The organism is Aliiroseovarius sp. S1339 (genome assembly GCF_023195695.1).
Taxonomy (GTDB): domain Bacteria; phylum Pseudomonadota; class Alphaproteobacteria; order Rhodobacterales; family Rhodobacteraceae; genus Aliiroseovarius.
Map to the genome: position 1 here is coordinate 167,611 of NZ_JALPQG010000003.1, position 56,605 is coordinate 224,215.

At 57.8% G+C, this 56,605-nt stretch carries 53 protein-coding genes and 2 tRNA genes (2 of these 55 running past the window's edge); 24 read left to right on the plus strand and 31 right to left on the minus strand.

The window, feature by feature from the left end; genetic code table 11:
• Nucleotides 1-417: the 5' portion of an NAD(P)H-dependent glycerol-3-phosphate dehydrogenase gene (locus MUY35_RS05645; protein ID WP_248364632.1), read on the minus strand. It extends 531 nt beyond the left edge of the window; only the first 417 of its 948 coding nucleotides appear in the window; its start codon is at nucleotides 415-417; the stop codon falls past the left edge of the window.
• Nucleotides 414-1,511, minus strand: a complete 1,098-nt coding sequence (gene tsaD, locus MUY35_RS05650; protein ID WP_248364633.1) for a tRNA (adenosine(37)-N6)-threonylcarbamoyltransferase complex transferase subunit TsaD — start codon at nucleotides 1,509-1,511, stop codon at nucleotides 414-416. The genes MUY35_RS05645 and tsaD overlap by 4 nt, the downstream gene beginning before the upstream one ends.
• 91 nt (nucleotides 1,512-1,602) lie before the next feature.
• On the opposite strand from tsaD, the gene MUY35_RS05655 reads away from it, so the two are divergent.
• The 4 genes from MUY35_RS05655 to MUY35_RS05670 all read left to right on the plus strand — a co-directional run bounded on the left by MUY35_RS05655 (nucleotide 1,603) and on the right by MUY35_RS05670 (nucleotide 5,395).
• Nucleotides 1,603-2,307 (plus strand): uroporphyrinogen-III synthase, encoded by a 705-nt coding sequence (locus MUY35_RS05655; RefSeq protein ID WP_248364634.1) that lies wholly within the window; start codon nucleotides 1,603-1,605, stop codon nucleotides 2,305-2,307.
• Between the two features lie 87 nt (nucleotides 2,308-2,394).
• A complete protein-coding gene (locus MUY35_RS05660; protein WP_248364636.1) occupies nucleotides 2,395-3,645 on the plus strand; it encodes a hypothetical protein in 1,251 nt (416 codons plus the stop codon).
• A gap of 10 nt (nucleotides 3,646-3,655) precedes the next feature.
• Nucleotides 3,656-5,158 carry a heme biosynthesis HemY N-terminal domain-containing protein gene (locus MUY35_RS05665; RefSeq protein ID WP_248364638.1) on the plus strand — a complete coding sequence of 501 codons (1,503 nt, stop codon included), beginning with the start codon at nucleotides 3,656-3,658 and terminating at the stop codon, nucleotides 5,156-5,158.
• A 161-nt stretch (nucleotides 5,159-5,319) separates the two neighbouring features.
• Nucleotides 5,320-5,395: transfer RNA gene (locus MUY35_RS05670), tRNA-Thr, on the plus strand.
• Nucleotides 5,396-5,538: 143 nt separating this feature from the next.
• Here MUY35_RS05670 and gyrB read toward each other — a convergent pair.
• From gyrB to mutM, 9 genes are all read right to left on the minus strand, one after another.
• Nucleotides 5,539-7,956 (minus strand): DNA topoisomerase (ATP-hydrolyzing) subunit B, encoded by a 2,418-nt coding sequence (gyrB, locus tag MUY35_RS05675; RefSeq protein ID WP_248364640.1) that lies wholly within the window; start codon nucleotides 7,954-7,956, stop codon nucleotides 5,539-5,541.
• A 100-nt stretch (nucleotides 7,957-8,056) separates the two neighbouring features.
• Nucleotides 8,057-8,677: a LysE family translocator gene (locus MUY35_RS05680; protein ID WP_248364642.1), complete on the minus strand. Its 621-nt coding sequence runs from the start codon at nucleotides 8,675-8,677 to the stop codon at nucleotides 8,057-8,059.
• The gene (locus MUY35_RS05685) at nucleotides 8,674-9,090 is read right to left on the minus strand and encodes a VOC family protein (protein WP_248364643.1); all 417 of its coding nucleotides are present in this window, start codon (nucleotides 9,088-9,090) and stop codon (nucleotides 8,674-8,676) included. The genes MUY35_RS05680 and MUY35_RS05685 overlap by 4 nt, the downstream gene beginning before the upstream one ends.
• A complete protein-coding gene (gene recF, locus MUY35_RS05690) occupies nucleotides 9,087-10,193 on the minus strand; it encodes a DNA replication/repair protein RecF (RefSeq protein ID WP_248364644.1) in 1,107 nt (368 codons plus the stop codon). The genes MUY35_RS05685 and recF overlap by 4 nt, the downstream gene beginning before the upstream one ends.
• A 70-nt stretch (nucleotides 10,194-10,263) precedes the next feature.
• Nucleotides 10,264-11,382, minus strand: coding sequence for a DNA polymerase III subunit beta (gene dnaN / locus MUY35_RS05695; RefSeq protein WP_248364646.1), 1,119 nt, complete (start codon nucleotides 11,380-11,382; stop codon nucleotides 10,264-10,266).
• Between the two features lie 137 nt (nucleotides 11,383-11,519).
• Nucleotides 11,520-12,884 (minus strand): chromosomal replication initiator protein DnaA, encoded by a 1,365-nt coding sequence (dnaA, locus tag MUY35_RS05700; protein ID WP_248364648.1) that lies wholly within the window; start codon nucleotides 12,882-12,884, stop codon nucleotides 11,520-11,522.
• Between the two features lie 593 nt (nucleotides 12,885-13,477).
• Nucleotides 13,478-13,741 carry a 30S ribosomal protein S20 gene (rpsT, locus tag MUY35_RS05705; RefSeq protein WP_248364651.1) on the minus strand — a complete coding sequence of 88 codons (264 nt, stop codon included), beginning with the start codon at nucleotides 13,739-13,741 and terminating at the stop codon, nucleotides 13,478-13,480.
• 159 nt (nucleotides 13,742-13,900) lie between these two features.
• Nucleotides 13,901-14,677, minus strand: a complete 777-nt coding sequence (locus MUY35_RS05710) for an enoyl-CoA hydratase (protein ID WP_248364654.1) — start codon at nucleotides 14,675-14,677, stop codon at nucleotides 13,901-13,903.
• Between the two features lie 67 nt (nucleotides 14,678-14,744).
• Nucleotides 14,745-15,596 carry a bifunctional DNA-formamidopyrimidine glycosylase/DNA-(apurinic or apyrimidinic site) lyase gene (gene mutM / locus MUY35_RS05715; RefSeq protein ID WP_248364656.1) on the minus strand — a complete coding sequence of 284 codons (852 nt, stop codon included), beginning with the start codon at nucleotides 15,594-15,596 and terminating at the stop codon, nucleotides 14,745-14,747.
• A 74-nt stretch (nucleotides 15,597-15,670) separates the two neighbouring features.
• Between mutM and ubiE the strand changes: the two genes are divergently transcribed.
• Both ubiE and ubiB read left to right on the plus strand, forming a co-directional pair.
• Nucleotides 15,671-16,423 (plus strand): bifunctional demethylmenaquinone methyltransferase/2-methoxy-6-polyprenyl-1,4-benzoquinol methylase UbiE, encoded by a 753-nt coding sequence (gene ubiE, locus MUY35_RS05720; protein ID WP_248364658.1) that lies wholly within the window; start codon nucleotides 15,671-15,673, stop codon nucleotides 16,421-16,423.
• A 1-nt stretch (nucleotide 16,424) separates the two neighbouring features.
• Nucleotides 16,425-17,954: a 2-polyprenylphenol 6-hydroxylase gene (ubiB, locus tag MUY35_RS05725; protein ID WP_248364659.1), complete on the plus strand. Its 1,530-nt coding sequence runs from the start codon at nucleotides 16,425-16,427 to the stop codon at nucleotides 17,952-17,954.
• Here ubiB and MUY35_RS05730 read toward each other — a convergent pair.
• The 3 genes from MUY35_RS05730 to MUY35_RS05740 all read right to left on the minus strand — a co-directional run bounded on the left by MUY35_RS05730 (nucleotide 17,940) and on the right by MUY35_RS05740 (nucleotide 20,686).
• Entirely contained in the window at nucleotides 17,940-18,812 is an 873-nt protein-coding gene (locus MUY35_RS05730; RefSeq protein ID WP_248364660.1) for a phosphotransferase, read from the minus strand. The two genes, ubiB and MUY35_RS05730, sit on opposite strands and share 15 nt — an antisense overlap.
• A 65-nt stretch (nucleotides 18,813-18,877) precedes the next feature.
• The gene (locus MUY35_RS05735) at nucleotides 18,878-19,549 is read right to left on the minus strand and encodes a flagellar hook capping FlgD N-terminal domain-containing protein (protein WP_248364661.1); all 672 of its coding nucleotides are present in this window, start codon (nucleotides 19,547-19,549) and stop codon (nucleotides 18,878-18,880) included.
• Between the two features lie 12 nt (nucleotides 19,550-19,561).
• Nucleotides 19,562-20,686: a flagellar hook-length control protein FliK gene (locus MUY35_RS05740; protein ID WP_248364662.1), complete on the minus strand. Its 1,125-nt coding sequence runs from the start codon at nucleotides 20,684-20,686 to the stop codon at nucleotides 19,562-19,564.
• Between the two features lie 138 nt (nucleotides 20,687-20,824).
• On the opposite strand from MUY35_RS05740, the gene MUY35_RS05745 reads away from it, so the two are divergent.
• From MUY35_RS05745 to MUY35_RS05775, 6 genes are all read left to right on the plus strand, one after another.
• Nucleotides 20,825-21,100: a rod-binding protein gene (locus MUY35_RS05745; protein ID WP_248364919.1), complete on the plus strand. Its 276-nt coding sequence runs from the start codon at nucleotides 20,825-20,827 to the stop codon at nucleotides 21,098-21,100.
• Complete coding sequence (locus MUY35_RS05750) at nucleotides 21,087-21,440, plus strand: flagellar biosynthesis protein FlgN (protein ID WP_248364664.1); 354 nt, start codon at nucleotides 21,087-21,089, stop codon at nucleotides 21,438-21,440. Before MUY35_RS05745 ends, MUY35_RS05750 begins: the two co-directional genes overlap by 14 nt.
• A gap of 210 nt (nucleotides 21,441-21,650) precedes the next feature.
• Nucleotides 21,651-22,925, plus strand: a complete 1,275-nt coding sequence (locus tag MUY35_RS17100; protein WP_282569194.1) for a flagellin — start codon at nucleotides 21,651-21,653, stop codon at nucleotides 22,923-22,925.
• Nucleotides 22,926-22,999: 74 nt separating this feature from the next.
• Entirely contained in the window at nucleotides 23,000-23,371 is a 372-nt protein-coding gene (flaF, locus tag MUY35_RS05765) for a flagellar biosynthesis regulator FlaF (protein WP_248364667.1), read from the plus strand.
• Entirely contained in the window at nucleotides 23,368-23,772 is a 405-nt protein-coding gene (flbT, locus tag MUY35_RS05770; protein ID WP_248364670.1) for a flagellar biosynthesis repressor FlbT, read from the plus strand. The genes flaF and flbT overlap by 4 nt, the downstream gene beginning before the upstream one ends.
• Nucleotides 23,769-24,563, plus strand: coding sequence for a DUF1217 domain-containing protein (locus MUY35_RS05775; RefSeq protein WP_248364673.1), 795 nt, complete (start codon nucleotides 23,769-23,771; stop codon nucleotides 24,561-24,563). The genes flbT and MUY35_RS05775 overlap by 4 nt, the downstream gene beginning before the upstream one ends.
• 18 nt (nucleotides 24,564-24,581) lie before the next feature.
• On the opposite strand, the gene MUY35_RS05780 is transcribed toward MUY35_RS05775, so the two are convergent.
• Nucleotides 24,582-25,895: a FliI/YscN family ATPase gene (locus tag MUY35_RS05780; protein WP_248364675.1), complete on the minus strand. Its 1,314-nt coding sequence runs from the start codon at nucleotides 25,893-25,895 to the stop codon at nucleotides 24,582-24,584.
• A gap of 85 nt (nucleotides 25,896-25,980) precedes the next feature.
• Here MUY35_RS05780 and MUY35_RS05785 point away from each other — a divergent pair, with 85 nt between their 5' ends.
• From MUY35_RS05785 to MUY35_RS05825, 9 genes are all read left to right on the plus strand, one after another.
• The gene (locus tag MUY35_RS05785) at nucleotides 25,981-26,376 is read left to right on the plus strand and encodes a FlgB family protein (RefSeq protein WP_248364677.1); all 396 of its coding nucleotides are present in this window, start codon (nucleotides 25,981-25,983) and stop codon (nucleotides 26,374-26,376) included.
• Nucleotides 26,377-26,387: 11 nt separating this feature from the next.
• Nucleotides 26,388-26,780, plus strand: a complete 393-nt coding sequence (gene flgC / locus MUY35_RS05790) for a flagellar basal body rod protein FlgC (RefSeq protein WP_248364678.1) — start codon at nucleotides 26,388-26,390, stop codon at nucleotides 26,778-26,780.
• A gap of 11 nt (nucleotides 26,781-26,791) precedes the next feature.
• Nucleotides 26,792-27,082, plus strand: coding sequence for a flagellar hook-basal body complex protein FliE (gene fliE, locus MUY35_RS05795; RefSeq protein WP_248364680.1), 291 nt, complete (start codon nucleotides 26,792-26,794; stop codon nucleotides 27,080-27,082).
• Nucleotides 27,082-27,351 (plus strand): flagellar biosynthetic protein FliQ, encoded by a 270-nt coding sequence (locus MUY35_RS05800; RefSeq protein ID WP_248364683.1) that lies wholly within the window; start codon nucleotides 27,082-27,084, stop codon nucleotides 27,349-27,351. The genes fliE and MUY35_RS05800 overlap by 1 nt, the downstream gene beginning before the upstream one ends.
• Nucleotides 27,352-27,354: 3 nt before the next feature.
• On the plus strand, nucleotides 27,355-28,074 hold the full coding sequence (locus MUY35_RS05805; protein ID WP_248364685.1) for a flagellar hook-basal body complex protein: 720 nt from the start codon (nucleotides 27,355-27,357) through the stop codon (nucleotides 28,072-28,074).
• 12 nt (nucleotides 28,075-28,086) lie between these two features.
• Nucleotides 28,087-28,872, plus strand: a complete 786-nt coding sequence (flgG, locus tag MUY35_RS05810; RefSeq protein WP_248364687.1) for a flagellar basal-body rod protein FlgG — start codon at nucleotides 28,087-28,089, stop codon at nucleotides 28,870-28,872.
• Nucleotides 28,872-29,303: a flagellar basal body P-ring formation chaperone FlgA gene (gene flgA / locus MUY35_RS05815; protein ID WP_248364688.1), complete on the plus strand. Its 432-nt coding sequence runs from the start codon at nucleotides 28,872-28,874 to the stop codon at nucleotides 29,301-29,303. Before flgG ends, flgA begins: the two co-directional genes overlap by 1 nt.
• Before the next feature lie 16 nt (nucleotides 29,304-29,319).
• A complete protein-coding gene (flgH, locus tag MUY35_RS05820) occupies nucleotides 29,320-30,048 on the plus strand; it encodes a flagellar basal body L-ring protein FlgH (protein WP_248364690.1) in 729 nt (242 codons plus the stop codon).
• Nucleotides 30,049-30,152: 104 nt separating this feature from the next.
• The gene (locus MUY35_RS05825) at nucleotides 30,153-30,554 is read left to right on the plus strand and encodes a flagellar basal body-associated FliL family protein (protein WP_348984503.1); all 402 of its coding nucleotides are present in this window, start codon (nucleotides 30,153-30,155) and stop codon (nucleotides 30,552-30,554) included.
• Between the two features lie 20 nt (nucleotides 30,555-30,574).
• Here MUY35_RS05825 and MUY35_RS05830 read toward each other — a convergent pair whose 3' ends face one another.
• The 11 genes from MUY35_RS05830 to MUY35_RS05880 all read right to left on the minus strand — a co-directional run bounded on the left by MUY35_RS05830 (nucleotide 30,575) and on the right by MUY35_RS05880 (nucleotide 44,674).
• Complete coding sequence (locus tag MUY35_RS05830) at nucleotides 30,575-31,822, minus strand: FAD-dependent oxidoreductase (protein ID WP_248364696.1); 1,248 nt, start codon at nucleotides 31,820-31,822, stop codon at nucleotides 30,575-30,577.
• Nucleotides 31,823-31,871: 49 nt separating this feature from the next.
• Nucleotides 31,872-32,813 (minus strand): proline racemase family protein, encoded by a 942-nt coding sequence (locus MUY35_RS05835; RefSeq protein WP_248364698.1) that lies wholly within the window; start codon nucleotides 32,811-32,813, stop codon nucleotides 31,872-31,874.
• A gap of 241 nt (nucleotides 32,814-33,054) precedes the next feature.
• Nucleotides 33,055-33,753: a fumarylacetoacetate hydrolase family protein gene (locus MUY35_RS05840; RefSeq protein ID WP_248364700.1), complete on the minus strand. Its 699-nt coding sequence runs from the start codon at nucleotides 33,751-33,753 to the stop codon at nucleotides 33,055-33,057.
• Nucleotides 33,750-34,586, minus strand: a complete 837-nt coding sequence (locus MUY35_RS05845) for an alkaline phosphatase family protein (protein WP_248364701.1) — start codon at nucleotides 34,584-34,586, stop codon at nucleotides 33,750-33,752. Before MUY35_RS05845 ends, MUY35_RS05840 begins: the two co-directional genes overlap by 4 nt.
• Before the next feature lie 29 nt (nucleotides 34,587-34,615).
• Nucleotides 34,616-36,253 carry an ABC transporter ATP-binding protein gene (locus MUY35_RS05850; protein ID WP_248364703.1) on the minus strand — a complete coding sequence of 546 codons (1,638 nt, stop codon included), beginning with the start codon at nucleotides 36,251-36,253 and terminating at the stop codon, nucleotides 34,616-34,618.
• Nucleotides 36,250-37,065 (minus strand): ABC transporter permease, encoded by an 816-nt coding sequence (locus MUY35_RS05855; protein ID WP_248364704.1) that lies wholly within the window; start codon nucleotides 37,063-37,065, stop codon nucleotides 36,250-36,252. The genes MUY35_RS05850 and MUY35_RS05855 overlap by 4 nt, the downstream gene beginning before the upstream one ends.
• Entirely contained in the window at nucleotides 37,062-38,018 is a 957-nt protein-coding gene (locus MUY35_RS05860) for an ABC transporter permease (protein WP_248364705.1), read from the minus strand. Before MUY35_RS05860 ends, MUY35_RS05855 begins: the two co-directional genes overlap by 4 nt.
• Before the next feature lies 1 nt (nucleotide 38,019).
• Nucleotides 38,020-39,603 (minus strand): ABC transporter substrate-binding protein, encoded by a 1,584-nt coding sequence (locus MUY35_RS05865; RefSeq protein WP_248364706.1) that lies wholly within the window; start codon nucleotides 39,601-39,603, stop codon nucleotides 38,020-38,022.
• Nucleotides 39,604-39,821: 218 nt separating this feature from the next.
• Nucleotides 39,822-42,476 (minus strand): TRAP transporter large permease subunit, encoded by a 2,655-nt coding sequence (locus tag MUY35_RS05870; RefSeq protein ID WP_248364708.1) that lies wholly within the window; start codon nucleotides 42,474-42,476, stop codon nucleotides 39,822-39,824.
• A gap of 10 nt (nucleotides 42,477-42,486) precedes the next feature.
• A complete protein-coding gene (locus MUY35_RS05875; RefSeq protein WP_248364710.1) occupies nucleotides 42,487-43,485 on the minus strand; it encodes a TRAP transporter small permease subunit in 999 nt (332 codons plus the stop codon).
• A 106-nt stretch (nucleotides 43,486-43,591) separates the two neighbouring features.
• On the minus strand, nucleotides 43,592-44,674 hold the full coding sequence (locus MUY35_RS05880) for a TRAP transporter substrate-binding protein (RefSeq protein WP_248364713.1): 1,083 nt from the start codon (nucleotides 44,672-44,674) through the stop codon (nucleotides 43,592-43,594).
• Nucleotides 44,675-45,063: 389 nt separating this feature from the next.
• Here MUY35_RS05880 and MUY35_RS05885 point away from each other — a divergent pair, with 389 nt between their 5' ends.
• From MUY35_RS05885 to MUY35_RS05895, 3 genes are read left to right on the plus strand one after another with little or no spacing between them, the layout of a single operon-like run.
• On the plus strand, nucleotides 45,064-45,525 hold the full coding sequence (locus tag MUY35_RS05885; RefSeq protein ID WP_248364716.1) for a MarR family transcriptional regulator: 462 nt from the start codon (nucleotides 45,064-45,066) through the stop codon (nucleotides 45,523-45,525).
• A gap of 9 nt (nucleotides 45,526-45,534) precedes the next feature.
• Complete coding sequence (locus MUY35_RS05890) at nucleotides 45,535-46,584, plus strand: efflux RND transporter periplasmic adaptor subunit (protein WP_248364718.1); 1,050 nt, start codon at nucleotides 45,535-45,537, stop codon at nucleotides 46,582-46,584.
• 11 nt (nucleotides 46,585-46,595) lie between these two features.
• Entirely contained in the window at nucleotides 46,596-49,646 is a 3,051-nt protein-coding gene (locus MUY35_RS05895; RefSeq protein ID WP_248364719.1) for an efflux RND transporter permease subunit, read from the plus strand.
• 105 nt (nucleotides 49,647-49,751) lie between these two features.
• On the opposite strand, the gene MUY35_RS05900 is transcribed toward MUY35_RS05895, so the two are convergent.
• The 5 genes from MUY35_RS05900 to glgA form a co-directional block, all read right to left on the minus strand.
• A tRNA-Gly gene (locus MUY35_RS05900) sits at nucleotides 49,752-49,825 on the minus strand.
• Between the two features lie 111 nt (nucleotides 49,826-49,936).
• Entirely contained in the window at nucleotides 49,937-51,568 is a 1,632-nt protein-coding gene (locus MUY35_RS05905; protein WP_248364721.1) for an alpha-D-glucose phosphate-specific phosphoglucomutase, read from the minus strand.
• Complete coding sequence (malQ, locus tag MUY35_RS05910) at nucleotides 51,549-53,576, minus strand: 4-alpha-glucanotransferase (RefSeq protein ID WP_248364723.1); 2,028 nt, start codon at nucleotides 53,574-53,576, stop codon at nucleotides 51,549-51,551. The genes MUY35_RS05905 and malQ overlap by 20 nt, the downstream gene beginning before the upstream one ends.
• The gene (gene glgX, locus MUY35_RS05915) at nucleotides 53,563-55,674 is read right to left on the minus strand and encodes a glycogen debranching protein GlgX (RefSeq protein WP_248364725.1); all 2,112 of its coding nucleotides are present in this window, start codon (nucleotides 55,672-55,674) and stop codon (nucleotides 53,563-53,565) included. The genes malQ and glgX overlap by 14 nt, the downstream gene beginning before the upstream one ends.
• Nucleotides 55,675-55,686: 12 nt before the next feature.
• Nucleotides 55,687-56,605, minus strand: the 3' portion of a protein-coding gene (glgA, locus tag MUY35_RS05920) for a glycogen synthase GlgA (RefSeq protein ID WP_248364727.1). 524 nt of this gene lie beyond the right edge of the window; only the last 919 of its 1,443 coding nucleotides appear in the window; its start codon lies beyond the right edge, outside the window — the gene reads right to left on this strand; the stop codon is at nucleotides 55,687-55,689.

Sequence of the window (56,605 nt, forward strand, 5' to 3'; positions counted from 1 at the left end):
AAGCCCGGCCGCGATATCCACGGCGAAGCTGGGCCCAGACAAGATAGCCGGGGTTGCCAAGGGGCAGGTGTGGCGGATGATTTCAGCCGGGCCAAGGCCGGATTTCAGGTCGATGCCTTTGCAGCACGCCACCAGTATCTTGCCGTCCAATGTGGCCGCGTGATCCGTCAAAAACTGGGACAGGCTTTGCATCGGCGTGGCCAACAGCAAGATGTCGGCTTGTGCCGCCAGCGCCAGATTGTCAGTGACCGTCAGACATTCTGGGAATGTGAAGCCGGGAAGGCGGCGTTTGTTTTCGCGCGCCGACGCCATGTCTGCCAAGTCACGCGCCCACAGGGTCACCAGTCGCCCATCGCGCGCCATCGAAATCGCCAAAGCTGTGCCAAATGCGCCTGCACCCAAGACCGAAACCTTCATGCCTTTGCCCCCTTCTTCCCCGATCCAAGCATGGCGGGTGCCTGCTGGTCCAGAGGCCAACGTGGTCGGGCTTGCAACGTCATGTCATCCCGCTCGCCCGCGCGAAAACGCTCGATCCCCGCCCAGGCGATCATCGCAGCGTTGTCGGTACACAGGGCAAGGGGTGGGGCAAGGAATGTGGTGCCTGCATCGTCACAAACAGACTCTAACGCACCGCGAATTGTCATATTTGCCGCCACACCACCAGCAACTGAAAGCGCTGGGGTCCCAGGCGACAACTGAAGATACTTGGCCAGCGCGCGGCGCGATTTCTCGGCCAGCACGTCCGCGACGGCAGCCTGAAAGCCTGCGCAAAGATCGGCGCGATCGGCGTGGCGCAAGCCGCCATGTTCAGCAACAAGTCGGTCGCGTTCACGGAGCAGCGCTGTCTTTAAGCCCGAAAAGCTCATGTCGCAACCGGGTCGATCCAGTAGTGGTCGCGGGAACTTGAACCGGTTGGGATCGCCCGTTTTCGCCTCACCCTCGACCGAGGGTCCGCCGGGCTGCGGCAGGCCCAGAAGCTTGGCGGTTTTGTCGAATGCCTCGCCGGGGGCATCGTCAATGGTGCCACCCAGACGGGTGAAATCGTCTGGTCCCTTGGCAATCAGAAACTGACAATGACCGCCCGAGACAAGCAAGATCAGATAGGGGAACGGGGCTTGATCGGTCAGGCGTGGGGTCAAAGCGTGACCCGCCAGATGGTTAACGCCGATCAACGGCAAGCCGGAGCCGGCCGCCAATCCCTTCGCACACATAACCCCCGCCACCACGCCGCCAATCAGGCCGGGGCCTGCAGTAACGGCAATGCCGTCCAGGTCGGACAGGTGCAAATTGGCCTGAATTAGAGCCTCTTCCACGCAAATATCCAGCTTCTCGGCGTGCGCACGGGCGGCGATTTCGGGGACAATGCCGCCAAAATCGGCGTGCAGATCGGTCTGCCCCGCAATGACCGACGACAGAATTTCCGGCAATGCGCCAGGTGTGTGGCGCACCACTGCAGCAGCGGTGTCATCACAAGAACTTTCCAGCCCAAGAAGGGTTACTGTTTTCGTCATCGCGTCTGGTTTCCAAGCGGGATCGGTTGCGGTCAGGGGTCGGGTCGGGGTAACACCACAGGTGATACGAGACAATCCCGGCAGGCCTCCCATGTCCACCCCAAAGACCTTGGTTCTTACCCGACCAGATATCAGTTCTGCACAGGTGTTGGGGCAGATCGAAGCCGCCGTCGGTGCCAAGGTTCACGCAGTTCTATCGCCCATTCTAAAGATCGTGCCCGGCACCGACTGGCCCGATCTGTCGCCCTATGATGTGGTGATCGCGACGTCGGTTCATGCCATTCATGGGCCGCTGACTGGCAAGCCGGTTTTCTGTGTTGGCGTGCGTACGGCTGAGGCTGCGACAAAGGCTGGCGGGAATGTGCGCCATTGTGCGTTGGATGCGGCTGCGCTGATCGCGTGGATCAGGACACAGCCGAACCCCGGAAAGATCGTGTATCTGCGAGGGTCGCACGTTGCGACGGATATTCCGGCGGCGTTGGCAGAGCTGTCCATCGAAGGCTGCGCCTTTCAGACCTATCGACAAGCGGAACAACCACTGAGCCAAACCGCTCGCGAGGTTATTGAAGGGGACAGGCCTGCAATCCTTCCCCTTTTCTCGCCACGTTCTGCGCGGTTGGTTGGGAAGGCAATTGGGCAGACGGGCTGCGACCTTCATGTCATAGCAATAAGCGACGCGGCGGCCGAGGCGTGGCACGGACAGACGGCGGAAACAGCTAGGGGATCGTGCGAAGTGGTCGACCAGCCCACGGGCGAGGCTATGGTGAGCAGGATTGTCGCAGCACTGCAACGCTGACCTTGCTTGAGCGCGGAGGGGTCCCAAGCTAAGCTGAGACCTCAGACGTTCCGTGATTTTCATTAAGAGATTCGAAAGGTTCCGAAATTGGCCAAATCCCGCAAACCAGCTAAGGACACGCCAGACCCGGTCGAAGATGCCGTGGTCGTTGACGAACCCAAAACCGCTGATCCGAAAACGACCGACGATCCGATCGAACCTGAGACATCGAAACAGACGCCACCCGACGATGATCAGACCGATGCCGACGCACCTGCCGCGAGCACTGATGATGAATCCTCTGAGGACGCGCCTGCCTCATCAGAGCCAACTGATACCGTTGTGACCAAGGATCAGCCCGCGCCGCGTGGCGGCTCAACCTTTTTGCCGCTGTTGCTTGGCGGGGCCGTTGCGGCAGCGCTGGGCTTTGGTGCCGCGCGATATCCGGACCAGTGGCCTTTTGCCTCGCAACCCTCCGTCGACCCGGTCGAGGTCAAGCTGACCGATCTGGGCGATCGTCTGGCGGGGCTGGAAAATACAACCGCGTCGCAGTCGGAAGCATTGACGGCCTTGCAAGGCGACACCGGCCTTGATCGGTTGCGCGGCGAGATCGGTGGCGAGCTGGATCAGATGCGCACGCAGTTCGAAGCGCTCTCTTCAACGCTGCAAAACTTGGAAAATCGCGTTCACACGGTAGAGAAATTGCCCGAAGGCTCGGGGATGGAAGCCGCCGCGGCCGCTGCAGCCGCATATGAGCGCGAATTACAACAAATGCGCCAGATGCTTGACGACGAGCTGGCGCGCATTGGAACTGCCCAAGAAGATGCGCAAACGCTTGAGGTGAATGCAGCAGAGGCCGCCAAGGCCGCCGCCGCGCGCGCCGCGATGTCGCGGGTGTTGGCGGCGCTTGAAAGCGGGCAGCCCTATGATGATGCCCTGTTTGATCTGACCCAGAATGCGGGTGTCGATGCGCCTGACGCATTGGCCGCCCATTCCGAAAACGGCATCGTCACGCTGGCAGCACTACAAGCAAGCTTCCCCGAAGCGGCGCGCGACGCGTTGAATGCGTCGATCCGGGCGGCGGTGAAAGATGGGCAGATGGACCGGGTGACGGCCTTTTTACGCACCCAACTGGGTGCTAGGTCGCTCGAACCGAAAGAAGGTGACGACCCCGACGCAATCTTGTCGCGGGCCGAAGCTGCCCTGAAAGACGGACGGATTGACGCGGCCCTGACCGAGCTTGAGGCCATGCCAGATGCTGGAAAACCAGCGCTTGAGGCATGGATCGCGCAGGCCACCGCCCGCAAAGACGCGCTGGAGGCAGGACAAGCCCTGGCCCAGCAAGTGAACAGCAACTAAGGACGCAACGATGCTCTGGTCTCTTTTCAAGATTATTTTATTCGTGACTGCCATCGCGTTGCTGACGCTTGGGGCAGGCTATTTGCTAGAGACGGACGGCGGCATTCGAATTGCGGTCGGATCAACAGAATTCAACATGGAGCCGTTGCAGGCGGTTATCGCCGGTGTGCTTCTGGTGGTGGCAATCTGGCTTGCGATCGTTGTGATCGGACTGATCGTCGCGTTTGTGCGCTTTGTGAACGGGGACGAGACAGCGATATCGCGTTATTTCGACCGGTCGCGTGAACGCAAGGGCTATGAAGCATTGGCCGAAGGCATGATCGCGCTGGCGTCGGGTGAAGGCAGCACCGCGATGTCCAAGGCCAGCCGGGCCGAGAAATATCTGCGCCGACCAGAACTAACCAACCTTCTGACCGCGCAGGCGGCGGAAATGTCAGGCGACAAACGCAAGGCGGATGAGGTTTACAAACGTTTGCTGAAGGATGAACGGACGCAGTTTGTCGGCGTGCGCGGCATCATGAAACACAAGCTGGCCGAAGGTGATACGGAAACCGCGATGAAGTTGGCGCAGAAAGCGTTTGCCCTGAAGCCCCGCCATACCGAAACGCAAGATGTGCTGCTGGGCTTGCAAGCCCGCCACAATGATTGGTCTGGCGCGCGCAAAACGCTGGGTGCGAAATTGAAATACGGCGCTTTGCCGCGCGATGTGCACAAACGACGCGATGCAGTGCTGGCCTTGTCGGAAGCCAAGGGCGTGCTGCTGGAAGGCAATGACATCAAGGCGCGCGAGGCCGCGATAGAGGCGAACCGACTGTCGCCAGATCTGGTGCCTGCCGCCGTTATGGCGGCTCACACCTATATCGAAAACGGCAAACCGCGTTACGCCACGCGCGTATTGGTCAAGGCGTGGACCGCACAACCACATCCAGACATCGCCGCAGCATTTGCCGAGATCGTTCCCGATGAAACGCCAGCGGACCGATTGAAGCGGTTCCGCGCGCTGACCAAACATCGCGACGGAGATCCTGAAACGCGGATGCTGGTGACCGAGTTGAATATCGCAGCTGAGGATTACGTCGAAGCGCGCAAAGCGCTGGGCGATCTGCCCGATGTTCTGCCAAGCCAGCGCGCCCTGACGCTTCTGGCCGCGATTGAACGAGGCGAAGGGGCGGATGATCAGACGGTGCGCGCGCTTCTGGCGCGGGCGGTCACAGCGCCACGCGGTCCACAATGGGTCTGCGAAAACTGCAACCATGTTCACGCAGCATGGGCCCCGATCTGTGATGGATGCCAAGGCTTTGACACGCTGGCATGGAAGTCAGCACCCGAAACTGACAATGCCACGCAGGGTGGTGCCGAGATGTTGCCAATGATCGTGGGCGAAGCGGACCCGGCCGACGAAACAGCCGAGCTTGTTGATCCGGACATCGAGCATGAGGGCGAGGTGCTGGACGCCGAACTGGTCGAGGGTGAACCCGACACCCCGCAGGAAGATGACACGCAAAAAACCTAGCCCGTCGCGCCAATACGACGACTTCGGGCTGGATCAGTGTGCGACCTTCGGTAAAATCGTGTGGTGCTGCCTCGCAAGCATGAAATTCACTTGCACAGAGCGCAACCCGCGTCTAGAACCCCGATCGCTGCCGCGCTGATTTGGCCGGTGGCCATTTGTGGGCCGCTGTAGCTCAGCTGGTAGAGCACGTCATTCGTAATGATGGGGTCGGAGGTTCGAGTCCTCTCAGCGGCACCACTTTCCCGAATTCCCTCGCAGAATGCGCCCGCAGACGTGGTCGCTTGTGTAATGCGATGCCCCCGATTTGGAGACATCGCCTTCAATTACTTTGGTCCGCAGAGAAAGGTCCTGCGTAATTTTACGCACTGCCGCCCGTCGCGCTAGAAATCCAAATTCTCAACTGATAGGGCGTTTTGCTGGATAAATTCGCGGCGGGGCTCAACAATGTCGCCCATCAGCTTGGTGAACAGATCGTCGGCATCGGCCAGATCATCCACTTTCACTTGAAGCAGTGTGCGGGCTTCCGGGTCCAGCGTGGTTTCCCAAAGCTGGCCGGGGTTCATTTCGCCCAGACCTTTATAGCGTTGCAGGGTCAGGCCTTTCTCGCCCTCGGCAAGGATGGCTTGCAGTAGATCAATCGGCCCTTGCACCAAAATCTCGCGTTCCTTGCGCAGGAGGGTGGAGCTGTCGCGGTAAACGTCGCGCGTGTCTTTTGAGACCGACGACAGGCGGCGTGCCTCGCCCGAACGAAGGACAGCACCGTCAAGGGTGCGGATTTCTTCGACGCCACGCAGAATGCGCGCCAGTCGAATGCCGTGGTCCTGTGTGATCCGGCCTTGCCAGCCGCGTTCGTATTCCACTGCCACTTTGTCCAGACGGGCCGCGACGCTTTCGGCGACGGCTTGCAGGTCGGCATCCACACGGCCTGGATCAAATGCACCAGCTAGGGCCGCCTGTTCCAGAATATTGCGTGGATAATGGGTCGGGAAGGCTTCCAGAATGCGACGGAAGTTGCGGGCGGCCTCGACCACGCGGGCCAAGTCGGCACCGGCAAGCTCTTCCCCGTTGGCAAGGCGCAGCACGGTGCCGTCTATGCCTTGCTCAATCAGGTAATCTTCCAGCTCAAGCTGGTCTTTCACATAGACCTCGGATTTGCCGCGGCTGACTTTGTAAAGCGGCGGCTGCGCGATATAGAGGTATCCGCCTTCAATCAGTTCCGGCATCTGGCGGAAGAAGAAGGTCAGCAGCAGGGTTCGGATGTGCGCGCCATCGACATCCGCGTCGGTCATGATGATGATCTTGTGATACCGCAGCTTTGAGATGTCGAACTCGTCGCGTCCGATCCCGGTGCCGAGCGCTGTGATGATGGTGCCAATTTCCTGACTGGACAGCATCCGGTCAAACCGGGCCCGTTCGACATTCAAAATCTTTCCGCGCAGGGGCAAAACGGCTTGATTGTGGCGGGATCGACCCTGTTTTGCTGACCCACCAGCCGAGTCACCCTCGACCATGAACAGTTCGCGTTTGGCGGGATCGCGTTCCTGACAATCAGCCAGTTTCCCCGGCAGCGACGCGATATCAAGCGAGGATTTCTTGCGCGTCATCTCGCGCGCTTTGCGGGCGGCTTCGCGAGCCAAGGCGGCTTCGATGATCTTGCCCACGATCATGCGGGCGATCTGCGGGTTTTCATCAAACCATTCTTGCAGCTTTTCGTTCATCAGGCTTTCAACGGCGGGGCGAACTTCAGAGCTGACAAGTTTGTCTTTTGTCTGGGACGAGAATTTAGGGTCCGGCACTTTCACGGACAGAACACAAGTCAGCCCTTCACGCGCATCGTCGCCGGTAAAATTGATCTTCTCTTTCTTCGCCAAGCCGGACGAGTTGGCATAAAGGTTCAGCGTGCGCGTCAGCGCCCCGCGAAACCCAGCGAGGTGAGAGCCGCCATCACGCTGCGGAATGTTATTGGTAAACGGCAGCACATTTTCGTGGTAGCCATCATTCCACCACATCCCGACTTCAACGCTGATCCCGTCTTTCTCACCCGTCACGAAAATGGGGTCCTCCATCAACGGGGTCTTTGAACGGTCGAGGTATTTTACGAATTCTTTGACGCCACCCTCATAGTGCAATTCGGTGCGAAGCTTTTCGGCGGGGCGTTCATCCTCGATGATAATGCGCACGCCGGAATTCAGAAAGCTCAGCTCGCGCAGGCGGTTTTCCAGTGTTTTGAACTGGTAGTCGAGGTTCGAGAACGTGTCGGTTGAAGCAAGAAACCGCACCTCGGTTCCGGTGCGATCACCGCAATCACCCACAACGGTCAAATGTTCGACGGTGTCGCCACGCTCAAACCTGGCGACATGCTCTTTGCCGCCGCGCCAGATGCGAAGCTCCAGCCAATCGGACAATGCGTTCACCACCGACACACCGACGCCGTGCAGGCCGCCCGACACCTTATAGGAATTCGAGTCAAACTTACCGCCCGCATGAAGCTGCGTCATGATAACTTCGGCGGCCGAAACGCCTTCTTCCTGGTGGATATCGGTCGGAATACCCCGACCATTGTCGGACACGGAAACGGAGTTATCGGCATGAATAGTAACATTCACAGCGTCCGCATGACCTGCCAGCGCTTCGTCAATGCCGTTGTCCACGACCTCGTACACCATATGGTGCAGGCCTGACCCGTCATCGGTGTCACCGATATACATACCAGGACGTTTCCGGACGGCCTCTAACCCTTTGAGAACTTTAATGGATTCGGCACCGTATTCGGCACCGTTCTGCGCGTCATCAGCCATGAAGGACTTCCTGTTCGTTGTTCCGGAAAATATAGGGTTTTTTGGGGGTGTTGTCACCCATCCGACACAAGATTTAGTGTTAATCAGTCGGCTTTTTCACTTAGGTGAATGGTATGATCAACCCGACCAGAATCAGCATGGTTCCAGCCGCCAAATTCATCCGTCTGACGGCATTTGGTGATGACAGAAGAATGCGTGCCCGATCAATGAAAAACGCAATGGTTAGATTGCCAAGCAACGGAACCACGAATGATGCAACACCGATGGCAGCAATATCAGTCGCGGTTAGTCGGGAAAGGTCGAAAAAGCCGGGCAAGACTCCCATATAGAACAAGATCGCCTTGGGATTGGCGATAATCACAATCAAACCAGCGACGAAACCGGCCCAAATTCCGGGGCGGGTCAGTTTTCGGTCGCCTGATACGGCGTGGCCAGCGGATCTTATGATAGTGACGCCCAGCCAAATGAAGAACAGCGCTGCCACGACCTTTAGGACGAGCATCGCCCCGCCGAAACTGGACGCGACCCAACCCATCCCAAGCGCCGCGAGAACGGACCAGAAGATGTCGCCAACTGCGACGCCCAGCGCTAATGGCCAAGCCTGAGCATATCCACCGGCCAAAACGCGTGCCACCAGCGCCACCCAGACGGGGCCGGGGGTTAGAAACAGGATGAACAGGCCGACAACATAGAAACCAAGTTCGACAAGCGTGATTGTCACGTCAGATGCCCGTCTTCATCCATATCCCAAAACGGGTTCATGGCGTATTCCCACAAATGGCCGTCGGGGTCGGCGACATAGCCTGAGTATCCGCCCCAAAAGACCTTCTCTGGCCGGGCAACTTCGCTTGCGCCTGCGGCAAGGGCTTTTTCAAACGCCGCGTCTACGTCAGACTCGGTCGGGAAGCACTGCGCAAGGGTCATTGCGCCGGTTTTCAGGTCTTCCACTTTGCGGCCGGTATCTTTCGCTAACCCCTCAAGCGAATAAAGCCCGAATTTCATGCCGTTCATGTCGTAGAAGGCAACGTCGTCCTGCACGTCGGATGGTTTCCACCCAATCGCTTCATAATACGCGCGGGTGCGGGCCAGATCTTTCACGCCAAGGGTAATCAATGTCACGCGGTTGGTTTTCATATCGTCACCTCTTCAATGAGCGAGCTTCCATCGATCTCGCTGACTTCATAATGGCTTGCGCGGTCGCCAAGCTCGGCAAACAGTTCGGGGCCTGTGCCCGTCATGAAGGCTTGCGCCCCCAACGCGCAAACTTCGTCGTAAAGGGCTGCGCGACGGCCAGCATCCAGATGTGCGGCGACCTCGTCCAGCAGCAAGATTGGCGGCGCACCAAAACTTTGCGCTAATGCGCGGCTGTTCGCCAGAATAAGCGATACAAGCAGCGCTTTTTGTTCCCCCGTTGAACAGTCGCGCGCCGCTACACCCTTGGCGGCATAGACGGCGGCCAAATCCGACCGATGAGGGCCAACCAATGTGCGCCCCGCCATAAGGTCGCGCGGGCGGCTTTCAGCGAAGGCTTGGGCCAGATTAGTCTCTGTTTCGGGCAGATGAACGTCATCGGGTTGCACCAAAGACAGATCAGCGATGGGGAACGCAGTTTCTGCTCGCGCTTGGGCCGCGATCAATTGCGCCACAGCCGCGTTTCGGTTGGCGATGATGTCGACGGCGGCGCACGCCATCTGTGCCTCTAGCGCGTCAAACCAATGCGCGTCCCGCTGACCATCCTTCAAAAGGCGGTTGCGCTCGCGCATCGCTTTTTCGTAGGTCAGAACCGCATCTGCGTGGTTTGGCTCGAAACTCATGGTCATTCGGTCTAGGAAACGCCTGCGACCTTCGGCCCCTTCGACCCACAAACGGTCCATCACCGGCACCAGCCAAACGACGCGTGCAATCCGGCCCAGCGCCACTTGCGGGGCGATCTTGCCATCAATTCGAACCTGCCGTGTGCCGCCAGCTTCGACCCAGGTTTCGACCTCGTGCGTTTGGTGCAGGCTTTGCAGGGTTGCGGTGACCTTCCAGCCGACCCCTTCGGGCCGACGGATCATCTCGTCCACCGTTGCGCGCCGCAACCCGCGACCCGGCGATAGCATCGAAACGGCTTCGAGTATGTTTGTCTTGCCCGCCCCGTTGCGCCCATGGATCGCCACGGGGCGCCCATCAAGCGACAGTTGGGCGACCTTGTGGCTTCGAAAATGGCTGAGTGTCAGTTCCCGCAGGGCCAGCATCACCCGACCCGTTTTATTTTCTTACTGAAAATATCCCCGCCGGAGGCATAGGAGCTTGGCGAAACCCAGATCACACACGCATCGGCATGACGACATAGACGGCGCTGGTGTCATTGCCTTCGCGCATCAGCGTCGGATCACCGGACGAGTTGAACATGAACACCGCATTCTCGCGATCCACTTGGCTTGCGATTTCAAGCAGGTATTTGGCGTTGAAGCCAATTTCCAACCGTTCGTCTGAATAAGCTACGGCCAATTCTTCTTCAGCCGCGCCTGCGTCAGGGGCGTTGACCGACAAAATCAGTCGATCTTCGTCCAATTGCAGCTTCACTGCACGGGACCGTTCGCTTGAAACGGTTGCCACACGATCCACCGCCTGCGCAAATGCGGTCGCGTCCACCTCAAGCTTGCGGGTGTTCCCGGTGGGAATAACGCGGGTGTAGTCGGGGAAGGTGCCGTCAATGACCTTCGAGGTCAGGGTGATCGCCGGTGTCGCAAAGCGGATCTTGGTTTCTGAAACGGACACCGCGATGATCGCATCATCGTCATCCAGCAGCTTGCGCATCTCGCCCACCGTCTTGCGGGGCACGATCACACCGGGCATGTCTTCGGCACCGGAGGGCAGATCAGCGTCGATGCGTGCCAGACGGTGGCCATCTGTGGCCACGCAGCGCAGCACCTTGCCGCCATCGGCGTCTGAGACATGCAGGTAGACACCATTCAGATAATATCGTGTCTCTTCCGTCGAAATTGCGAATTTTGATTTGTCGAACAGGCGGCGCAGAACCGGCGCAGGGGCCGAGAAGTTGGCCGAGTATTCGGACGAGGCCATGACCGGGAAGTCTTCCTTAGGCAAAGTCGCCAGCGAGAAGTTCGAGCGGCCGGCTTCCACCGTTATCCGCCCCGTTGCCCCGTCATCGGTCAGCTGAACCAGCGCACCGTCGGGCAGCTTGCGCACAATCTCGTGCAAGGTCACGGCAGATACGGTTGTCGCGCCTGCGCGTTCGACCACGGCGTCGGCCTTGTCGACCACTTCGATATCCAGATCGGTCGCGCGGAAAGACACGCTGTTGCCTTCGGCTTCGATCAGCACATTTGCAAGGATGGGAATGGTGTTGCGGCGTTCAACAACTGACTGCGCCTGTGCCACGGCCTTAAGCAGCGCGCCGCGTTCAATACTAATCTTCATGTCCCACTCCTGACAGATACCGGGGCGGCGAACATATCACGTTCACCGCCCGGCTCAATTCGTTATTGGGAATGTCTGATTCTTTCGCGGGCGGGTCAAGGCTTTAGGGCCCTAAAACCCGCCAAATCCGAGCCTATTCAGGCTTCCAGCGCGCGACGCAGAAGCTCCAGGTCTTCCGCGATCTGGTCGTCGATGCCCTTCAGCTCGTCAATCCGCTTCACCCCGTGCATGACCGTGGTGTGGTCACGCCCACCGAAACGGCGCCCGATTTCCGGCAGCGACCGCGACGTCATGTGCTTGGCCAGATACATCGCGACCTGACGCGGGCGGGCGATTGTGCGCACCCGCTTAGGGCCGATCAGGTCGGACAGGCGGATGTTGTAATGTTCGCTGACCTTGCGCTGGATCTCTTCAACCGTGACCTTGCGGTCCGAGGCGCGAAGGATGTCGCCAAGGCAGTCTTGTGCCAGTTCAAGCGTGATTTCGCGGCCTACAAGCGAGGCAAAGGCGAACAGGCGCATCAACGCGCCTTCCAGCACCCGCACATTGGTTGAAATGCGATGGGCCAGAAATTCCAGTACGCCATCGGCAATCACCAGACCGTTATATTGCTCGCGATAGCTGTTCACCTTATTTTGCAGCACGCCAAGGCGCAGCTCATAGTCGGTCGGGTGCAGGTCAACTACAAGGCCACACTGCAGACGGCTTTTAATGCGGTCTTCCATGTCCTTGATTTCACCCGGAGCGCGGTCGCCCGAGATGATGATCTGTTTGTTCTGGTCCACCAAAGCATTGAACGTGTGAAAAAATTCTTCCTGTGTGCTGTCCTTGCCAGCTATGAACTGGACGTCATCAACCATCAGCACATCGACCGAGCGGAACAGTTGTTTGAAATCCATCATCTGTTTTTCGCGGATCGCCTGAACGAAACGATACATGAATTGTTCGGCAGACAGGTAAACGATGCGCAGCTCGGGGTTGCGGGCGATCATTTCATGCGCAATCGCGTGCATCAGGTGGGTCTTGCCCAACCCCACACCGCCATACAGGAAAAGCGGGTTGAAGGTGACAGGGCCGCCTTCAGCCACGCGGCGCGCGGCGGCATGGGCCAATTCATTCGGTTTGCCCACAACGAAATTGTCAAATGTGAAACGTTCGTAAAGCGGGGCACCGGGCAGGTCGTCCTGATCGGGCTTGGCAACGGTTGCCGGGGCAACTTTAGCACCGTTCATCACCTGCGCGGCTGGCGTATGTGTTGCTTTGGCGGGCACGGAGAATTCCAGCCGTGAGACCTTCAGCCCCTCGCCCAGCATATGGCGCAAAATCTTGTCACCAAAGTTGCGGTCCACCCAATTGCCCAAGAAGTTGGTCGGAACCAAAAAAGTGGCGACCCCGTTCTTCAGATCGGCAAATTCCAGCGGTTCAATCCAGTTGGTGTAGTTATTCTGCCCTACAGATTTTTGCAGCTTGCTTCGAACAAGTCCCCATTCTTCGTTCGTCATATTACCTCAACTCGGTTTCTTACATAGGCTGTTTGACGACAGCCAATTTTCCCAAACAAATCGACACTAAAGCGCCCAAGCGCTTGACGACTCACAGAAACCTGGCACACCCGCCCCACCAAGGCGTACCAAACCGATAAGCGCTCGCTGCACAAGACATCGGTCTTGTGACAGGGAGCGCCCATGCGGGCATGGAGACAGAACAACAAAATAAGGTGCCGGGCCTAAGCGGTCCGACAATCTCTGAAAACGCCCGCTCTTAACCCAACCCCCAAGTCGGAATAAAAACTAACGCTAACTGAACCGGACAGGCTCCGATTCAATCTTCAGGTCAAATTTTAACCTAATTTTTCAAGGGTTTACCCCTTGATTGTATCATAGTCCCAAGTCGGCGATGTGAATCGCTGCATGCAAGCTAGCAACCTGTCAGCGGCTCGCGCAATAGAACTTCGCGCTTGACTCATTCTTTCCAAAAACGAATCTCAAGTGGCTTTCACTTATGCAATTTTTATCGCCAGAAACGCGAACGGAGCGTGCCTTTGCGGACACGCTCCGTTTGTTTTTCAAAACCGGTCTTTCGACCAGAATCGTGTTTAGCTCAGCGCTTTCACACGTGCCGCCAGGCGCGACACTTTGCGCGCCGCGGTGTTCTTGTGGTAAACGCCTTTGCTTACGCCGCGCATCAGTTCAGGCTGGGCTGCTTTGAGGGCTGCCGAAGCGGCATCTTTGTTGCCAGTCTCGATCGCTTCTTCAACTTTGCGCAGATAGGTGCGGATGCGCGAACGGCGGGCTTTGTTTACAGCAAAACGAGCCTCGTTCTGACGGGCGCGTTTTTTGGATTGGGTCGAATTGGCCATGTGTCTGATCCCTTCATCGGGTGTGGTTTACATTTCAATAGCTGCGCGCCAGCACCCAACCGGGTTCAGAACCGATGATTCTGGCCAAAGCGGGCCTCACGCGCATGTATGCGGCACCCTTTACGGAAAAACTTCCGCAAAGGGAACCCAATAATTGCTTTATTTGTCGCGGAACTGCGGTTCGCGCTTTTCAGCAAAGGCGGCCATGCCTTCTTTCTGATCTTCGGTCGCGAACAGAGAATGGAAAACGCGGCGTTCGAACAGGATGCCTTCGGTCAGCGGAAGTTGCTCTGCGCGGTTGACCGTTTCCTTGATCGCCATGACGGTGATCATCGACTTCTCGGCAATCTTCGCGGCTGCAGACATGGCTTCGTCCATCAGCTTTTTGGCCGGCACGACGCGGCTGACAAGCCCGGAGCGTTCGGCCTCTTCCGCGTCCATGAAACGACCGGTCAGGTTCATATCCATTGACTTGGCGCGGCCAACCAACTTGGTCAGACGTTGGGTGCCGCCCATACCGGCCATTACGCCCAAGTTTACCTCGGGTTGGCCAAACTTGGCGGTGTCAGACGCGATAATGAAATCACACATCATAGCCAATTCGCACCCGCCGCCCAGCGCATAGCCGGACACGGCTGCGATGATCGGCTTGCGAATGCGCATGATGGCATCTTCTTCCGGGGTGAACAGATCGCCCGCAAAAACATCAACGAAGCTTTTTTCCGCCATCATCTTGATGTCGGCGCCAGCCGCGAAAGCCTTTTCAGTTCCGGTGACGACGATGCAGCGCACCTTGTCGTTCTTCTGGGCGTCTGCCAGCGCATCGCCAAGTTCACCCAGCAGGTGAAGGTTCAAAGCGTTTAGCGCGTCGGGTCGGTTGAGCTTGATCAGACAGATGTGATCTTCGGTCTCAACGATAATATTCTTATAGGCCATGGTTCCCCCTGCCTTTGTCCGTGGTGGTCGAAGCGGAGTCGTAAGCATGCCCGCCGCGGTGATCAAGCTATCTTTGGCATTGCGCGCAATAGAAAGTTGACCGCCCGGATTGCGTGATTCGCCTTATTCTTCCAGTGCAACCTTGCGTCACACAGGATTCACCTTCGCGTCCATAGACCCGAAAATTGTGTTGGAAATAGCCCAGATCGCCATCCGCCTGCCGATAGTCTTTCAAAGACGAACCGCCACTTTCGATCGCTTCAGACAGCACGTCGCGGATGATCGGAACAAGCCCCGCGATCCGTGCCGGTGCAATGCGCGCGGCCTTGCGGGTTGGGTGAATCCCTGTGCGAAACAGCACCTCGCACACATATATATTGCCCAGTCCCGCGATGATTCCCTGATCCAGCAGGGCAGTTTTGATGGGCGAATTGCGGTGACTTAGGGCGGCTTGCAGATATGGCTCGTCAAAGGTGTTGCCCAGCGGCTCTGGCCCAAGCACGCGGATCAACTTGTGGTCGCCCAATGTCGCAGTCTCGCATAAATCCATTGCCCCGAACCGGCGAGGATCGTTGAACGTCACCCGCGCGCCGTTGTCCATGTCCAACACCACATGGTCATGTTTTTCGGGCGCCGGGTGGTCGTGCTGAAACTCCCCCAACTGATGACCCGAGATCAGCATCCGCCCTGACATGCCAAGATGGGTAATCAACGTCTCACCCGTATCGAGGTCAGCCAGCAGGTATTTCGACCGCCGCCCAAGCCGCAGCACGCGCGCACCCGTCAGGCGCTCTGCCATCCGGTCGGGGAACGGCCAACGCAGCCCGTCACGCCGGGTTTCGGCGCGCGCAATCCGCGCGCCTTCCATCACGGGGGACAAGCCGCGGCGAACCGTCTCGACCTCAGGTAATTCGGGCATCTCGTCCGCCTCTCCATTGTGTGCCACCATTCGTCACGATATGAGGGATCAATCGCAAGGAATGGGCAAGCCTGATGAGCACCTCCGAGACAAAAACAACCCATTTTGGGTTCAAGACCGTGGCCGAGGACGACAAGGCCGGGATGGTTCACGGCGTTTTCACCAACGTCGCGTCGAAATATGACATCATGAATGACGTCATGTCTGTGGGAATCCACCGTGTTTGGAAAGATGCGATGATGGATTGGTTGGCGCCGCGAAACGGTCAGCGGCTGTTGGACGTGGCAGGTGGCACCGGCGATATCTCGTTCCGGTTTCTTGACCGCGCGCCAGCGGCTTCCGCCGTCGTGCTGGACATGACAGAGTCGATGTTGGTCGAAGGCCGCAAACGAGCCGACGCGACCAACAAGGCGGATCGTCTTGATTGGGTGGTTGGCGACGCGATGGCGCTGCCGTTCGAAGATAACAGTTTTGACCGCTATACGATCAGTTTCGGCATTCGCAACGTGACGCGCATTCCTGATGCATTGAAGGAAGCTTTTCGCGTGTTGAAACCCGGTGGGCGGCTGGTTGTATTAGAGTTCAGCCAGCTTCCCAATGACGGGATGCAGAAACTATACGACCTCTATTCCTTTAACGTGATCCCGCGCATGGGCAAGCTGATCGCGGATGACGCCGACAGCTATCAGTATCTGGTCGAATCGATCCGAAACTTCCCCGATCAAGAGACTTTCGCGCAAATGATCCGTGACGCGGGTTTCGAAAATGTAAAGTTCCGCAACCTGTCGTTGGGCATTGCGGCGCTGCATTCAGGGTGGAAAATCTAGGATGCGCGGACCCCACAACATCTGGCGGCTGATCCGTACCGGTGCGACCTTCCAGCGGACGGGCGCAATGGGCGTTGTGCTGGACGCGATGAACGCGCCGCCGGCCATTAGGCTTGCCGCCCGCGTCATTGGGTTTCCCTTCGCGTGGCTGGGGAAGAAGGGCGACACGTCCCTGCCGCCCTTGACCCGCGCGATCACGGCGCTGGGCCCGGCGTATATTAAGTTCGGTCAAATCCTTTCAACCCGGCCTGATGTTGTCGGCGCTGAACTGTCTGACCAATTGCAGTATCTGCAGGACAAGCTGCCGCCGTTCCCGTCTGCGGTTGCCCGGCGGATGATCGAAAAAGAACTTGGCGTGAAAGTGGACGACGTGTTTTCGGAGTTTTCGGAACCCGTTGCCGCAGCGTCGATCGCGCAGGTGCACCGTGCACGGGTCGCTGCGACTGGCGAAGATGTCGCGGTCAAAGTTTTGCGCCCGCATATCGAGCGCGCCTTTCGCACCGATATTGATGCATTCCATTTCTCAGCCAGCTTTATCGAATGGTTGCTGCCCTCCACCCGCCGTCTGCGCCCCACCGATGTGGTCGAGCATTTCGAAGGCGTGGTGCTGGGCGAGCTTGATTTGCGCCTGGAAAGCGCCTCGGCCAGCGAGTTTGCAGAGAATACGGCGAATGACGCGGGCTTCGTGGTGCCCAAGGTGAACTGGGGCCTGTCTGGCCGTACGGTGATGACGCTGGGCTGGGGCGAAGGCCTTGCGGCAAACGATCTGCCCGCCATTCGCGCCTCGGGGTTGGACATGGACGCGCTGGGCGAACGGGTGTTGCAACTGTTCTTGTCGCACGCGCTGCGCGATGGTCTGTTTCATGGTGACATGCACCAAGGCAACCTGAAATTCGCCGCGAACGGGGATATCATCGCCATCGACTTCGGCATCATGGGGCGGATCGACGAATACACTCGCCGTGTCTATGCCGAAATTCTGTATGGCTTCATCTCCCGTGACTATCGTCGTGTCGCCGAGGTCCACTTTGAGGCGGGTTATGTGCCCGCCGACCGCAATGTCGAGGAATTCGCCCGCGCGTTGCGCGCAGTTGGCGAGCCGATATTTGGAATGGATGCCACCCAAATCTCGATGGGTCGGCTTCTGTCCTATCTGTTCGAGGTGACCGAACGGTTCGGTATGGAAACCCGCACCGAACTGATTTTGCTGCAACGCACCATGGTGGTCGTCGAAGGCGTGTCACGCTCGCTAAGCCCGAACATCAACATATGGCAGGTCGCCAAGCCAGTGGTGGAAAACTACATCACCAGCTCGATCGGCCCTAAAGCATTGTTGCGCGATCTGGCGCGAACGGCGCGTGTTCTGGCCCGGTTCGGCCCGCGTCTGCCCGAACTTGCAGAGGCCGCATTGATCCGGCAATCCACACCCTTGCCCGAACCTGACCGCGCGCGCCCATTTCGGGCGATGGGTTACGTCACTCTGGGCAGTGGATTGGCGCTTGTGGCGGTGTGGGTTTCAAGCCTGCTCTAACGCGGCCATTTCCAGCGCGACAACATGCGCATAGTCGTGATCCCCCAGGGCGCTTTTCCATTGGCAGTAGGTCGCCATCCGCCACTGAAAAAGGGGTGCCAACGCGCGGTAGCGGGAGATGGAAATGCTGTCGCGGCTTTCGCGTTCGTAGGCCAACAGAAATTTCTCGATCTCGTCCGCGCTCAATGCCCGGTGACCATAGAGCACCTGCATTGCAGGCGACAGGAACATGGCAATATCCGCACTGGGATCGCCGATGGCAGGGCATTGCCAGTCGATCAGCCGACACCCGTCGCGGGTTTCCAGAATGTTTCCCGGCACGATGTCTCCGTGCAGAAACGCGCGGCGGGCAGGGGGAAGGTCTGGCGCAGCCGGTGGAGGCGGCGGACCATTCTGTCCCGCAACCGCCATCGCGCGCCCATTTGCGATCAGGGACGCAGGCGTCACCGTCATATGTGGCAGGCCCTCAGGCAATGGGTGCTGGTGAAGGCGCGCCATCAGCTTTGCGACCATCGTCACGTCTCCGCGCCAAAATGCTCCGCTGATATGCTTGTAAACTATGCTTTCACCCAATCTGCTATCCTGGAAGGCCACCAATTCCGGGGCAATTTGAGTTCCGGACAAAGCGCGCAAGGCCAAGGCTTCCCGTGTGCCGTCATTTGCAAATAAGGGTGTTGCACTGTTGAGGGTAAAAAGCTTGCAGACCAAAGTGGTTTGGGCGTCCAGATCGACCTTCCAGATCGGATTGGTCCGCCCACCGGCCAGTGCAGCCCATCTGGCGCCATCGGGGATTACCCCTGCATCAGACCAGATGCGTTTGAGCTGGTCCAGCGCTGACCGCGTTCGCATAATGTCCATTGCGGTGGTACCCTTCGAGAATTGGCGCCAAGCTAGGGCGCGGCAGCGGCAAGGGCAACCGCTGGTTATGGCTCGCGAATGGCCGAAACGGTTTCGGCCTGAATCTTTTGCCCACTTTCAAGGATCAGCCACAATTTGCCGTCGCTATTCTGGGTTTCGGTGATTTTGCTGTAGGCCTGCACTGGGTCGGTCGAAAGGTGTCGTCCGTTGCCTAAGCTGGTCAGTTCAAACGTGTAAACACCGCGCGGCAACGGCGCGCCGGATTGATCCACGCCCGCCCATTCAACCGGGTCAGTCGTCATTGGTATGACCCTGTTTTCCATCACGTCGCCGGCTGCGTTCTTAACCACCAGCCGTGTTTCATCCGCCCCGTTTGCCGGTTGGGGCACCAGCGTGACCGGGCTTTGATCGAACAAAACGGGGGCTGCGACACGTGCCTCCATCCCGACCCAGCCCGCAATGTCTGACAGGCCCATCAAGCCCAGTTTGGTGCCAAGCCCGTCTAACAGGTCGTTTGTCCGCACCTGCTGTTCGACTCCCGAGAAGGTCGCCAGTTGCACGGCATAGTCAGATGATTCAATCGGGTTCAGAGGGTCTTGATTTTCCATCTGCGCCGTCAGCATCTTCAAGAACGTCTCGAAATCAGATGAGATCACGGCGTCACCATTTTTGGTGGCTTGCGTGTATTGGGCGGGGCCAGCCGTTAAAGCGGCGGGCATGTTCTGCGAAATCTCCATTTGGGGAACTCCTTAAATTCTGATGTCCATGCCGGCATTTTCGCCAACGCTGATTTGCACAACATCCTGCACCGGTTGGTGGGCAAAGCCATTGGAACGGCCCGCTTGGTTTGGTTGTGCATCGCCTTTGGATTGCCCATCGGCGGGTGGGTCCCCCTGCTGGTGGAACGTGAAACTGACATCGTCATAGCCGAGCTCATGCATATCCTGCGCCAGCTGTTCGATATGGCGGCGCATCAGGTCCAATGTTTCGGGTCGTTCAACCTGCAAGATGACGTTCATTGAGGATGCGTCAGTTCGGAACGTTAATCGCAGACGCCCAAGTTCCTCGGGGTTCAGGGTCAGTTCCACCGGCTTGTCGGGATTGGAACGCGCCACCTCGGCCAGTTGCGCGGAGACGATGCGTGGCATGTCTGGTGTCGTGCGAAGCGGTTGGGTCTGCTGACCCGCATCGCGGAACTGTGGGGCGGCAAACTCTAACGGTGCCTCCTCCGATTTCGTGAAGACCTCCTGAAAGGCAGGGTCTTTGACAACTAGCTGTCGGGCTTGCAGCGTTGCGGTCGCCTGAATGGGTAAGGATGTGGGGGGTGGTGGCGTCAAAGTCGACGGTGCCGTTGTTGCGGTGTCACGCGGTCCCTGTGCATCCTTGCCCGGCGTGGCGAGAGCTCTGCTGTCGTTCGACAACTCGACCGTGCGGCGCGGCCTTGCCGGTTGCGGTTGAACGTCGCGCGCCGGACTGAAAGGCGACGCTTCACCCGCCCATCCTTTTGGAATGGCTTGCGCCTGCGGTCCATCAGCGGGCCGGTCGCCCTGCGTAGATGCAGGCGGCGTGTTTCCTAACGCTTGGGATGACATCACGGGACCCGCCGCCACCTCGCCCTTCGTCTTTACTGACGCATCGACTGCGCTTACGCCTTCTTGCTCCGGAACGCTTTCGGGTTGGCCATGGCGGGGTAGTCCCAGTTGCGCGTTCCGAATGGGTTCGATCTTTGCGGGCACAAGTTCCGCTGCAAGCGAGAACACCGCATCGCTGGCGGTGGTGCCAACCTCATCCGTTTGCGCGTTGGCCGGTTGGTTATTCTGGCGATTGTCTGCATCGCTTAGCCCAGCGATAAGAGCGGTCTGATTGATCTGCATTCATATATCCGGGTGTTCTGACTCCGATGTACTGACCATTGCAGACCCGGGTTACCAGTTCTTTACCGCTTGATGAGATAACCAAGAAAATTGTTCTAAAAAGAGAGGGTCGAAATGGATCCTATTGGTAATGCCAAGATGGCCGTCGCAACGCCAAATACCGGCCTAAAAGGGCCGGACGACGCCCGTCTGATGGACGTGGCCCGAAAGCTGGAAGCCAGTTTCTTGTCGGAGATGCTGAAATCCGCTGGCGTTGGCAAAACACCCGACAGCTTTGGCGGCGGCGCTGGGGAAGACCAGTTCTCATCGTTTCTTCGTCAAGCTCAGGCTGATGAAATGGTCAAGGCGGGCGGCATAGGGCTGGCCCAATCTCTGTTTGAAGCGTTGAAGGAGCAAGATCATGGCACACGCTAACTCCCGTGCGGTTTTGAATGCACTTGAGGACCTGCTGGAGGGGGAACGCACGCAGATTCTGGCGGGCGAGATTGAGAAACTCTCCCGGCTGCTCCCCGAAAAAGAACGGCTGCTGAACGCCCTGAAAGCGTCGGATGAAGACTTTCCGCTGCTTGAGCGACTGCGTGACCAAGTTGACCGAAATCAGCAACTTCTGGCGGCGGCGGCCCGTGGCATTCGGTCAGTAAAGCAACGCCTTGATGCCCTAAAAACCAGCCAGACCGAGCTGCGTACCTATAGCCAAGCGGGGCGCCCACAGGATCTGTCCAAGCAGGAATCGCGCTTCGAGCGAAAGGCCTGACAATGTCTGAGTTGTCTCAAATTGAATGCAAACGAGGCGCGGCGATTCAGATTTCCTTTAGAGAATTCGTACCATCCTTTTTCTGCATCCTGAGGGGATGGCGCGTGCCGTAATTTCGGCATCGCAACGGTCAGAATGGCTTTGAAACCCTGCCACGACAGGCGGATATGAAATCTGGCGCAAAGCGCCAATGACTTAAGGAAATACTCAATGTCCAGTATTCTGACGAACAACAGCGCAATGGTCGCGCTTCAGACACTGAAATCCATCAACTCCAACCTCGCTGGCACGCAGGCTGAAATTTCGACGGGAAAAGCCATCGGGTCAGCCAAAGACAATGCCGCTGTTTGGGCAATTTCAAAGGTGATGGAAGCGGACGTGAAAGGCTTCAAAGGCATCTCGGATAGCTTGTCCTTGGGCGAAAGCACCGTTGCGGTTGCCCGCCAAGCGTCAGAGACCGTGACCGATCTGCTGACTGAAATCAAATCAAAGATCGTCGCTGCCCAGGAAGACAACGTTGATCGCGGCAAAATCCAAACCGATATTGTCGCGTTGCGTAACCAAATCACTTCGGTGGTTGGTGCGGCGCAGTTCAACGGTCTGAACTTGGTGGACGGATCGCAAACAGATACCAATTCCAATGGGAATACGGGTGTGGATGTTCTGTCCTCACTTGACCGTAAGGCTGATGGTTCTGTCAGCACCAGCTCGATTGGTGTCGACGCGCAAAACCTGTCGCTGACAGCCGGAGTGGCGTTGGGTGCGGCAGCGGCGTCGGTCGGGATCGATGGCGGGACTGCCGGTATGATTGACGCCAATGATGGCGGCACAGCAGATTTCATCACAATGGACACCTTCGCGTTCCTTGGTGGTGGGGCGGCAGTGAAGCCGAATACTGCCGGTATCAACAATGCTGACCCGGCGGGGCTGCTTGTCGGTGACCAGCTTTCGCTGACAATCGGAAGCGTTCAAGGCACCTATGTCGTCAAGGAAGGCGATACCGCGCAAGCGCTCGTTGCGGGTATGAAGAACGCTCTTATATCTCAAGGGCTGGACAGCAACAGCTTCAGCATGGATGCCGACACCAACACCGGCCACCTTACGATCACCAATGAAACCAATGCGGATGCGGCCTTCTCGTTCAGCGCATCGCGCGGATCGGGTGGACTGGCTGGTCTGGCCAACCTGGATGTTTCGACCAGTGGTGGCGCAGATACGGCGCTTGGTGCCATCGAGAACATGATCCAGACGTCGATCGACGCCGCCGCAACTTTCGGTACGGTCGAAGGCCGGATCGAGATTCAGTCCGACTTCGTAGGTAAGCTCACGGATTCGCTGAAGGCCGGTATCGGCGCAATGGTTGACGCCGATATGGAAGCAGCATCTGCAAGGCTTCAAGCCCTTCAGGTTCAGCAGCAGCTTGGCACACAAGCCCTGTCGATCGCGAACCAGGCTCCGCAGAACGTCCTGTCGCTGTTCCGCTAGAACCTAACGAGGGCGCCAAAATGGCGCCCTCACCCTAGCCCCATTTAGTTTCTCGTCACTGGAAGGAAATCCCTGTGAACGCTGTTGCCTTGGCCAAAACGGCCTATAATTCCTCGTCCCGCGCCCCGCTGCGCACCTCTCGCGGCACCGAATATGAAGCCTTTGCAAAGGTTACTCACCAACTGGGTCGGGCGCGAACGTCAAGCTTTGCCGATTTGGCACAAGCTCTTCACGAAAACCGACGGCTATGGACCTTGCTGGCGGCTGATGTGGCCGATGATGGAAATGGTCTACCCGATGATCTTCGCGCACGCGTATTTTATCTTGCCGAGTTTACCGCGGATCACAGCCGCAAAATTTTGTCGGGCGACGAAGATGCCACTGTGCTGGTCGACATCAACACGGCCGTCATGCGCGGTTTGCGCCAGTCGGAGGGCGCACCATGAGCGGTCTTGTCTTGAAGCTGGGTCCGAAAGAACGCGTTCTGATTAACGGGGCTGTCATCGAAAATGGAGACCGCCGTTCGCGCCTGTCTATCGTGACACCGAACGCCAACATCCTGCGTTTGCGGGATGCGATCCATCCCGAAACTGCCAACACACCGGTGCGGAGGGTTTGTTATATCGCCCAGCTTGTGCTGTCGGGTGACATCATGAAAGACGAGGCAAGATTGCAGCTTTTGCGTGGAATTGAACAGTTGAGCCAGGTTTTGACCGATGATGACAGCCGCGACTTACTATCCAAGTCGACAAGCGCAGTGTTAGAGGATCAGTATTATCTCGCGCTGAAGCAACTTCGGGCGCTGTTGCCGCGCGAAGAACGTCTATTGGGTGCGCGACTGTCATGAGCTACCAGCCAGTTATCCCAATGGGAGGTGCTGCGGGCTGGGCGTTTTTACAAAGAACACAGGCGGCGCAACAGAAAGCATTTGATGCGTCGCCAGAAATCCAGCGTGATACGAAGTACTTCGAAAGTAAAATCGCCAGTGTGCAAACCAGCGATGATCTAATGGATGATCGTCGCTTGCTGCGTGTCGCCTTGGGGGCTTATGGTCTGGGCGATGACATCAACAGCACGTATTTCGTCAAGAAGGTGCTGGATGATGGCACGCTCGACCCGAGCGATCTTGCCAACAAACTTTCTGACAAACGGTATCTCCAGTTTGCCAAGGATTTTGGGTTTGGTGACTATGAGATCCCGCGCACTCAGATTTCGGATTTTGGCTCAAATATTACAGCCGCCTACAAGTCGAAACAATTCGAGATTGCAGTCGGTCAGCAGGATTCGAATATGCGGTTGGCGATGACGCTGGATAATGAACTGTCCGATATCGTTCGGGGTTCGGGGTCTGATGAAACCAAGTGGTACAAGATTATGGGAGACCCGCCCCTGCGCGAGGTTTTCCAGACTGCGTTTGGCCTGCCCAGCGCGTTTGGGGCGGTCGATATTGACCAACAACTCACCACCTTTCGAAATAAGGCCGATCGCTATTTCGGGGACAACACCGTCGATCAGTTTTCGGATCAGAGCAAGAAGGACGAGCTTAACAGGTTGTTCCTTGTACGGGCGCAGATCGCGTCAGGCGCTGCGTCCATGTCCAGCGGCGCGATTGCTTTGAGTTTGTTGCAAAACATCTAGGTTCAGGCCGACAGGGACCTAAGGCAACATGCAACTCGCGAGGCGATGAAAGCTCGCGGCGCTATCCTTCGCTTCAGTTTCGGTCAGGAAGGCGTCAAGCCCGGGCCATGCGGCGATGGCTTCATCCAACGCTTGATCGGAGCCTGCCGCATAAAGCCCCGACTGGATCATCATCTCTGATCGACTGTATTGACCAAGCAGTCTGCGACCCTTCGAGATCAGCGCATTTTCTTCGTCCGTGGCGGCTTCCGGCAATGCGCGGGACACGGATCGCAACAGATCAATCGCGGGGAATCGCCCTCGCTCAGCGATGTTACGATCCAGAACAACATGTCCGTCCAACACACCACGCAGGATATCTGCGACAGGTTCTTCCATATCCGACCCTGCCACCAAAACCGAAAAAATCGCGGTGATGTCACCCGCTGCGCCCGATCCCGGTCCGGCGCGTTCGCAAAGGGTTGTGATCTGTTGTGCAGTTGATGGCGGAAACCCCCGCAGATTGCCCCCTTCACCAGAGGCCAGTGCAATTTCGCGATGCGCCTCGGCATAGCGGGTGACGCTATCGGCCAGGAACAACACCTGTCGACCCTGATCACGGAAATGTTCGGCGACCGTCATCGCGGCCCACCCACATCTGCGGCGCACCATTGGCGATTGGTCCGAAGTCGCCGCGACCACCACAGCGCGTTTCATTCCTTCAGGGCCCAGCACGCGATCGACAAATTCTTTCACTTCTCGTCCCCGTTCGCCGATCATGGCGATCACCACAACGTCGGCTTGAACACCGCGGGCGAGCTTGGCCAGCAAAGTCGATTTACCGACCCCCGAACCTGCAAAAAGCCCGATTCTCTGCCCCCGGACAATCGGCAGGAAAGTGTTGAACGCAGCCAACCCGGTTTCCAGCCGTGTGCCCAGTGCCCGACGTTCGGTGGGGTTCTTTATCTGGCCCCGCAGTGGCGACACATGCGCGCCCCGCAGAATCGGGCGACCATCCAGCGCTTGGCCCATCGGGTCGATAACGCGCCCGATCCAACTGTCGTTCGGCGCAATTTCGGCACGGCCTTGCAGGAAAACCTGATCGCCGATTTGAAGCCCTTCTACGTCCCCGTCAGGCAAGATTGTTACCGTCTCGGCCGACAAGTTCAGGATTTCACCCATCCGCGTGCGCCCAGTTTTTGGCCGAATCTCGACCAGATCGGCCTGTGCAGCGACGGATGATAGGCCCCGAACCTGCAGGGTGCCTCGTCCGATTTCCACAATGCGTCCAACGTCAGCGACGGGTCGCACCGAGGATATCTCTGCGGCCAATTGTTCAAATCCGATCTGCATCACGCGCCTCCATTCGATCTCTGAAACCCTTTCTAAAGGAATCAGGGTTAAGCCTTGGTTGAAGCCAATCGAGGGAGAAGCCCCGATGTTCGAAAAAATGGATATCTTGACCAAAGCCGTGGGGCTGGCGAAACATGCCGCCGCACGCCAGTCGGTGATCGCGCAGAATGTTGCGAATGCCGACACACCCGGATACCGGGCGAAAGACCTCGCGTCTTTTGCCGACACGTTCCACATGGATGATGGCGGGGCGATGCGTACCACGCGTGCGCGTCATATGATCGGTGGGACAACCGCCGCACACAGCGACACTGAACCTCGTACAGTTTACCGCGCCGGGGCGATGTCGCCCAACGGCAACTCGGTCGCGCTTGAGACCGAGATGATGGCCGCCGCTGAGGCAAAAAGCGACCACCACTTAGCGCTGACCGTTTACAAAACATCACTTGGCATCATGCGCAGCGCGCTGGGCCGCAGGTGAGGTGAAAACAGATGAATGATCTCAAAGCCTCTGTCGCTGCCGCCGCATCTGGCATGCAAAGTCAGGCAAACCGCCTGCGTCATGTTTCGGAAAACATCGCCAATACCGATACCCCGGGTTACCGCCGGAAATTGGCCAGTTTTGAGGCCGTCATGGACGGCGGACAGGCCACTGGCACCGTGCGCTCGGGCAGGGTGTCGCTGGACCAAACCGCTTTGCCGATGATCTATGACCCCGCGCATCCGATGGCCGATGAAACGGGTCATTATCAGGGGTCCAACGTCGATCTTGTGATCGAAATAGCGGACGCTCGCGAAGCGCAACGCAGCTATGACGCCAACTTGAAAATGTTCGATCAGGCCCGACAGATGTCGCGCAGCCTTCTTGAACTTCTGCGCCGATAGGAGCCCGCGCCATGGACATCAGATCATCCCTTGCATCGCAACAATATGCGGCATCCAAACAAGCGGCGACGCCAACGCCGAAAAATGAACAAAGCGCGAACCCATTTTCGACTGCAGCGACAAGTTTCGCGGACACTGTGCAGCAGGGTGAGAAAACTGCGCTGGCTGCCCTGTCTGGCAACGCAGACCCGCATGCGCTGGTGCAAGCTCTCGCGCAGACCGAGTTGGCGGTCGAAACTGCCGTCACCGTGCGAAATAAAGTCGTCGAGGCCTATCAGGAAATCCTAAGGATGCCGGTCTGATGATGGATGAGTTTATTTTCTACGACACGTTGCGGGCCGGCCTTTGGATCGCGGTCATGATCTCGCTTCCAATCCTGACGGTTGCGCTTTTGTCGGGTCTGATTGTTGGCTTGTTCCAGGCACTCACCTCGATCCAAGAGATGACGCTGACCTTCGTTCCGAAGCTGATCGCAATCCTCGTCGTGTTCTGGGGCAGCATGGGTTTCATGACGGAAACGCTTGTCAGCTTCTTCCACGTGCGGGTCATTCCGCTGATCGCAGGGGGCTAGGGCATGGACAATATCGGATACACATCGCTGACGCGCCAATCAGGCTTGATGCGTGAAATCCAGGCCGTCGCCAACAACATCGCCAATGCGTCAACCACCGGGTTTCGGCGCGAGGGGGTTGTCTTTTCTGAATATGTACACGCGCTTGAACCGGGTGATCCATCACTTTCGATGGCAACGGCCAACGCGCGCGCGCTTGACCTTCAGCAAGGTGCGCTGACCCAAACGGGCGGGACATTTGACTTTGCAATTGAAGGCGATGGGTTTTTCATGATCGATGGTCCCGCGGGCCAGTTCTTGACGCGGGCCGGGTCGTTTACGCCGTCAGCTGAAGGCGAGCTGTCAACTGCAGACGGCTATCGTTTGCTGGATGGCGGCGGTGCACCGGTCTTTGTCCCGCCTGATGCAAATGCAGTTTCCGTAGCGGCAGATGGCACCTTGTCGGTTGACGGTCGGGCCGTTGCGCAATTGGGGCTCTATTCGCCGATTGATCAGAATGACCTTCTGCATCGCGATGGTGTCCGCTTTGAAGCACCGGGTGGTGTTGAAGCCGCTCTTGGCGAGGCCGCGATTTTGCAGGGCTATGTCGAAGGGTCTAACGTCGACCCGATCGCCGAGGTCGCGCGCATGATCGAAGTCCAACGCAGTTACGAACTGGGTCAGAAGTTTCTTGAAAAAGAGGATGAGCGCATTCGCGCAGTCCTGAAAACAGTAGCTGGATAAAGGAGGTTCATCATGCGTGCATTGGACATCGCAGCAACAGGTATGCTGGCACAACAGATGCGGGTTGAAACGATTTCGAACAACCTCGCCAACATGTCGACCACGGGTTACAACGCGCGGCGTGCCGAATTCGCGGACCTGCATTACCAACAGATGGCGCGCGCTGGCACCATCAACGCTTCTGACGGCACGGTGCTGCCGACCGGTATCCAACTGGGTTTGGGGGTGCGGCCCACGTCGGTTTCGATGTTGGTTCAGCAGGGCACTCTGACACAAACCAATGGCAATCTGGACCTTGCGATCGAAGGCAAGGGCTATCTAGAGGTGACGCTGCCGTCGGGCGGGTCGGGCTATACCCGTGACGGCGGGCTGAAACTGTCCGGTGACGGTCTGATCGTTACGTCGGATGGCTATGCGGTTGCGCCCGAAATCACGATTCCCAGCGACGCCCGCTCGATTTCCATCAACGCAGACGGCGAGGTGTATGCCTATTTCGACGATGCGGTCGAACCTGAGCTGATGGGCGCCTTCACCCTTGCGGGTTTCACCAATGAAAAGGGGCTTGAGGCGATTGGGTCGAACCTGTTTCGTGAAACGTCCGCTTCTGGCCCCGCGTTCGTTGGCGCACCCGGAGAGGATGGGCGCGGGACGTTGCGTCAGGGTTATCTGGAGAACAGCACAGTTGACGCTGTGCGCGAGGTTACCGAACTGATCGAAGCACAGCGTGGTTACGAGCTGAATTCAAAAGTCATCACCGCAGCCGATCAGATGCTGGCTGCAACGACACAGGTGCGGTGATGAAAGTCATTTTCGGCATCATCCTGTTCATCGCAACCGCCAGCGCAGCCACCGCCGATACAGTGGTGGCCGCCCGGAACATTCGCGCCAACGTGTTGGTCACCGCCACGGACCTCAAACTTGTTGTGTCCGATCTGGCGGGCGGGTTCCAGGCGATCCAAGACGTGGTTGGGCAGGAAACGCGCGTGGTCCTGTATGCTGGTAGGCCCGTTATGGTCAACGACATCGGACCGCCGGCGTTGGTCGAGCGCAACCAGATCGTGACCTTGGCCTATGTCGCCGGTCCGCTAACGATTTTGGCAGAAGGCCGCAGCCTTGGACGCGCAGGGGTCGGTGACCGCGTGCGCATTCTGAACCTGTCATCGCGCACCACAGTGACCGGATCCGTCGAAGCCGACGGTACGGTCTCCGTCTCAAACACTCGTTTTTAAGCCCGAAGGAAGCCACATGCACCCATTAGTTTTTGCCGTTCTCACCATTTTGGCCGTCTCGGCCTGCGCCCGGATGAAAGATGTCGGTAAGGCGCCGGACCTAAACCCGGTTGAGATGGGCGCTGAGCACGTTGCGATGAACGCCTCGGCCCTGCCGCGCACTGCGCCCCCGAAAAACTCGCCCGTGCGGGCGTCGCTTTGGAGTGGTGGACGACAATCACTGCTGGGTGACAGACGCGCGCAGGCGGCTGGCGACATCATGACCGTGGTTATTGAAATTGACGATAGGGCCGAGTTCTCGAACAGCTCAAAACGCGCGCGCGGTGCGTCCGAAGAAATGGGTGTTCCGAACTTCTTTGGCCTGCCGCAATCCATTGACAAAGACCTGACGGAAGGCGCGTCGATGGCAAATGCCGTTGGCTTGTCATCGAGCAGTTCGTCCAACGGCAACGGGTCGGTAAAGCGCAACGAGAAGTTAGAACTGCGCGTTGCCGCCACGGTGATCGGCACCCTGCCAAACGGAGTTCTGAAGATTCAAGGCACGCAAGAAGTGCGGGTAAATTTCGAGCTGCGCGAACTTCTGGTCACAGGGTTTGTGCGGCCGGAAGACATCTCGCGTCAGAACGAAATCTCGTATGACAAAATCGCCTCGGCCCGCATTTCATATGGGGGACGTGGGCAGATCAGTGACGTTCAGCAGCCACGCTATGGCCAGCAGGTCACCGACATCATACTGCCGTTCTGAAAGGTCAGGTTATGGGAAAGGTTTTTCCAGTTTTGCTTGCGTTGTTGGGGTTGGTCGCAGGCGGTGGTGCGGGTTATTTCCTGAAGCCGGCACCAGAGCCTGCGATGGTTGATCCGAGCGGCGATGCCAATGGTGAGCCGAACCACATCAATGCGCCGCCTGCCGAGCCTGAGGTCAATCCCGACAGCGAGTTTGTCAAGATAAACAACCAGTTCGTAATTCCAGTCGTGCGGGACGAAAAGGTGGTGGCCCTTGTCGTGCTGTCCTTGAGTCTTGAAGTCACAACAGGAAGCCGCGAGGCTGTTTACCTGCGCGAACCCAAACTAAGGGATGAATTCCTGCAGGTCATGTTCAATCACGCGAATAGCGGCGGGTTTGATGGCGTATTCACCCAGACCAGTAAGTTGACCAACCTGCGTCGTGCGTTACGCGAAGTTGCAACCAGTATTCTGGGGACCGTTGTTCATGACGTGCTTGTCACGAACATCATGCGGCAGGATCATTAGTCGTCGCGGAGGGTTCGCCGTCAGAACCTTGCGGCGACGAAGGGCGACAGGTCTATTGCCGGTTTGGTTCGCGCGGCGAGGTCGGCAACCAGTTCTGCCGTCCCAGCCGATTGGGTCAATCCCACATGCCCATGGCCGAACGCATAGATAATCTGGTCGCCCGCACCCGACGGACCAATGACCGGTAGGCTGTCGGGCAGCGACGGACGATATCCCATCCATTGGGTGCCGTCGGTCAGATCCACCCCCGGCATGAACGCTTTTGCTTTATCCACTAATACCTCTGCGCGGCGGTAATTGGGGGGTAGATCAAGGCCGCCTAGTTCCACCGCACCCCCGATGCGCAGCCCAGATCCAATCTTTGATATGACAAAACCATGCGCCGAGAATGTCAGGTGCGTTTTTAGCTCGACCGAGGCGTTGGCGAAGGTAGTGTTATAGCCGCGTTCGGTTTCAAGCGGGATGGTGTCGCCGATCTTTGCGGCCAGCTTGTGGGACCATGCTCCAGCGCAGATGACAACTTGCTTGGCGGCCAGTGACCCACGGTCCGAGATGATCTCAACGCGGTTGGACGTTGTTGTGATATCGTGGATGTCACGGTCTTGATACGCGCCGCCTTGGTCCAGATACCTGCGCGCCAAGCTTTCTGCCCACTTCTGCGGGTCGGTGGTGTTGAACCAACCGGGGGTAAAACCGGCATGGGTGAACTTTCGACTAAGGCCCGGTTGTATCTTGGCGATCTGATCGGGGTCCTGAAGCAGTTCGACCGCGATGCCAAGATCTGCCCGTCGTTGCCATTTCGGCCTTGCGCGTTCAAAGTCTTGCGCGCCCTCATACAGTTCCAACTGTCCTTCACGGCGGATCATTTTGGGGTCACCAAACCGGGCAAGCTGTCGTTCAAACGCTGCTTCGCAGTGCTGCATCAGGCGCGTTTGCGCCGCAACCGCATCATCATACCGATCGGCCCAGCTTGCACGCCAGAATTTCAGCATCCAAGGCGCGATCTTCAGGGCATAGGCGGGTGGGATGGACAGCGGGCCAAGCGGATCGAGCAGCCATTTCGGCGCACGCCGCATGATACCGGGCGTGGCAAGCGGCTCGACCTCGGAAAATGCGAACGCGCCAGCGTTACCACGCGAGGTTTCGGCAGCGATGCCTTTGCGGTCAATCAGCAGCGGCGTGCGACCTCGCGCCTGAAGTTCAAGCGCAGCGCTAACGCCGATGATGCCTGCGCCAATAACGACGATGTCGAAAACCTGCTTTGCCATTCATTTTCCTAGCCGAGGCGGTGAAGCCATCCAGATTATAGGTCCAGTTTCAGCGGCCATCGTTGCGAATACCACCCCGAAACGGATCGCCTTCATCAAACAGCAAAGTAGCTTCCGATGTGATGAACGCCCGCCCTTGGATAGTGGCGACAACACCGCCAGACGGGTGACCCACGAAGCTGCAATCATATGCGCTGCCAATTACGCTTTCCTGTCGCCAGATTTTTCGAGCGGCCAGTTTGCCGTCAGCGGCAAGGCAGGCCAGCTTTGCAGAACAGCCCGTGCCGCAGGGCGAGCGGTCGTAAGCGCCACCGGGACACAGCACGAAATTTCGACCATGCCCAGCCGTGGTCTTTGGTGCGCCGAAAAGCTCGATATGATCAATCTCGGCCCCATCTGCTCCGGTCACGCCTGCTTGCTGCAAAGCAATGCGGATGTTTTTGGCGGCCGCGGTCAACGCTGCGACGTTGTCAAGGCACAGGTCGATCTGGTCAAAATCAGTCAGGAAGAACCAATTGCCGCCCCATGCAACATCGCCGGTGACGGGGCCGATACCGGCAACATCGACGGTAATGCCTTTTTGATGGCGATAGCTTTCGACATTGGTGACACGCACGGTGTTGCGATCCAGAAGTTGGCTGGAGACAACACCGACTGGCGTTTCAATTTTGTGGGTTCCGGGTGTCAGCCGCCCCAGATGCGCCAGAACGGCGGTCAGCCCAATGGTCGCGTGGCCGCACATCCCCAAGTTTCCAACCGTGTTGTAATAGATCACCCCGGCAACGCATGACGGGTCAGTCGGCGGCACCAGAAGCGCGCCAACCATGGCATCGTGCCCGCGCGGCTCGGCCAGGGTTGCGGCATATATCCAGCTGTGGTCGTCGCGAAGGCGCTGGGCGCGATCTGCAACACTGCCGGTGCCAAGGTCTGGACCGCCGTCAATAATGACGCGGGTCGGCTCGCCCTCAGTATGGCTGTCGATCACGCGCATTTAGATATGACGCCTTTGCGTTGCGACCACGCTGCCTGTGAAGAGGGTGTTGTTCATCAAGGTTTCCTGAATGGTTGGATGCAGGCGGCCAGAAATCAGTGCGGGCGTCAAGAGTTTGGGCATGGTCCGTCATATTGTGAATTAAATCCAATATGCAATAAGTATATTCAAACAGCGCCGGCTGTCGCGAACATCTTGGTGCGCGCGACAACCCAATCCTGCAGATGTCGTCGATTGGAGACTAGCCCCTTGCTTGCCCTATCCGGGTGGTCAACCGGCCCAACCCTTCGATCTCGACCACGCAGACATCGCCCGGCATTACCGGGCCGACGCCCTCGGGCGTTCCTGTGAAAATAAGGTCACCGGGTGCAAGCGTGATCAGGGACGACAGGTAAGCAATCACATCAGCGACGGACCAGATCAGGTCAGAAAGGTCCGAGGATTGTCGCACCTCGTCATTCACCGTCAACTGAATTTTGCCCGTGCCAATGTGTCCGGTCTTTGATGCGGGGTGAAGCGGGCCGCACGGGGCAGAGTGATCAAAGCCCTTTGCCATATCCCATGGCCGCCCAACTTTCTTGGCGGCAGCCTGAAGGTCACGGCGGGTCAGATCATTGCCGATGGCGTAACCCCAGACGTGATCCAGCGCCGTTTCAACCGGAATGTTCGCCCCACCGATGCCGATGGCCACGACCAGCTCGGCCTCGTGATGCAGGTTGTCCGTGCCGGGCGGGTAAGGCACCGTTGCCCCATCCGCGACCAGCGCATCAGCGGGTTTTGAGAAAAAGAACGGTGGGTCCTGATCCGGGTTCGACCCCATTTCACGCGCATGGGCCGCGTAGTTCTGGCCGATGCAATAGATGCGGCGCACGGGAAAGCGGTCGTCAGACCCAACGATGGCCAGCGACGGCTGCGGGGGGCAGGGAATGGCCCAAGTCATGTCAAAAATACCTCGGCTTTCATGGTGTCGGGGATCGGCGCGCCCAATCGCGACAGGATCGTGGGGGCGAGTTGTAGCTGGCACAGGCGGTCGTCGAAATCGGGGCCAGCGGCGGGTCCGAAATAGTAAAGCGCCGCGTCCTGCTGCAAATCTTCGCGCCCGCCATGGTGGCCGCGGTCGGTTTGGCCGTGATCGGCGGTCACGATGATCTCATACCCATCTGCGCGCCACCGGTTGATGAACAGCGCCAACTGTTCGTCCGCTTGAAAGCAGGCGTGGTCCATTTCCTGACAGTCGTGCCCGAACCGATGGCCCATGCTGTCCAGCGTGCAAGTGTGCAGGATGCCATAGTTCAGGTTGAACCGTTCACACAGCATGGTCAGCGTCGCGAACAAGTCGATGTCAGCAGGAGTTGTCTGGTTGATCAACCCATATCCGGTCATCGTGTGAAATCGACCGTGGTTGATCGAGGTGCTGTCGGGCTCGTCGTATTCGATATCGCGCACCAGATCGAAGGGCGCGCGGTTGAAGAACTCGGACCAGAAACTGTGGGTGACAGCGCCCGTGACACCACCGGCCTTGCGCACCTGACTGAAGATATCGGGCTGAGCCAGGCGGAACACGTTGTTGTTGCCGGTGCAGCCATGGTCTTGCGGCGCAACGCCCGTGTGGATCGAGGCATAGCAACTGGCCGATGTCGACGGCAGCACCGAGCGCATTTTCCAGCGCTGTGCATCGCCACTGTCCACCCAGCCTTCCAGATTGCCAAACAACCTGCGCCAGTTTCGCCAAGGCACGCCATCGAGAATGATCAGAAGAAGTTTTCGGTCCATGATGCCCACATCTCAGCAATGGCCAACTATCAGTTCCCTGCGCTTTCCATCTTGCGATGTTCGACGACTTCTTCAAGCCACCCCAACCGCATTTCCGGCACCGAGCTGAGCAGAAGATCGGTATAGTCGTCAAACGGCGGCGACAGCACCTCGGCCTTTGTGCCATAGCGCACGACGCGCCCCTGATACATCACCGCGATGCTGTCCGCGATGGCGCGCACCGTGGCAAGGTCGTGGGTGATGAACAGATAGGCGACCTGTTCGCGCTTCTGAAGGTTATGCAGAAGCTTCAGAATGTCCTCGGCGACGAGCGGGTCCAGCGCCGATGTCACCTCGTCGCAGATGATGATCTTGGGCTTCGCGGCCAAGGCGCGCGCAATGCAGACACGCTGCTTTTGCCCGCCCGAAAGCTCGGCAGGATAGCGGTCTTTGAACTCGGCTCCCATCTCGATATCGTCAAGAAGCTCGTCGATGCGCTTGTGCTTCTCAGCGCCGCGCATTCCGAAATAGAACTCGAGTGGTCGACCAATAATCGTGCCGACGGTCTGGCGCGGGTTCATCGCGACATCCGCCATCTGATAGATCATCTGAATTTCGCGCAGATCGTCGCGCGCGCGCCCTTTAAGATCGGCGGACAACACCCGATCTTCGAAAACGATCTGCCCATCACGCGCGGGCAACAGCCCTGTCATAACGCGAGCCGTGGTTGACTTACCCGACCCGCTTTCGCCGACAACGGCCAGCGTTTGACCGGCGTGCAACTCCATCGACACGTCATGCAGCACATCAAAGTTGGTGCCTTTATAGCGCGCAGTGACGTGCTCAATGGTCAAAACCGGGTTGTCTGAAGGCGGCTTGCCTTCGTGCTTTCGCGACCGCACCGACACCAGATCGCTGGTATACTCTTCTTTTGGCGCGTTGATGATCTGGTCGGTGGTGCCATGTTCGACCATGTCGCCCATGCGCAGCACCATGATTTCATCCGAGACTTGGGCGACAACGGCAAGATCGTGCGTGATATAAAGCGCTGCAACACCTGTGTCGCGGATCGCTTTCTTGATCGCCATCAACACGTCGATTTGCGTGGTGACATCCAGCGCCGTGGTGGGTTCATCAAAGACCACCAGATCGGGTTCCGGGCACAGGGCCAATGCAGTCATGCAGCGCTGCAACTGCCCGCCAGAGACTTGGTGCGGATAGCGGTCGCCAATGGTTTCAGGGTCGGGCAGGCCTAACCTGGTGAACAGATCAATCGCGCGGGCCTCGGCATCTTTCTTCGAGAACTTGCTAGCGTGGATCGATGCCTCGATCACTTGCTCCATGATCTTCTTGGCGGGGTTAAAACTGGCCGCTGCCGATTGAGAGACATATGTGACCTCGGTCCCGCGCAGTTTGCGCAGGTCCTTAAGGCTGGTGCCAAGGATTTCGCGCCCATTGACCCAAACCTCGCCGCCAGTGATTTCGACGCCGCCGCGCCCATAGGCCATCGTCGCAAGCCCGATGGTCGATTTACCGGCCCCGCTTTCACCGATCAGGCCAAGAACTTTGCCCTTTTCAAGGTCGAACGACACGCCATGTACGATATCAATATCACGCGGCTTTTCGCCCGGTGGATAGACGCGCGCGCCGATCTTCAGGTCGCGGACTTTCAAAAGCGCGTCGCTCATCCGCGGCCTCCTTTCAGGCTGGTGGTTCGGTTCAACACCCAGTCGGCCACTAGGTTCACGGAAATGGCAAGCGTCGCGATGGCGACCGCGGGAACAAGCGCTGCCGCGATGCCATAGATGATGCCGTCCTTGTTTTCCTTCACGATGCCGCCCCAGTCTGCATTGGGTGGTTGGACTCCAAGTCCAAGGAAGGACAGGGTCGAGACGAACAGAACCGCAAAGATGAACCGAAGGCCCATTTCGGCCACAAGCGGCGACAGCGCGTTGGGCAGGATTTCACGGAAGATGATCCAAATCCGGCCTTCACCGCGCAGCTTGGCGGCTTCGACAAAATCCATCACGTTGATATCCACTGCGACTGCGCGTGCCAGTCGATAGACGCGGGTGGCATCCAGAAGGCCCATGACAAGGATCAGGATCGTCAGTGTGACCGGCATGACCGACAAAACGACAAGCGCGAAGATCAGGGTCGGGATCGACATGATCAGATCGACAAAGCGGCTCATGACCTGATCGACCCAACCGCCGATAACGGCGGCCGTGAAGCCAAGGATCGATCCGGTGGTGAAACTGATGAATGTGGCCGCAGTCGCGATAAAGATGGTCGTGCGCCCGCCATAGATCATCCGGCTTAGCAGATCGCGGCCAATATTGTCGGTGCCGATCCAGTGGTCGGCCGACCACGGCTCCCAGACATCGCCAACGATTTCTGTCATCGAATAGGGCGCGATCCATGGTGCGAGGATTGCCATCAGGAAATATAGGCTGGTGAAGAACAGGCCGAACAAAGCGGCCGGGGGAATTCTTGTCATTTCGGATGCCTCAGCCTTGGGTTGGCAAGGATCGACACGATATCCGCCACCATGTTGAGCCCGATATAGACCGCCGCGAAGATCAATCCGCAGGCCTGCACCACCGGCACGTCACGTTTGGATACGTGATCCACCAGATATTGCCCCATGCCGGGATAGGTGAACACGACTTCGACCACCACGACCCCGACGACGAGATAGGCAAGGTTCAACATCACCACATTCACGATTGGCGCAATCGAGTTGGGAAGGGCGTGGCGGGCGATAACTTGAAAGCTGGTCAGTCCCTTCAATTCGGCCGTTTCGATATAGGCCGATTGCATCACGTTCAAAATGGCGGCCCGCGTCATACGCATCATATGGGCCAGCACGACCATGGTCAGCACGGCGACAGGCAGGGCGATGGAACTCAACTTCTGCCCCAGGCTCATTCCGTCATGGATCATTGACACGGTGGGTGCCCATCCCAGCTTAACGCCGACGAAATACATCAGGATATAGCCGATTAGGAACTCCGGAACGGAGATCGAGGCCAGTGTGACGGCCGAGATAAGCTTGTCCGGCCAGCGTTCGCGGTACCGGACGGCCAGCAGGCCCAGAAAGATTGCCAGCGGCACGGCGACCACCGCGGCCCAGAAGGCAAGAAACAGGGTGTTTTTCAGGCGCGAGCCAAGGCTGGCAGCGATATCCTGTCCAGAGGTGAGCGCAGTGCCCAGATCGCCCTGAACAAGCCCGCCCAGCCAGTCGAAATAACGGCTTAGCGCAGGTTCGTTCAGACCCAGTTCTTCGCGAATGTTGGCAAGTGCCTCGGGTGTGGCGGACTGGCCCAGAATGGATTGTGCCACATCCCCCGGCAGGATGTTGGTGCCCCAGAATATCAGGCCCGACACCGTTAGTAGAAGGAGCAGGCCCAGCGCAATGCGCTGGACCAGAAGTTTGAGCAATAATGGCATATCAGCCGGCGACCCACATTTTCATCGGGGCATAGAAGTTCATCAGGTCGAAGCCCTTGTGACCTTCGACCCAGCCGGCGACCCGGTTGGTCGTGCCATCAATGAAGTCGTTGAACATCGGGCAAACCAGCCCGCCTTCGTTGTGAAGCAGCGTGCCCATATCGCCATACATCTGAGTCCGCTTCGCCTCGTCCAGCTCGCCCCGTGCCGTCAGCAGCATCTGGTCGAACTGATCGTTGAAGAACCGTGTGTCGTTCCAGTCCGCCGATGACAGATAGGCGGTGGAATACATCTGGTCCTGCGTCGGTCGCCCGCTCCAGTAGCTGGTGCAGAAGGGCTGAGCGTTCCAGACCTCGGACCAGTAACCGTCGTTGGGTTCGCGCTTGATCTCAAGGTCGATCCCAGCGGTTGCCAGCGACTGCTGGAACAGCGCCGATGCATCCGGTGCGCCAGGGAAGCTGTTGTCAGACGTGCGCAGAAGGATCGGACCTTCGTGCCCTGACTTGTCGAAGTGGAACTTGGCCTTGTCAGGATCGTAGGTGCGCTGCTCCATCTCGGTGAACAGCGGGTAGGAACTGTTGATCGGAATGTCGTTCCCGATCGAGCCGTAGCCAAACAGGATCTTTTCGACCATTTCTTCGCGGTTAATGCCGTGTTTCAGCGCCAGTCGCAGGTCGTTGTTGTCAAACGGCGCGGTGTTGCAATGGGCGATGAACACGTAATGGCCCGGCCCTGGGGTTGAGTAGACATTGATGTTGGGCGCGCGGGCCACGAGATCTGCGGTCCGTGGTGGAACACGCCCGACCATATCGACCTGGCCAGACTGAATTGCCGCCATACGCGCGGTGTCGTCGTTGATCACCACAACCTCGATCGTGTCGGCATGGCCCAGATCGCCCCAGTAATTGGGGTTCTTTTCGGCCACGAAACGCACACCCATATCCACTTCTTTCAGGATATAGGGGCCGGTGCCGATCGCCGCTGCCGGGTCATCCTTGCCGCCATTGGGCTGGATCATCAGGTGATAGTCGGTCATAAGGTAAGGCAGGTCGGCGTTCGGGGTTTCCAGTTCGACGATAAACTTGTCGCCATCAACACTCATCGCCGAGATGCCGCGCATGATGCCCAGTGCGCCGGACTTTGTGTCTTCGCCCGCGTGACGTTCCATCGTCGCCAGCACGTCATCGGCGGTCAGGGGCTTGCCATTCGAAAACTCGACGCCCGAGCGGATCTTGAACGTCCACACCTTGGCATCTGCCGAGGCCGACACTTCTTCTGCCAGCTTGTTTTCAAGCCCGCCTTGCGGCGCAAGTTCGACCAGTGGTTCACCCCAGAAGCGGCTGACCATGGTGCCGGTCGAGTTGGTCGTGGTCGCCGGATCAAGGCTGTCGGTGGTCGAGCCACCCGGAAGGCCGACGCGGATGGTTCCGCCTTTGACTGGCGTTTGGGCGTAACCGGCTGAAGACAGCAGCGTGTTCGCGCCTGCGGCGGTCAAGCCAAGTGCAGCGGCCCGTCCCATGAAGTGACGGCGCGACAGTCTGCGCGAGGCGACCTGCTTAGAAAGATATTCGAGTTCGTTGGACATTGAGGGCTCCCTGAGTGAAATATGTGGGCCTTTTGGCCGCTTTTTTCTGGATTGACTGACAGAGTTGACCAGATGGCCGGGTTTCGCAAGGTTTGATACCGACCGAGTATCATCGATTTCCGACACTATGTTACGTCACGCGGCAGAAAGCTACCCTTCGCGGCAAACAAAAAAGGGCCGAGGTTGCCCCGGCCCTTTTTCCAGCGATTGAAAATCTTCTAGAAATTCAACGAGATATCGCGATGGCGCGCAGAACATGACGCCATTGCCAAAGCCTGTTCACGGGTAAAGCGATCTTGAACACGGATGCCCAGCGAGCCTCGGATCACGTCCAGATAGGTGGCGAGCTGTGGCCGCAGTTTTGCGTCCGCTTTCGCACGCCAAGCCATCTGAGAATCGAATTCGGCAACCGCGTCCTCATAGGCCTCCATCGCCTCCGCGCGGTCCGGTTCTTTTGCTTTCAGCGCCTTCGCGGCCTTGCTCAGCGCACTTTTGACGTCGCCCGCGCCGTCGATCTTACCGAAGGCCTTGGACAGTTCGCTTGCAAGATCTTCTGCCTCGGCTTCAGGCATGTTCTGGACCGTTGCTTTCAAGGCGCGCAATTGCGACTCCATCGCTGCAAAGTCAGCGGTTGCATCCAGAACCTCCAACACTTCAAGCGAATCCTCATAGGCCGAGTCCGCCGCCCGGCGATATTTCGTGCGGGCAGAGTTTTCGGCGTTGGTCAGCTCAATGAACGTATCGTGCGCGCCGGTCCAGCTTTCCGGGATCTGTTCGCGCAGATGCTCGACCTCGGAGCTTAGGGTGGCGACGTTACCTTCAAGCACCGTGCGCGCCGATGCCTGACTTTCGTCACGCATCCGACCGATCCGCACTTTCAGCTTGTCGATTTCTTCAGTGCGGCTGCGGATTTTCTTTTCGAGCCCGCGCACCAGTCGCAATTGTGGCCGATAATCATCGGCGGCCGCTTCGACCTGTCCGGCGGCATCAAATGCGGCCTCAAGTTCTGCGATGGCGTTGTCGGCGGTATCCAAGCTGTCGGTCAAATCGCCTGCCAGGTCTTCGGGCAGGATCGACAGGTCCAGCGCACGCGCGGCAACAATTGCATCTTGCGTTTCCGTGCTTTGCGACAGCCGCTGGCCCACATATTCCTCAAGACATAGTTGCAGTCTTGGGTTGCGTGGCGGTGGGCTGGTTTCCGACAGGAAGCTGACCCGGTTGGGAAGATAGTTCACCAGCGGGGGATAGGCCCCCACAATTGCCAGCGCCGTAAGTTGCAGCAGAATAAAGGCGATGACGCCCTTATACATCTGCACAGTCTTAACGATGGCTGGTGCCACGCCGCGCAAGTAAAACAGCGCGAAGCCGAAAGGTGGTGTCAGGAAACTGGTCTGAATGTTCAGGCCAATCATCACGCCCAACCAAACAGCAGTAATATTGGCTTCGGGGTCAGCCAGCAGGATCGGGGCCACGATTGGCACCACGACCACGGCGATCTCGATAAAGTCGAGGAAGAACCCGAGGATGAAGATCACCAGCATCACGATTACGAACTGAGTCCAGAACCCGCCGGGCAGGCCCAACAGGAATTCCCGGACCAACTCTTCCCCGCCAAAGGCACGGAAGGCGGCGGTCAGCATGGCAGCACCCAGAAGGATGATGAAGACAAGCGATGTCGTCTTGGCGGTTTCCAACATGACGCCTGCCAACGTGTCTTCAATCTTGAAAATGCGCCAACAGGACCAGCCAAGCGCAACCAACAGCATGATCGTTGCGATGACGCCCAGCGTGATACCAAGCCTGTCGGTGCTGTCGGTTATGCCTTTAATGTTCATTTCGAAATTCGAAAGCGCGTAGCCGACAAGGAACAACGCAGCGATAGCCAGAAGCGCCGGGTAATATAGTGTTTTACCGGGCTTTGGCAGACGATAGCCCGCCATGATCATCGCGCCGGCGGCACCAATGGCGCCCGCTTGGTTCACCGTCGCAATACCTGCGATGATCGACCCCAGAACCATAAAGATCAGGGCAAGGGGCGGGACCAGAGTGATCAGAACGTTTTTCAGGAAGTCTAAGTTATACGCGCCGTCATAGTGAACGGCGGGCGCGTTGTTCGGACGCAGGATCGCGTAGAACAGAATGTACAGCATATACAGCCCAACCAGCACCATACCGGGAATGAACGCGCCCAAGAACATTTCGCCAGCCGAGGTCGACACGACGTCGAACATGGACGGCATGGACAGCTCGCCGGTTGCTTCCTTGTGCAGGATCTTGCGTGCGGTTCCGGCTTGGTCCGTGGCAGATGCCAACTGGTCCGCCAGAATGATCAGCACGATTGACGGAGGAATGATTTGCCCCAACGTGCCCGATGCGGCGATTGTACCGGTGGCCAGCGACTGCGAATAGTTGTTGCGCAGCATGGCAGGCAGTGAAATCAGGCCCATCGCCACAACGGTTGCGCCAACGATCCCTGTGGTTGCGGCAAGCAATGCGCCCACAAACACGACCGAGATGCCAAGCCCGCCGGGAACGGGGCCGAACAGGCGGGCCATGGTGACCAGCAAATCCTCAGCAATTTTGGATCGCTGCAGCATGATGCCCATGAAGATGAATAGCGGGATGGCGATCAGCGTGTCTCGCTCAACCTCCCAATACACCCCCCTGAGGTTCGTGACCCCCGCTGACAGCCATTGATTTGGGCCGCCGCTGTGGAAATAAACGTCGGTTGAACCGGTCATCACATAGCCCGCGCCAGCGGCAAGGCCGATGGTGATGATCGCCGCACCGGGCAGCGCGAAGGCAACCGGATAGCCCGACCCCAACGCGCCCGCCATGATCACGATGAGCAGGAAAAGAAAGAAAAGCTCCATAGGTCAGACCTCAGTGCGCAGAAGGTTGCATGATTTCGCGAAATCCGGGCTCGTCGCGTTTGTCTGCAACGGCCTGGAGGAAATAACTGACGAATTGGATCAGCATGGTGATGGCGAACAGGCCAATAAAGGCGGCCATCTGATATTTTGTGTACAGGCCAAACGGGCCGGCTTGTGAAATCTCGAAGCTGGTGATCGGCGCGTTGATGATGGACTGTTTGCCACCAAACCCAACCGCCAGCACAACCCAAGTGGTGGTCATTCCAAGCAGGATCGTGCCGATACCATTTACGATGCCGCGGGTCGTTCTGCCGAAGCCTGCGTAAAGAACGTCCACCCGAACATGGCCTTCGTCAAATAACGTATAGGCTGACGAAAACAGAAACAGCGCGGCATACCAGTAACGCACAAGATCGCCCATCAGCGCTTGTTCATAGCTGAACACAAAGCGTGAGATCACGATCAGAAGCTCGGCGATGACGATCAGGAAGGCCAGCCAGAAGAAACCGAGGGTCCGGGTGACCATCGCAATGCCGAAAGCGATCACGATCAGCGGGATGTGCACCCATGATCCGATCCAGCTTGGGCGGCTGAACAGCTGGGCGGTTGTCGAGCCAAGCAGCGGCCTGATAAGGTCTTCAGCCCGCATAAATGCGATTGTGGCGTCTGTTATACCGATCAGGAAGACCGCCCAGAACAGCGCGCGTATCAGATAGACATTGAACATATGGATACGGTGGGCGTCCCATCGCAACGAGATCGTTCGATCGTGCAGCACCACGGCCACTGCCACGGCAATCGCCACGACATACAGCACCACATGCACCCAACCGCTGGGCGCCGCGCCGCTTAGAAAGGCTTGCGTGCCGGAATAGCCGAACCCGACCACCAACACGTTGTTGATCAGAAACGCTGCCAGCACGGTAAGCGTGCACCAACCGAAAAGCCGCGCAAGGATTGCGGGGTCTCCGTGGCGTGGAATGTCTGGATGGGTGCTGTCGTTAGCCATGTCGCCTCCCGAAAGGCATATTAGGGTCAATTCTTGCGTGACCCTTTGGAAAAAGGACGGGGAGCCTTCCCCGTCCTTGGTTTTTTAGGTCTACAACCGGACTGGATTACAGATCCAGGATCCGGTTACGCTGGTTCACGAACTGACCTTCAAAGAGCGAGATACCGCGACCGATTTCGCGCATTTTGGCCTGAACTGCGTCGTTCACTTCGGCTGCCAATGCGTCATAGCTTGCGGTTTCTTCGAACACTTCCTGAGCGGCTTCGCCCATTGCGTCCCAAGTGTCGTCGTCGAAGCTGCGTACTTCAACGCCTTGCTCGTCCACGAGCTTGGTCAGGTATTCACCATTCAGAGCCATGGATTCAAAGTATGAGTTCGAGTTTTCTTCAAGGGCCGCAGCGGTGATCACCGCACGTTCCCAATCCGACAGGCTCGACCACCACGATTTGTTCGAGGTCAGCGAAAGCTGTGCGCCCGGCTCGTGCATGCCGCCAGTATAGTAGTATTTGGCAGCCTCGTAGAACTTCATGAAATAGTCGTTATAGGGACCAACCCACTCCGTCGCGTCGATGGTGCCGGAGACGAGATTTTCATAGATCTGACCGCCGGGAAGCGACACAGTCGATGCGCCCAGCTTGGCCAGAACCTGACCGCCCAGGCCCGGAATACGCATTTTCAGACCTTTGAAGTCATCTGCGCTTTCGATTTCTTTGTTGAACCAGCCGCCAGCTTGGGTGCCGGTGTTACCAGCGGGAAGGCCTTTCAGGCCGAACTGGTCTTGCACCCTGTCCCAGATTTCCATGCCGCCGCCATACAGGACCCATGCATTGATCTCGGCGAAGGACATGCCGAAGGGCACCGCTGTGAAATAGGCCAGTGCAGGGTGCTTGCCGGTCCAATAGTAGTCGGCGCCAATATAGGCTTGGCTGTTGCCGGATGCGACTTCGTCAAATACGTCCAATGCGCCGACGCGTTCGCCTGCTGCAAAATACTCAACCTTCAGCGCGCCTTCCGAAAGCTCGCCAATACGTGCGGCCAAGCGTTGTGCCGAGACACCCAGACCCGGGAAGTCGCGCGGCCAGGTCGACACGATGGTCATTGTCTTGCCACCTTGCGCCAGTGCCGGTGTGGCCAGTGCCGTTGCGCCTGCGCCAATTGCGGCGCCTTTCAGAAACTTACGTCGTTCCATGTATGATATTCCTCCTCCGAGTTTTCGATATTTTCTTGTTCGAACGTGGGCCGACCAAGGGTCAGCTTTGCGCTGCCACGCAATTACTACGTAGATAAATCCAGATTTCAAATGGTTTTTCTCAAACTGGTAACATTTCTTTACCAATTTGAGAAAAGCACGCTGTCTGGCCGCTGCGAATGCGCGCGGTGATTTGAAGCTAACCCGCTGATGATTGCCGAGTAATTTCTGCGAAGCAACGTAAAGTCTTGGCTTACGTTGGGACAACCCGCATAAGTGGATGACGTCAGGCGGTGATGCATCCTAATGGGTATGTTTTTACTTTCCCCTCTGGATATTTCGAAAAATGAAGCTTATCAAGGAGGCGTTATGACTCGAAAGCTGCCCCAATGATCCAGTCGCACGACTCAACCATCGACACATTGATCGAACCAGAGCTTGGCGCTTTGCTGGGGGTGTTCGCGCTGCACAACTTTATCGAATCGTTGATGGACGACATCGACAGCGGCATCGACGTGCCCCATTTCGAGCGAAAGATTGTGGTCTGGCTGGACCGCCCCAAGCGCATCGGCGCGCTCGCGCGCGAAATGAATGTGTTGCCATCGACGATGACCACCGCCGCCGACCAGTTGGAAAGCCGTGGCTTGGTGGTGCGCGAACGCGACCCAGATGATCGGCGCGCGTGGCTGTTGAAGCTGACCCAGACCGGTGCCGATCTGCGGTCGGCGTTGGTTGTCATGGCGCGCACTTTACTTTGCGAAACGCTGGATCTGTCAGCCGACGAACTGAACAGCTTCGCCAGAACATCTTTGAAAATTCACGCCAACATCCAGAAACACACGACCTGTTAGGGACATCCCATGCCTTTCATCACACGCTTATTGACCGCTGCGACGTTCGCTCTGATCGCCGCCAGCACAATCGCAATTGCCGAGGACGCGGCAAAGCCTGTCAAGCTTTTGACAGTCACGGCGAATGACGAAACTTTCAGCCGTGTTTTCTTCGGCAAGGTCGTTGCGCGCCAAAGTGTCGACATGGCGTTTCAGGTGGGCGGACAGATCGTCGAATTTCCGGTGATCGAAGGGCAAGTTGTGTCGGAAGGGGACATGATCGTTCAGCTGGAACAGGAACAGTTCTCATTGGCGCTGGAACAAGCGGTTGTGCAAAAGGATCTGGCCGAACGCACGTTGGAGCGGCTGACAAAGCTGCGGGGCAATACCGTCAGCCAGGTGGCTCTGGATGACGCCACAACACAAGTGAATCTGGCAGACATCGCGTTAAGGCAATCCGAACGGAACCTGAATAATGCGACGCTATATGCACCGTTCGACGGGCTTATCGCCACGCGCAACGTCGATAATTTCGTCACCGTCAGCCCGGGCACCCCTGTCGTTCGCTTGCATGACATGAGCGAAATTCGGATCGCGATCGACGTGCCGGAAATCCTGTTCCAGACCGCCTCAAAGGAACAGAACGTGCAGTTCATGGCCGAGTTTCCGGCACATGATGAACCGCTGCCTGTCGAGTTGCGCGAATTCAGCGCTGAGGCGGCGAGCGCCGGTCAGACCTATCGCCTGACTCTCGGGATGGCGCCGCGTGACGACCTGCGTGTTTTACCGGGGTCCTCTGTGAATGTGCGCGTGTCAGCGACCCATGAAAATCCCGGTATCCTGATCCCATCCACCGCAATTGTCGCCGCGCCCGACGGCACTTTGTCTGCCATGCGCTTCGTTGCGGGTGAAGGCGACACTGGCACAATCGCCGCTGTGCCGATCACAGTCAAACCCGCCGCAAATGGTGACTTTCTACTGCTGTCGGGCCTGTCCGCAGGTGACGAGATTGTCGCCGCTGGTGCGTCGGCTGTGCGCGATGGTGAAACGGTCCGCCGGTTCACCGGCTTCACGAACTGAAGGGGGCGGTTATGCTCAATATCGCACGCGCCTCGATCGAGAAGCCGCTTTATACGTGGCTGATCATCCTTACCATGCTGCTGGGCGGCATCTGGGGCTTCTTCAATCTTGGTCGCTTGGAAGACCCGGCTTTTACGATCAAGCAAGCGGTCGTGGTGACCCAGTATCCCGGCGCCAGTGCGGCGCAAGTGGCGACGGAAGTGTCTGAACCGCTGGAAAGCGCGCTTCAGAAGATGGAAGAGGTCGACAAGATCACCTCGACCAACCGCCCCGGCGAAAGTCGGATCGATATTGAGATCAAGTCAACCTATCCAGCCGACGCACTGCCCGACATCTGGACCCGATTGCGCGCGCGGGTGCGTGACACGTCGCGTCAACTGCCAGACAATGCGCGCCCACCTTTCGTGAATGACAGTTTCGGTGATGTGTTCGGACTGTATTACGCCGTGACCGCTCCGGGGTTTACGGACGCTGAGAAATACGAGCTTGGCACCTTCTTGCGCCGCGAACTTTTGGCGGTCGAGGGGGTCGCCGGTGTGGACCTGTCCGGCATCCCGGAAGAGGCAATTTACATCGAACCCAACATGACCCTGTCGGTCAATCAGGGCATTCCCCCTAACGCGATCATCGGCGCGGTGTCGGAAGCGAATTCGGTGTCGTTAGCCGGGGCGCTGAACAAAGACGGCGCGCGGATCATGTTTCAGGCACCCGAAGGGTCGGAAACCGTGTCCGACATCGCGTCGCTTAGTATTGGGGTGAATGGCCAGCTATTTAACGTGGCTGACGTGGCGCATGTAAGCCGTGGGCGCGTTGCAACCCCGGATCAGATCATTCGCTTCAATGGACAAGAGGCGTTCACCATCGGCATTGCCGGGCTGGACACCGAGGATATCGTCAAGGTCGGCCACCGTGTCGATGCACGTCTGGCCCACCTGTCTGTCGATATTCCGCACGGGATCGAACTGCACCCGATCTATCAACAACACATGGTGGTCGAGCAAAGCTCGAACGACTTCCTGAAAAATCTCGCGATGTCGGTCGGGATCGTGATCATCGTTCTGGGCGCCTTTATGGGGTGGCGGGCCGCCGTTGTTATCGGGTCGACGCTTCTGCTGACCGTGGTCGGAACGCTGCTGTTCATGTCCATATTCTCGATCGAGATGGAGCGTATTTCGCTGGGTGCCTTGATCATCGCCATGGGCATGTTGGTGGACAACGCGATTGTCGTGGCGGAAGGGATGCAGATTTCAATGCAGCGGGGACGACCATCGCTTGATGCCGCCGACGACGCCGCGAAGAAAACCCAGATCCCGCTTCTGGGGGCGACGGTGATCGGGATCATGGCGTTCGCAGGCATCGGGCTGTCGCCGGATTCCACCGGCGAATTCCTGTTCTCGCTTTTCGCTGTGATTGGGATTTCGCTGTTGTTGTCGTGGGTGCTGGCGCTGACGGTCACGCCTTTGTTGGGCCATTACTTGTTCAAGCTGGGCAATCAGGACGCGGATGATGCCTATTCCGGCAAATTCTTCGTGCTTTACAAGAAAGTCTTGGACAAATCCCTAACATTCCGCTGGCCGGTCATTGCCGGTCTTGTTGCGATCACCATGGCCTGCTTTGTCGGGTTTGGATCGGTAAAGCAGCAGTTCTTCCCCAACTCGAACACGCCGCTGTTCTTTGTTTACTATAAACTTCCGCAGGGCAGTGCGATCCAGCAGATCTCGGATGACCTTAGGGTCATGGAAGACTGGTTGCTGAAAGAAGAGAACGTCACCACGGTCGCGTCCTATGCGGGACGGGGTGCGGTGCGATTTATGCTGACCTATGATGGCGGCAAGGACAATCAAAGCTATGGCCACCTGATCATTCGCACAAACGAATTGGACGCGATCCCGGACATTCACGCGCGCCTTGAAGCGTTCGGAAAGGCAAACTTTCCCGAGGCTGAATTCCGCGTGCAGCGGTTGGTGTTTGGCCCCGGTGGCGGTGATCCCATTCAGGCGCGTTTTTCCGGCAGTGACCCGGCTGTGCTGCGTGGTCTGGCAGATCAGGCGATGCAGGTTATGGCCGACAGTTCGGACAATCTTTTGAACCTGCGCACCGATTGGCGCGAGCAGGAATTGGTGATCGAGCCCGTCTATGCCACCCAACGCGCCCAAACGGCAGGGGTGAACCGCGATGATATCGCAAGCTCGCTTTTGTTTGCGACCGATGGCCTTCGCGCTGGCGTGTATCGCGAACGCGAGCGGCAGATCCCGATCATCATGCGTCGTCCCCTGCCCGAGCAATTTAGCCTGACCGACCAGCTCGTGTTCTCGCCTGTGGCGGGCACTTATCTGCCGATAGAACAGCTGACCGATGGTTTCAAATACCGGGTTGAGGATACGCTGGTTCAGCGGCGCAACCGCGTGCCAACCATATCGGTCGGGGCCGATGTCGCAACCGACGTGACCCCCGCCCAAGCCCACGGCGAAATCCGCGCTGCTGTTGAGGCGATATCGCTTCCGGCTGGCTATTCGGTGGAATGGGGCGGCGAGTTTGAAAACGCATCTAAAGCGCAGGCCAGCCTTGGCGCACAACTGCCGCTAAGTGTGTTGATCATGGTGATGATCTCGGTCCTGCTGTTTAATGCGATCCGTCAGCCGATCATCATCTGGCTGTTGGTGCCAATGTCGGTGAACGGTGTCGTTATCGGCCTTCTGGGCACAGGGCTTCCGTTCAGCTTTACCGCGCTTCTTGGGTTGCTGAGCCTGTCGGGCATGTTGATCAAGAACGGCATCGTTTTGGTCGAGGAAATCGACCTGGTACGCGCCGAAGGGGTGCCTCTGCGCAAAGCGATTATCGAGGCGTCGGCTTCACGGGTCCGGCCAGTTGTTCTGGCGGCCATTACCACGATCCTTGGTATGGCGCCGCTTCTAACGGACGCGTTCTTCGTGTCGATGTCAGTCACGATCATGGGCGGGCTGGCTTTTGCCTCGGTCCTGACCTTGGTGGCCGCGCCGGTCTTCTACTACGTCTTCTTCAAAGGGGACGAGAAGAAAGAGCAAGCCGCGGCAATCGCGTGATCCCGACCAACCAACGAAAAAGCCGCCTCAATCGGGCGGCTTTTTTCCTCAAGTACCTGCGGTTTCGCCTGAATTAATCCGGGAAACGAATGAGGCTAAATTATCTGGAGCGGGCGGCGGGAATCGAACCCGCGTCATTAGCTTGGAAGGCTAAGGTCTTACCACTACACAACGCCCGCCCAGTGGAATTACGACATATTTCATGCGCTTCTGGGCGTCAAGGCCGCACGGCGAGGGATTCCAGTAGGTTTGATGGCCGCGCTCTTAAATGGTTCCTGAAAACCCCTCGTTCAGGTCATAACGTCAGGCGTGGTCCGGCCTATGAATGCCTCCATCCGGCAAAGTGATTGTGCGGCGTCGCGCACCTGTCCCAAGGCCAATTGAGGATCAACGCCGTGGTCGCCCTCCGGGGGCGCATATTGCTCCAGATAAAGTCTGAGCGTGGCCCCTTCGGTTCCCGTGCCAGACAAGCGGAACACGGCGCGTCCGCCGCCTTCAAAATAGACACGAACGCCCTGCTGATTGCTTTGCGATCCATCCACGGGGTCAAGATACGAAAACTCATCGGCAGAGGCGACCGTCAGCCCCGCAAACGACTGCCCCGCAAGATCAGTCAAACGAGCGCGCAGGTCAGTCATCAACGCATTCGCTTTGTCCGTGGCAATCGCTTCGAAATCATGGCGCGAATAGTAATCCCGCCCGTAGGTGTGCCAATGGTCGCGTAGAATTTCAGCAACGGACATTTTGCGGACTGCCAGAATGTTCAGCCAAAGCAGAACCGCCCAAAGGCCGTCTTTTTCGCGCACGTGATCGGACCCTGTGCCCGCGCTTTCCTCGCCGCAGATAGTGACCCTGCCCGCATCAAGCAGGTTGCCGAAGAACTTCCAACCGGTTGGTGTTTCAAACGCTTCAACGCCCAGTTTTTTGGCCACCCGATCACTGGCGGCACTTGTTGGCATTGAGCGTGCAATACCGACAATTCCCGACCGATATGCGGGCGCCAGATGGGCGTTCGCCGCCAGAATGGCCAAGCTGTCAGATGGCGTAACATAAGCGCCACGACCAACGATCATGTTGCGGTCGCCGTCACCGTCTGACGCGGCGCCCAGATCGGGGGCCTTATCTGACATCATCAAATCCATCAGCGGCTTTGCCCAGATTGGATTGGGGTCGGGATGGCCCTTGCCGAAATCTTCCAGCGGGATTTTGTTAACAACCGTCCCACTTGGCGCGCCCAGCGTGTCTTCAAGAATTGCGGTGGCATAGGGTCCGGTGATGGCGTGCATCGCATCGAAACGCATTGTGAACCCGCCCGCGAATAGATCGCGGATCGCGTCGAAATCGAACAGTGTTTCCATGAGCGCTTGATAGCTTTCGACCGGGTCGACAATTACGACCTGCAGGTCTGCGCGGCTTGTTGATCCGATTTTCGTCAGATCGACATCGTCAATATCTGCAATGTTGTAGGTCGAAATCTTTTCTGTCGCCTCGAACATCAACTGCGTCAGGCCTTCGGGTGCGGGCCCGCCGTTTGCCGCATTGAACTTCAGCCCGAAATCTTCATCAATGCCACCGGGATTGTGGCTGGCTGACAGGATAAACCCGCCATCCGCTTTGTTGAGCCGAATAAGATGCGATGCCGCTGGCGTTGACAGCAAACCATCTTGCCCGACGATGACCTGCGCTGCGCCGTTCGCGGCGGCCATTTTGATAATGATCTGAATGGCGGTCGCATTGAAAAAGCGACCATCCCCACCAATCACGAGTTTCTTGCCTTGGCCGCCGCCGATCGCATCGAAAACCGATTGGACGAAATTCTCAAGATAATGCGGCTCCATAAAGACGCGGGTCTTTTTCCGCAGGCCAGATGTGCCAGGCTTCTGACCCTCAATTGGTTTTGTACTAACTGTTTGAAAAGTCATGCAATGCTTCCTTCTTACGGGTGGGGCGAGCGTGGGTCATCATATCGCTAAGCTGCCGCAGGCCTTTGAATTTGGATAGGTCTTCCAGACGGACAGGGTATTTGCGGCGCCAATTTGGATGTTCGTCAATGGTACCCGGCAAGTTCTGGGCCTCCGCGACACCTAAGATGTCATCGAGCTGAATGCTGATCAGGCTGGCGGGTGATCTAGCCAAAATCGCATGCACCGAGCTGTGAAAATCGGTTGCCCTATCTGCTATTCGTGTAAGCGCGGCAAAGTCCTTGGTGCGGTCGCGCTGGGCAGATTTCGCTTGGTGTTCATCAATCCAGCCCAATCGTTGCCACCATTTGATATCGCACCCGGTTTCATAACCTTTGACCGTCGGGGTGTCATGCGTCGCAAAACACGACAAGACCTGCGCACGGCCCTTGGCGGGATTGCGAAAGCGCCCGGTCTTGGTTTTTTCGTATTGCAACACTGAATAGCCATAGAACCCGTGATTGCGCATCGTGGCTCGAAAATTTGGGGGAACCAAGCCAAGATCTTCGCCGATAACGGCACCATTGTTGCGCTCAGCCTCGATTTTGATGATCGCGATCAGCGATTCTAGCGGTTGGCGAATATAGCCGCCGGGACAGCCATTGTCAGGGATCAGAAAGCTTCGGTTCAGACCAAGAACGTGGTCGATACGCACGACGCCTGCGTGCCGCATGGTTTGCGCCAGAATACGGCGAAACGGTCGATAGTTTGCGCGCTGCAGCTTGCTTGGGGCAAATGCGGAAAGGTCCCAGTTCTGCCCCTCTGGGCTGAGATGATCAGGGGGTGCGCCAATCGACACGTCTTGCGCAATGCTTGCCCGTTCGCACCAGCTTTCGGCGCCACTGCGGCGTGGCCCAACGGCAAGATCGAGGTAAAGGCCCAAAGACAAGCCCGCTGCTTTCGCCCTTCGCTGCGTATCTTGCAATTGGTGATCCGCCACCCATTGCATCCACATATGAAACTGCATCCGTTCTGGGTCGGGTTCAACCTGCCGGACGTCAGGCCAATCGCGCCAATCTGACCCATAGACCTCGCTGAGCGCTTCAAATTCGGCGAACCTTTGGAGCTCTGGCCCGGCATCCTGAATGAAGGCCTGAAGCTGGGTGGGGGCAGGGTCTTTTGCTTCATCCAAGAACACCGCAAACAACGCGTCCATCAGGCGGCAATGCAAAGCCTTGTGCGGCTGATAAGAGACTTCTTCTGAGGCGCGAAGCAACGCAAACTGCGATGCCTCTTTCGCCAATATCTGATGTGCGCGGCGCGATCCCTCCAACCCCGGGATGGCATCCAACGCAATATGGGTCGTGTTCAGAAAGCCGCGATGAGACGGGGAATAGGGACTGATCGAGCTGTCCGCAAATCCCATATTGTGGGTCGGGTTCACGCCGACAAAACCCGCCCCGATGTTCCCCGCAAGTGTCGCCATGCCTGCAAGGTCTTCATAATCCCCAAGCCCGCTGTTTCGGGTCGAACGCAGGCTGTAAAGCGCAAGGTTGATCCCCCAAAGACGCTCAACCCCGGTGAGCGATTGAACAGAGGCAAGACGACGCGGCGCGGCGAGGATACGCACGACCTCGGTCTGATCACCAACGCGGGTAGTAAGTTCATAAACACCGGATGCCAGTGGCGGCAATGAAATATCACCCCCAGCGATGCCATTCGCCACATCTGCCATGTCGTCATCAGCGCGCAGAGTCCAAGCCGCGCCCTCACCAAATGCAAGCTGGAAGGCGTTGCCGCTTTCAACGATCACCTCTTCAGGAAACTGACGTTGCTTGGCTTGAGCATTCAGTTTCGTGAGGCTCTTCTGCACCGTCGCGTCACTGTCGGCTTCAACTCCGATGGAATTCAGCAAGGCGCGTTGGGTGTCAGGCGATGTAACATGCACGCGACCCTGCATGTCCTTATATTGCGACAAGATCCTGCAGCGTTTCGCAAGTGTCACCAGTTTCGCGTCAATCGGGTTCATGGGTTGCCCCGTCGGATATTACAACAAAGGCAACGACGGATTGAGGCGCAATGACCGCCGTGTCCGACTCCGGCCTAGGATATGCGTTTTGCACGGCAGTATCTGTGTCGATGCCGCGCACCCAATGCTGCCCATTTGGTGGCTTTGGCAAATTTACGGAAAGCTGCTCGTCCGTTCGATTGAAGGCTATGAACACGAGGTCATGATCCGGCTCGTATTCAGGCGCTTCGGCCGAGCATCGCACGGTCAGGCAAAAATTTGACAAGCCGGGGTCGCGCCAGCCCAGTGGGCCGCCATCAAAATCAGTCCACTCCACATCGAGCAGTCCATCGCTTGCTCGTTTGGCACCGTGAAGAAATCTTGTTTGACGCAGGCATGGATGTGCCTGACGGAACGCCGAAAGGGCCGCAACAAACGCCTGCAAATCCAGATCGGCCTGATCCCAGTTTAGCCAACCGATCTTGTTGTCCTGACAATAGGCGTTGTTGTTGCCATCCTGAGAATTGCCAAACTCATCACCTGCCAAAAGCATCGGCGTACCCTGCGACATGAACAACGTGGCAAGCATGTTGCGTTGCCGCCGCGAACGCTTGGCGCGGATTTCTGGGTCGTCGCTATCGCCTTCTTCGCCGCAATTGTCACTATAATTCGTGTGATGCCCATCGCGGTTGTTTTCGGTGTTGGCCTGATTGTGCCGCTTCTCGTATCGGGTCGTGTCTGCCAAGGTGAAACCATCATGGCTGGCCAGAAAATTCACCGAAGATGAGCTGCGCCGCCCGGCGCGGTCAAATTTGTCAGCCGAGCCCAGCAATCGCGCACCCAGTTCCTGCGCACTATGCGCATCGCCGCGCCAATATCGCCGCGCGGTGTCGCGGTAGGCGTCATTCCATTCCAGAAATTCATGTGGAAATCCACCAAGCTGATAGCCGCCGGGGCCGATATCCCATGGCTCGGCGATCATTCGTGCGCCAGACAAGACCGGATCTTGGCGCAGGGCATCAAAAAAGCCGCCCCAAGGGTCAAACCCGTGTGCTTCACGCCCAAGCGTTGTGGCAAGATCAAAACGGAACCCATCAACCCCCATGCACTCGACCCAAAACCGTAAGCTGTCCAGCACCATGCGCAACACATAGGGATGGGCAACATTCAACGTGTTTCCACAGCCGGTATCATTGGCATAGTAACGCGGCTGCCCTGCGTTCAGGCGATAATACGACGCATTGTCGAGCCCGCGAAACGAAAGCGTCGGGCCTCTTTGGTCGCCTTCGGCAGTATGGTTGTAAACCACGTCAAGGATCACCTCGATGCCCGCTTCATGGAACCGTTCGACCATCTTGCGAAATCCGGTCAAGCCATTGGGACCAAAATATCTGGCCTCCACTGCAAAAAAGCCGATCGAGTTATAACCCCAGTAATTCGTCAGCCCGCGGTCCAACAGAAACGCGTCGTCGATAAAGCTGTGCACAGGCAACAATTCAATCGCGCCGACACCGAGGCTTTGAAGGTGTTCAATCACGGCGTCACTGGCGAGCCCCTCATAGGTCCCGCGCAATGCCTCAGGCACATCAGGGTTGGATTGGGTCAGGCCTTTGACATGGGCTTCATAGATCAGGTCTTTTGAGGGCTGTTTGCGGTTGCCAGGTTTGGCGGCTTGAAACAACGCGGGGTCCGAGATGACAGATTTTGGCACATAGGGCGCGCTGTCCGCCTCGTCGAACGAGATGTCTTCGCGGGCGGAACCTTCATCATAGCCAAGCGTTGCGGGGTGATTTTCGAACTGACCGTGAAGTTCGCGCGTGTAAGGGTCAACGAGCAGCTTATTGGGGTTAAACCGGTGGCCTTGTTCGGGTGCGTAGCTGCCGTGGACGCGGTAGCCATACAGGCTGCCAATCGCCAAACCCTCGACATATCCGTGCCAGACTGGGCCGGTGCGTTCGGGCAATTTGATCCGCGCAGTTTCCGTTTTGCCATCGGGTGAAAACAAGCACAGCTCTATCGCTGATGCATTTTCTGAAAACACAGCGAAGTTGACGCCATTTCCGTCGTGATGTGCACCAAGCCGGGTGGCTGTGCCGCTTGATATCTGAGGGGTGTTCATCAATACGCGCCCCTAATCGCGCCGCTCAATCAAAGATGCGTAGATCGCTTGATAGGCCGCTGCTGATTGGTCCCACCCAACAGGGTGACGCATCGCACGTCGCATCATTGCGGTCCATATCTTGGGTTGGCGATACGTATGACAAGCACGTGCAATCGCTTGGCCCAGCATGGTGGCGTTGATTGGGGCAAACTGAAAACCCGTTGCGCAATCGGCGACCAACGCGGCCTCGTTGGCATCAATGATGGTATCTGCCAGACCGCCGGTGCGGGCTACAACCGGCAGGGTGCCGTATCGCAGACCGTAAAGCTGAGTCAGACCGCAAGGTTCAAACCGCGACGGGATCAAGATCGCGTCGCTGCCGCCTTGCAACAAATGCGACAGTGCTTCGTCATAGTCGATAATCACACCGACCGAGCCGGCATATCGATTTGAGGCTTCGACAAATGCGCGCTCTAAGTTTGTCTCGCCGGTGCCCAACACTGCCAGCTTGCCACCGTGGGCCACGAGGTCGGGCAAACAGTCCAGCAACATGTCCAGACCTTTTTGCGAGGTCAGACGGCTGACAACGCAAAACAAGGGGCCATCACCGGTGGTCAAGCCAAACCGTGCCTCAACCTCTGCCTTGTTCGCTGCCTTCTTTTTCAGACTGCGTGCGCTGTAGGTCGCCGGCAGGTGCGGGTCGGTTTCCGGGTTCCAAACATCCAGATCGATCCCGTTCAGGATACCGCTTAGGTCGGAGCGGCGGGCTTGCAAAAGCCCTTCCATCCCCATGCCGAAATCTGGTGTCAGCAACTCGCAGGCGTAGCTGGGGCTGACGGTTGTGATCGCGTCTGACAAGGCAAGCCCAGCTTTGAGAAAACTGATTTTGCCGAAGTATTCCACCCCATCTTGGGTGAACATTTTCGACTTTAGCCATAGGTCGGCCAGA

Excerpts from the sequence above, each read along its gene's own strand:
- tsaD (WP_248364633.1), bottom strand. The coding sequence starts at position 1,511 with ATGACGAAAACAGTAACCCTTCTTGGGCTGGAAAGTTCTTGTGATGAC.
- MUY35_RS05655 (WP_248364634.1), top strand. The coding sequence starts at position 1,603 with ATGTCCACCCCAAAGACCTTGGTTCTTACCCGACCAGATATCAGTTCT.
- MUY35_RS05665 (WP_248364638.1), top strand. The coding sequence starts at position 3,656 with ATGCTCTGGTCTCTTTTCAAGATTATTTTATTCGTGACTGCCATCGCG.
- gyrB (WP_248364640.1), bottom strand. The coding sequence starts at position 7,956 with ATGGCTGATGACGCGCAGAACGGTGCCGAATACGGTGCCGAATCCATT.
- MUY35_RS05685 (WP_248364643.1), bottom strand. The coding sequence starts at position 9,090 with ATGAAAACCAACCGCGTGACATTGATTACCCTTGGCGTGAAAGATCTG.
- recF (WP_248364644.1), bottom strand. The coding sequence starts at position 10,193 with ATGCTGGCCCTGCGGGAACTGACACTCAGCCATTTTCGAAGCCACAAG.
- dnaN (WP_248364646.1), bottom strand. The coding sequence starts at position 11,382 with ATGAAGATTAGTATTGAACGCGGCGCGCTGCTTAAGGCCGTGGCACAG.
- dnaA (WP_248364648.1), bottom strand. The coding sequence starts at position 12,884 with ATGACGAACGAAGAATGGGGACTTGTTCGAAGCAAGCTGCAAAAATCT.
- rpsT (WP_248364651.1), bottom strand. The coding sequence starts at position 13,741 with ATGGCCAATTCGACCCAATCCAAAAAACGCGCCCGTCAGAACGAGGCT.
- MUY35_RS05710 (WP_248364654.1), bottom strand. The coding sequence starts at position 14,677 with ATGGCCTATAAGAATATTATCGTTGAGACCGAAGATCACATCTGTCTG.
- mutM (WP_248364656.1), bottom strand. The coding sequence starts at position 15,596 with ATGCCCGAATTACCTGAGGTCGAGACGGTTCGCCGCGGCTTGTCCCCC.
- ubiE (WP_248364658.1), top strand. The coding sequence starts at position 15,671 with ATGAGCACCTCCGAGACAAAAACAACCCATTTTGGGTTCAAGACCGTG.
- ubiB (WP_248364659.1), top strand. The coding sequence starts at position 16,425 with ATGCGCGGACCCCACAACATCTGGCGGCTGATCCGTACCGGTGCGACC.
- MUY35_RS05730 (WP_248364660.1), bottom strand. The coding sequence starts at position 18,812 with ATGGACATTATGCGAACGCGGTCAGCGCTGGACCAGCTCAAACGCATC.
- MUY35_RS05735 (WP_248364661.1), bottom strand. The coding sequence starts at position 19,549 with ATGGAGATTTCGCAGAACATGCCCGCCGCTTTAACGGCTGGCCCCGCC.
- MUY35_RS05740 (WP_248364662.1), bottom strand. The coding sequence starts at position 20,686 with ATGCAGATCAATCAGACCGCTCTTATCGCTGGGCTAAGCGATGCAGAC.
- MUY35_RS05745 (WP_248364919.1), top strand. The coding sequence starts at position 20,825 with ATGGCCGTCGCAACGCCAAATACCGGCCTAAAAGGGCCGGACGACGCC.
- MUY35_RS05750 (WP_248364664.1), top strand. The coding sequence starts at position 21,087 with ATGGCACACGCTAACTCCCGTGCGGTTTTGAATGCACTTGAGGACCTG.
- MUY35_RS17100 (WP_282569194.1), top strand. The coding sequence starts at position 21,651 with ATGTCCAGTATTCTGACGAACAACAGCGCAATGGTCGCGCTTCAGACA.
- flbT (WP_248364670.1), top strand. The coding sequence starts at position 23,368 with ATGAGCGGTCTTGTCTTGAAGCTGGGTCCGAAAGAACGCGTTCTGATT.
- MUY35_RS05775 (WP_248364673.1), top strand. The coding sequence starts at position 23,769 with ATGAGCTACCAGCCAGTTATCCCAATGGGAGGTGCTGCGGGCTGGGCG.
- MUY35_RS05780 (WP_248364675.1), bottom strand. The coding sequence starts at position 25,895 with ATGCAGATCGGATTTGAACAATTGGCCGCAGAGATATCCTCGGTGCGA.
- MUY35_RS05785 (WP_248364677.1), top strand. The coding sequence starts at position 25,981 with ATGTTCGAAAAAATGGATATCTTGACCAAAGCCGTGGGGCTGGCGAAA.
- flgC (WP_248364678.1), top strand. The coding sequence starts at position 26,388 with ATGAATGATCTCAAAGCCTCTGTCGCTGCCGCCGCATCTGGCATGCAA.
- fliE (WP_248364680.1), top strand. The coding sequence starts at position 26,792 with ATGGACATCAGATCATCCCTTGCATCGCAACAATATGCGGCATCCAAA.
- MUY35_RS05800 (WP_248364683.1), top strand. The coding sequence starts at position 27,082 with ATGATGGATGAGTTTATTTTCTACGACACGTTGCGGGCCGGCCTTTGG.
- MUY35_RS05805 (WP_248364685.1), top strand. The coding sequence starts at position 27,355 with ATGGACAATATCGGATACACATCGCTGACGCGCCAATCAGGCTTGATG.
- flgG (WP_248364687.1), top strand. The coding sequence starts at position 28,087 with ATGCGTGCATTGGACATCGCAGCAACAGGTATGCTGGCACAACAGATG.
- flgA (WP_248364688.1), top strand. The coding sequence starts at position 28,872 with ATGAAAGTCATTTTCGGCATCATCCTGTTCATCGCAACCGCCAGCGCA.
- flgH (WP_248364690.1), top strand. The coding sequence starts at position 29,320 with ATGCACCCATTAGTTTTTGCCGTTCTCACCATTTTGGCCGTCTCGGCC.
- MUY35_RS05825 (WP_348984503.1), top strand. The coding sequence starts at position 30,153 with ATGGTTGATCCGAGCGGCGATGCCAATGGTGAGCCGAACCACATCAAT.
- MUY35_RS05830 (WP_248364696.1), bottom strand. The coding sequence starts at position 31,822 with ATGGCAAAGCAGGTTTTCGACATCGTCGTTATTGGCGCAGGCATCATC.
- MUY35_RS05835 (WP_248364698.1), bottom strand. The coding sequence starts at position 32,813 with ATGCGCGTGATCGACAGCCATACTGAGGGCGAGCCGACCCGCGTCATT.
- MUY35_RS05840 (WP_248364700.1), bottom strand. The coding sequence starts at position 33,753 with ATGACTTGGGCCATTCCCTGCCCCCCGCAGCCGTCGCTGGCCATCGTT.
- MUY35_RS05845 (WP_248364701.1), bottom strand. The coding sequence starts at position 34,586 with ATGGACCGAAAACTTCTTCTGATCATTCTCGATGGCGTGCCTTGGCGA.
- MUY35_RS05850 (WP_248364703.1), bottom strand. The coding sequence starts at position 36,253 with ATGAGCGACGCGCTTTTGAAAGTCCGCGACCTGAAGATCGGCGCGCGC.
- MUY35_RS05855 (WP_248364704.1), bottom strand. The coding sequence starts at position 37,065 with ATGACAAGAATTCCCCCGGCCGCTTTGTTCGGCCTGTTCTTCACCAGC.
- MUY35_RS05860 (WP_248364705.1), bottom strand. The coding sequence starts at position 38,018 with ATGCCATTATTGCTCAAACTTCTGGTCCAGCGCATTGCGCTGGGCCTG.
- MUY35_RS05865 (WP_248364706.1), bottom strand. The coding sequence starts at position 39,603 with ATGTCCAACGAACTCGAATATCTTTCTAAGCAGGTCGCCTCGCGCAGA.
- MUY35_RS05870 (WP_248364708.1), bottom strand. The coding sequence starts at position 42,476 with ATGGAGCTTTTCTTTCTTTTCCTGCTCATCGTGATCATGGCGGGCGCG.
- MUY35_RS05875 (WP_248364710.1), bottom strand. The coding sequence starts at position 43,485 with ATGGCTAACGACAGCACCCATCCAGACATTCCACGCCACGGAGACCCC.
- MUY35_RS05880 (WP_248364713.1), bottom strand. The coding sequence starts at position 44,674 with ATGGAACGACGTAAGTTTCTGAAAGGCGCCGCAATTGGCGCAGGCGCA.
- MUY35_RS05885 (WP_248364716.1), top strand. The coding sequence starts at position 45,064 with ATGATCCAGTCGCACGACTCAACCATCGACACATTGATCGAACCAGAG.
- MUY35_RS05890 (WP_248364718.1), top strand. The coding sequence starts at position 45,535 with ATGCCTTTCATCACACGCTTATTGACCGCTGCGACGTTCGCTCTGATC.
- MUY35_RS05895 (WP_248364719.1), top strand. The coding sequence starts at position 46,596 with ATGCTCAATATCGCACGCGCCTCGATCGAGAAGCCGCTTTATACGTGG.
- MUY35_RS05905 (WP_248364721.1), bottom strand. The coding sequence starts at position 51,568 with ATGACTTTTCAAACAGTTAGTACAAAACCAATTGAGGGTCAGAAGCCT.
- malQ (WP_248364723.1), bottom strand. The coding sequence starts at position 53,576 with ATGAACCCGATTGACGCGAAACTGGTGACACTTGCGAAACGCTGCAGG.
- glgX (WP_248364725.1), bottom strand. The coding sequence starts at position 55,674 with ATGAACACCCCTCAGATATCAAGCGGCACAGCCACCCGGCTTGGTGCA.